The organism is Streptomyces sp. NPDC053750, from assembly GCF_044544295.1.
Classification (GTDB): domain Bacteria; phylum Actinomycetota; class Actinomycetes; order Streptomycetales; family Streptomycetaceae; genus Streptomyces.
Window position 1 is genome coordinate 367,541 of record NZ_JBITXB010000003.1, and the last position, 57,671, is coordinate 425,211.

General features: G+C 71.8%; 49 protein-coding genes (1 of these 49 cut by a window edge). 25 read left to right on the forward strand and 24 right to left on the reverse strand.

Annotated features, from left to right (window positions below):
• Positions 1–127: 127 nt before the first annotated feature.
• Positions 128–3,934, reverse strand: a complete 3,807-nt coding sequence (locus tag ACIGO6_RS11040) for a GH92 family glycosyl hydrolase (protein WP_399874330.1) — start codon at positions 3,932–3,934, stop codon at positions 128–130.
• A gap of 617 nt (positions 3,935–4,551) precedes the next feature.
• Here ACIGO6_RS11040 and ngcE point away from each other — a divergent pair.
• The 9 genes from ngcE (at position 4,552) to ACIGO6_RS11085 (ending at position 16,764) form a co-directional block, all read left to right on the forward strand.
• A complete protein-coding gene (ngcE, locus tag ACIGO6_RS11045) occupies positions 4,552–5,964 on the forward strand; it encodes an N-acetylglucosamine/diacetylchitobiose ABC transporter substrate-binding protein (protein ID WP_399874331.1) in 1,413 nt (470 codons plus the stop codon).
• A gap of 7 nt (positions 5,965–5,971) precedes the next feature.
• Complete coding sequence (locus ACIGO6_RS11050; protein ID WP_399874333.1) at positions 5,972–7,033, forward strand: carbohydrate ABC transporter permease; 1,062 nt, start codon at positions 5,972–5,974, stop codon at positions 7,031–7,033.
• Positions 7,030–7,938 (forward strand): carbohydrate ABC transporter permease, encoded by a 909-nt coding sequence (locus ACIGO6_RS11055; protein ID WP_399874335.1) that lies wholly within the window; start codon positions 7,030–7,032, stop codon positions 7,936–7,938. Before ACIGO6_RS11050 ends, ACIGO6_RS11055 begins: the two co-directional genes overlap by 4 nt.
• A gap of 232 nt (positions 7,939–8,170) precedes the next feature.
• A complete protein-coding gene (locus ACIGO6_RS11060; protein WP_399874337.1) occupies positions 8,171–9,382 on the forward strand; it encodes an ROK family protein in 1,212 nt (403 codons plus the stop codon).
• A 133-nt stretch (positions 9,383–9,515) separates the two neighbouring features.
• The gene (locus ACIGO6_RS11065) at positions 9,516–10,619 is read left to right on the forward strand and encodes a sugar ABC transporter substrate-binding protein (RefSeq protein WP_399874894.1); all 1,104 of its coding nucleotides are present in this window, start codon (positions 9,516–9,518) and stop codon (positions 10,617–10,619) included.
• Positions 10,620–10,802: 183 nt separating this feature from the next.
• Entirely contained in the window at positions 10,803–11,594 is a 792-nt protein-coding gene (locus tag ACIGO6_RS11070) for an ATP-binding cassette domain-containing protein (protein ID WP_399874339.1), read from the forward strand.
• The gene (locus ACIGO6_RS11075) at positions 11,591–12,895 is read left to right on the forward strand and encodes a sugar ABC transporter permease (RefSeq protein WP_399874340.1); all 1,305 of its coding nucleotides are present in this window, start codon (positions 11,591–11,593) and stop codon (positions 12,893–12,895) included. The genes ACIGO6_RS11070 and ACIGO6_RS11075 overlap by 4 nt, the downstream gene beginning before the upstream one ends.
• 275 nt (positions 12,896–13,170) lie before the next feature.
• A complete protein-coding gene (gene dxs, locus ACIGO6_RS11080; RefSeq protein WP_399874342.1) occupies positions 13,171–15,099 on the forward strand; it encodes a 1-deoxy-D-xylulose-5-phosphate synthase in 1,929 nt (642 codons plus the stop codon).
• A gap of 135 nt (positions 15,100–15,234) precedes the next feature.
• Positions 15,235–16,764, forward strand: coding sequence for an amino acid permease (locus ACIGO6_RS11085; RefSeq protein ID WP_399874343.1), 1,530 nt, complete (start codon positions 15,235–15,237; stop codon positions 16,762–16,764).
• A gap of 91 nt (positions 16,765–16,855) precedes the next feature.
• Here the strand turns inward: ACIGO6_RS11085 and ACIGO6_RS11090 are convergent, their stop codons facing one another.
• Positions 16,856–17,233: an NTP pyrophosphohydrolase gene (locus tag ACIGO6_RS11090; protein WP_399874345.1), complete on the reverse strand. Its 378-nt coding sequence runs from the start codon at positions 17,231–17,233 to the stop codon at positions 16,856–16,858.
• A gap of 66 nt (positions 17,234–17,299) precedes the next feature.
• On the opposite strand from ACIGO6_RS11090, the gene ACIGO6_RS11095 reads away from it, so the two are divergent.
• Positions 17,300–18,316, forward strand: coding sequence for a hypothetical protein (locus ACIGO6_RS11095; protein ID WP_399874346.1), 1,017 nt, complete (start codon positions 17,300–17,302; stop codon positions 18,314–18,316).
• Between the two features lie 72 nt (positions 18,317–18,388).
• On the opposite strand, the gene ACIGO6_RS11100 is transcribed toward ACIGO6_RS11095, so the two are convergent.
• From ACIGO6_RS11100 to ACIGO6_RS11120, 5 genes are all read right to left on the reverse strand, one after another.
• Entirely contained in the window at positions 18,389–20,518 is a 2,130-nt protein-coding gene (locus ACIGO6_RS11100) for a 3-hydroxyacyl-CoA dehydrogenase NAD-binding domain-containing protein (RefSeq protein WP_399874348.1), read from the reverse strand.
• Entirely contained in the window at positions 20,515–21,732 is a 1,218-nt protein-coding gene (locus tag ACIGO6_RS11105) for a thiolase family protein (RefSeq protein ID WP_399874350.1), read from the reverse strand. Before ACIGO6_RS11105 ends, ACIGO6_RS11100 begins: the two co-directional genes overlap by 4 nt.
• Positions 21,733–21,915: 183 nt before the next feature.
• Entirely contained in the window at positions 21,916–23,202 is a 1,287-nt protein-coding gene (locus tag ACIGO6_RS11110) for an HRDC domain-containing protein (RefSeq protein ID WP_399874352.1), read from the reverse strand.
• 129 nt (positions 23,203–23,331) lie between these two features.
• Entirely contained in the window at positions 23,332–23,991 is a 660-nt protein-coding gene (locus ACIGO6_RS11115; protein ID WP_399874354.1) for a LuxR C-terminal-related transcriptional regulator, read from the reverse strand.
• 292 nt (positions 23,992–24,283) lie between these two features.
• Positions 24,284–24,919 carry a DUF3000 domain-containing protein gene (locus tag ACIGO6_RS11120; protein WP_399874356.1) on the reverse strand — a complete coding sequence of 212 codons (636 nt, stop codon included), beginning with the start codon at positions 24,917–24,919 and terminating at the stop codon, positions 24,284–24,286.
• Between the two features lie 228 nt (positions 24,920–25,147).
• Between ACIGO6_RS11120 and hemE the strand changes: the two genes are divergently transcribed.
• From hemE to ACIGO6_RS11140, 4 genes are all read left to right on the forward strand, one after another.
• A complete protein-coding gene (gene hemE / locus ACIGO6_RS11125) occupies positions 25,148–26,215 on the forward strand; it encodes a uroporphyrinogen decarboxylase (RefSeq protein ID WP_399874358.1) in 1,068 nt (355 codons plus the stop codon).
• A gap of 115 nt (positions 26,216–26,330) precedes the next feature.
• Positions 26,331–27,797, forward strand: coding sequence for a cellulase family glycosylhydrolase (locus ACIGO6_RS11130; protein ID WP_399874360.1), 1,467 nt, complete (start codon positions 26,331–26,333; stop codon positions 27,795–27,797).
• Positions 27,798–27,876: 79 nt separating this feature from the next.
• Positions 27,877–29,406: a ricin-type beta-trefoil lectin domain protein gene (locus tag ACIGO6_RS11135; RefSeq protein ID WP_399874361.1), complete on the forward strand. Its 1,530-nt coding sequence runs from the start codon at positions 27,877–27,879 to the stop codon at positions 29,404–29,406.
• Between the two features lie 158 nt (positions 29,407–29,564).
• On the forward strand, positions 29,565–29,927 hold the full coding sequence (locus ACIGO6_RS11140; protein WP_399874363.1) for a hypothetical protein: 363 nt from the start codon (positions 29,565–29,567) through the stop codon (positions 29,925–29,927).
• A 76-nt stretch (positions 29,928–30,003) separates the two neighbouring features.
• Here the strand turns inward: ACIGO6_RS11140 and ACIGO6_RS11145 are convergent, their stop codons facing one another.
• Positions 30,004–31,401 (reverse strand): FAD-dependent oxidoreductase, encoded by a 1,398-nt coding sequence (locus ACIGO6_RS11145; protein ID WP_399874365.1) that lies wholly within the window; start codon positions 31,399–31,401, stop codon positions 30,004–30,006.
• Positions 31,402–31,438: 37 nt separating this feature from the next.
• Positions 31,439–32,461, reverse strand: a complete 1,023-nt coding sequence (locus ACIGO6_RS11150; protein ID WP_399874367.1) for a DUF4349 domain-containing protein — start codon at positions 32,459–32,461, stop codon at positions 31,439–31,441.
• Positions 32,462–32,616: 155 nt separating this feature from the next.
• Here ACIGO6_RS11150 and hemG point away from each other — a divergent pair, with 155 nt between their 5' ends.
• Together hemG and hemQ are read left to right on the forward strand one after the other, a co-directional pair.
• Complete coding sequence (hemG, locus tag ACIGO6_RS11155) at positions 32,617–34,095, forward strand: protoporphyrinogen oxidase (protein WP_399874369.1); 1,479 nt, start codon at positions 32,617–32,619, stop codon at positions 34,093–34,095.
• A 4-nt stretch (positions 34,096–34,099) separates the two neighbouring features.
• Positions 34,100–34,831, forward strand: a complete 732-nt coding sequence (gene hemQ / locus ACIGO6_RS11160) for a hydrogen peroxide-dependent heme synthase (protein ID WP_399874371.1) — start codon at positions 34,100–34,102, stop codon at positions 34,829–34,831.
• Positions 34,832–34,891: 60 nt separating this feature from the next.
• Here hemQ and ACIGO6_RS11165 read toward each other — a convergent pair whose 3' ends face one another.
• The 13 genes from ACIGO6_RS11165 to zapE all read right to left on the reverse strand — a co-directional run bounded on the left by ACIGO6_RS11165 (position 34,892) and on the right by zapE (position 47,686).
• Positions 34,892–35,686 carry a TIGR04222 domain-containing membrane protein gene (locus tag ACIGO6_RS11165; RefSeq protein ID WP_399874372.1) on the reverse strand — a complete coding sequence of 265 codons (795 nt, stop codon included), beginning with the start codon at positions 35,684–35,686 and terminating at the stop codon, positions 34,892–34,894.
• A gap of 44 nt (positions 35,687–35,730) precedes the next feature.
• Positions 35,731–37,110, reverse strand: coding sequence for a DUF692 domain-containing protein (locus ACIGO6_RS11170; protein WP_399874374.1), 1,380 nt, complete (start codon positions 37,108–37,110; stop codon positions 35,731–35,733).
• A 109-nt stretch (positions 37,111–37,219) separates the two neighbouring features.
• Positions 37,220–37,792 (reverse strand): GNAT family N-acetyltransferase, encoded by a 573-nt coding sequence (locus ACIGO6_RS11175; protein ID WP_399874376.1) that lies wholly within the window; start codon positions 37,790–37,792, stop codon positions 37,220–37,222.
• A 77-nt stretch (positions 37,793–37,869) separates the two neighbouring features.
• Positions 37,870–38,589: a peptidyl-tRNA hydrolase gene (locus ACIGO6_RS11180; protein ID WP_399874378.1), complete on the reverse strand. Its 720-nt coding sequence runs from the start codon at positions 38,587–38,589 to the stop codon at positions 37,870–37,872.
• Between the two features lie 49 nt (positions 38,590–38,638).
• On the reverse strand, positions 38,639–38,833 hold the full coding sequence (locus tag ACIGO6_RS11185; protein WP_399874380.1) for a hypothetical protein: 195 nt from the start codon (positions 38,831–38,833) through the stop codon (positions 38,639–38,641).
• Between the two features lie 18 nt (positions 38,834–38,851).
• Positions 38,852–39,715 (reverse strand): polysaccharide deacetylase family protein, encoded by an 864-nt coding sequence (locus ACIGO6_RS11190; RefSeq protein WP_399874381.1) that lies wholly within the window; start codon positions 39,713–39,715, stop codon positions 38,852–38,854.
• Positions 39,716–39,807: 92 nt separating this feature from the next.
• Complete coding sequence (locus tag ACIGO6_RS11195) at positions 39,808–41,340, reverse strand: FAD-dependent oxidoreductase (protein WP_399874383.1); 1,533 nt, start codon at positions 41,338–41,340, stop codon at positions 39,808–39,810.
• Between the two features lie 57 nt (positions 41,341–41,397).
• Positions 41,398–42,780, reverse strand: coding sequence for a PhoX family protein (locus tag ACIGO6_RS11200; protein WP_399874384.1), 1,383 nt, complete (start codon positions 42,778–42,780; stop codon positions 41,398–41,400).
• Positions 42,781–42,868: 88 nt separating this feature from the next.
• The gene (locus ACIGO6_RS11205; RefSeq protein ID WP_399874386.1) at positions 42,869–43,708 is read right to left on the reverse strand and encodes a slipin family protein; all 840 of its coding nucleotides are present in this window, start codon (positions 43,706–43,708) and stop codon (positions 42,869–42,871) included.
• A gap of 100 nt (positions 43,709–43,808) precedes the next feature.
• On the reverse strand, positions 43,809–45,314 hold the full coding sequence (locus ACIGO6_RS11210) for a SulP family inorganic anion transporter (RefSeq protein ID WP_399874388.1): 1,506 nt from the start codon (positions 45,312–45,314) through the stop codon (positions 43,809–43,811).
• A gap of 8 nt (positions 45,315–45,322) precedes the next feature.
• Complete coding sequence (locus ACIGO6_RS11215) at positions 45,323–45,904, reverse strand: carbonic anhydrase (protein WP_399874389.1); 582 nt, start codon at positions 45,902–45,904, stop codon at positions 45,323–45,325.
• A gap of 77 nt (positions 45,905–45,981) precedes the next feature.
• Positions 45,982–46,380 (reverse strand): hypothetical protein, encoded by a 399-nt coding sequence (locus tag ACIGO6_RS11220; protein WP_399874391.1) that lies wholly within the window; start codon positions 46,378–46,380, stop codon positions 45,982–45,984.
• Positions 46,381–46,555: 175 nt separating this feature from the next.
• Complete coding sequence (gene zapE, locus ACIGO6_RS11225) at positions 46,556–47,686, reverse strand: cell division protein ZapE (RefSeq protein WP_399874392.1); 1,131 nt, start codon at positions 47,684–47,686, stop codon at positions 46,556–46,558.
• A gap of 289 nt (positions 47,687–47,975) precedes the next feature.
• Between zapE and ACIGO6_RS11230 the strand changes: the two genes are divergently transcribed.
• The 4 genes from ACIGO6_RS11230 (at position 47,976) to msrB (ending at position 51,369) form a co-directional block, all read left to right on the forward strand.
• Entirely contained in the window at positions 47,976–48,761 is a 786-nt protein-coding gene (locus ACIGO6_RS11230; RefSeq protein ID WP_399874394.1) for a pyrimidine reductase family protein, read from the forward strand.
• A 198-nt stretch (positions 48,762–48,959) separates the two neighbouring features.
• Complete coding sequence (locus ACIGO6_RS11235; RefSeq protein WP_399874396.1) at positions 48,960–49,433, forward strand: indole-3-glycerol phosphate synthase; 474 nt, start codon at positions 48,960–48,962, stop codon at positions 49,431–49,433.
• A 116-nt stretch (positions 49,434–49,549) separates the two neighbouring features.
• Positions 49,550–50,947: a UDP-N-acetylmuramate--L-alanine ligase gene (murC, locus tag ACIGO6_RS11240; protein WP_399874397.1), complete on the forward strand. Its 1,398-nt coding sequence runs from the start codon at positions 49,550–49,552 to the stop codon at positions 50,945–50,947.
• 14 nt (positions 50,948–50,961) lie between these two features.
• Positions 50,962–51,369, forward strand: a complete 408-nt coding sequence (gene msrB / locus ACIGO6_RS11245) for a peptide-methionine (R)-S-oxide reductase MsrB (RefSeq protein WP_399874399.1) — start codon at positions 50,962–50,964, stop codon at positions 51,367–51,369.
• Between the two features lie 13 nt (positions 51,370–51,382).
• On the opposite strand, the gene ACIGO6_RS11250 is transcribed toward msrB, so the two are convergent.
• Both ACIGO6_RS11250 and ACIGO6_RS11255 read right to left on the reverse strand, forming a co-directional pair.
• The gene (locus tag ACIGO6_RS11250) at positions 51,383–52,816 is read right to left on the reverse strand and encodes a sensor histidine kinase (protein ID WP_399874401.1); all 1,434 of its coding nucleotides are present in this window, start codon (positions 52,814–52,816) and stop codon (positions 51,383–51,385) included.
• Positions 52,813–53,556 carry a response regulator transcription factor gene (locus ACIGO6_RS11255; RefSeq protein WP_399874403.1) on the reverse strand — a complete coding sequence of 248 codons (744 nt, stop codon included), beginning with the start codon at positions 53,554–53,556 and terminating at the stop codon, positions 52,813–52,815. Before ACIGO6_RS11255 ends, ACIGO6_RS11250 begins: the two co-directional genes overlap by 4 nt.
• Before the next feature lie 88 nt (positions 53,557–53,644).
• Here ACIGO6_RS11255 and ACIGO6_RS11260 point away from each other — a divergent pair, with 88 nt between their 5' ends.
• From ACIGO6_RS11260 to ACIGO6_RS11280, 5 genes are all read left to right on the forward strand, one after another.
• Positions 53,645–55,006, forward strand: a complete 1,362-nt coding sequence (locus tag ACIGO6_RS11260; protein WP_399874405.1) for a ferric reductase-like transmembrane domain-containing protein — start codon at positions 53,645–53,647, stop codon at positions 55,004–55,006.
• 29 nt (positions 55,007–55,035) lie between these two features.
• Positions 55,036–55,437, forward strand: a complete 402-nt coding sequence (locus ACIGO6_RS11265; RefSeq protein WP_399874407.1) for an FMN-binding protein — start codon at positions 55,036–55,038, stop codon at positions 55,435–55,437.
• Position 55,438: 1 nt separating this feature from the next.
• Positions 55,439–56,185 (forward strand): FAD:protein FMN transferase, encoded by a 747-nt coding sequence (locus ACIGO6_RS11270; protein WP_399874409.1) that lies wholly within the window; start codon positions 55,439–55,441, stop codon positions 56,183–56,185.
• Positions 56,186–56,320: 135 nt separating this feature from the next.
• Positions 56,321–57,442 (forward strand): ABC transporter ATP-binding protein, encoded by a 1,122-nt coding sequence (locus ACIGO6_RS11275; RefSeq protein WP_399874411.1) that lies wholly within the window; start codon positions 56,321–56,323, stop codon positions 57,440–57,442.
• Positions 57,439–57,671, forward strand: the beginning of a protein-coding gene (locus ACIGO6_RS11280; RefSeq protein ID WP_399874413.1) for an ABC transporter permease. Its footprint extends 478 nt past the window's final position; 233 of the gene's 711 nt are visible here — the first part of the coding sequence; the start codon lies at positions 57,439–57,441; its stop codon lies off the right edge, out of view. Before ACIGO6_RS11275 ends, ACIGO6_RS11280 begins: the two co-directional genes overlap by 4 nt.

Sequence of the window (57,671 nt, forward strand, 5' to 3'; positions counted from 1 at the left end):
CGGGGGGGGGGGCGCGGGCCGGGGCGGCGCTGGGGGGGGGGCGGGGGGGGGGGGGGGGGGGGGGGGCGCGGGGGGGGGGGGGGGGGCGGGCCCCCCCCCCCCCCCCCCCCCCCCGTGGGTCATCCGCCTACGCCAGCAGCTCCACCTCCGCCAGCGTGTGCGAGCCGTCCAGGACCAGTCGGTACTTCGCGTACGCGCCCGGCGACGCCACCGAGAACGCCCGGGTCTGCCGGTCCCAGGCGAAGGACTCGCCGGAGCGCTGGTCCAGGGTCCGCCACGTTGTGCCGTCGGCCGATCCCTGGAGCTTCCAGCCGGTCGGTGCCTTCGCCCGGTCCGCCGGCGACGTCAGGGTGTACTGGACCGCCTCGGCGCCCTTCTCGGACACCGGCAGGTCCACCGATGTCACGGCAGCCTCCGTCCCCGACGTGTTGTCGAACAGGGCGCCCTCGCCCTCGACGGCGTCCGCGCGCGGGGTCGGCACCTCGTCGTCCCGGGTGATCGACGGCGGCGCCGCGTTCTCGCCTGTGCCCCACGAGGACGGCTTCGAGCCCATGTCGAACTCCAGGACGCCGCCCTTCGCGATCAGCGAGTGCGGCAGCGAAGTGGAGTTCCAGCGCTTGCCGTTGACCTTCAGGCCCTGCACGTAGATGTTCTTCGTGCTGTTCTTCGGGGCCTTGACGACCAGCTCGCGGCCGTTCTCCAGGTGGACGGTCGCCTTGGTGAACAGCGGGGAGCCGATGGCGTACTCGCCGCTGCCCATGACCAGCGGGTAGAAGCCGAGCGAGGAGAAGAGGAACCAGGCCGACTGCTCGCCGTTGTCCTCGTCACCGTGGTAGCCCTGGCCGATCTCGCTGCCCGTGTACAGACGCCGGAGCACCTCGCGGATGTTCTTCTGCGTCTTGTACGGCTGCCCGGCCGCGTCGTACATGTACAGGGCGTGGTGGGCGACCTGGTTGGAGTGGCCGTACATGCCCATGCGGACGTCGCGCGCCTCGGTCATCTCGTGGATGACACCGCCGTAGGAGCCCTTGAACTCGGGGGAGGCCGTCTCCGGGGTGGAGAGGTACTCGTCGAGCTTGTCGCCGAGGCCGTCCCGACCGCCGTACAGGTTGGCCAGGCCCCGGCTGTCCTGCGGGGCGGTGAAGGCGTAGCCCCAGCCGTTGGTCTCGGTGTAGTCGTGGCCCCACACGCGCGGGTCGTACTTCTCCGATTCCACGCGCCAGTTGCCCACCGCGTCCTTGCCCTGGAAGAAGCCCGCCTTCGCGTCGAACAGGTTGACGTACTCCTGGGCGCGGTTGAGGAAGTACGCCGACTCCTCCTTGTAGCGCTTCTCGCCGGTCTCGCGGTGGAGCTTCTCGGCCATCTTCGCGATGCCGTAGTCGTTGAGGTAGCCCTCCAGCGCCCACGACAGGCCCTCGTGCGTCTCGGTGCTGGTGTAGCCGAGGAACGGCGAGGTCGCCATGCCCTTGCGGCCCACGCCGGACGACGGGGGCACGACGGTGGCGTTCTTGACGGCCGCGTCGTACGCCGCCTTCGCGTCGAAGTCGACGCCCTTGACGTATGCGTCCGCGAACGCCACGTCCGAGGAGGTGCCGGTCATCAGGTCCGCGTAGCCGGGGGAGGACCAGCGCGAGGTCCAGCCGCCGTCCTTGTAGTGCTGCACGAAGCCGTCGACCAGCTCACCGGCCTTGGAGGGGGTCAGGAAGGAGTACGCGGGCCAGGTGGTCCGGTAGGTGTCCCAGAAGCCGTTGTTGACGTAGACCTTGCCGTCCACGATCTTGGCGCCGGTCTCGGTCGGGGTGTTCTCCTTGACCGCCGAGGAGAACGGGGAGGCGTACTTGTACGTCCCGTCGACCTTCTCGTGGCCCGCGTTCGGGTACAGGTACAGCCGGTACAGGCTGGAGTACAGCGTGGTCAGCTGGTCCTGCGTGGCGCCCTCGACCTCGACCTTGCCGAGGATGCGGTCCCACTGCTTCTGGGCGTCGCGCTTGACCTTGTCGAAGGAGGTGCGCTGCGGGATCTCCTGGCGCAGGTTGTCCTTCGCCTGGTCGACGCCGATCAGCGAGGTCGCGATGCGCAGCGTCACGGTGCGGTCCTTGCCCGCGTCGAAGCGCAGGTGGCCCTTGACGCCGCCGGCGTCACCGCCGGTGACCTTGCTGTCGAACTCGCCGTACACGAAGAGGCGGGTGGCGCCCGCGGAGCCGCCGGACTTGACGTCCGAGTAGCCGGTGAAGGTGCCGTTCTCCTTGTCCAGGGTCAGGCCGGCCTGGTCGTTGACGTTGTCGAAGATGACGCTCGCGTCGTCACCGGGGTAGGTGAAGCGCATCATCGCCGCGTGGTCGGTCGGCGCCATCTCGGCCTTCAGGCCGTTCTCGAACCGCACCCCGTAGTAGTACGGCCGGGCGGTCTCGTTCTCGTGCCGGAAGGCGAGCTCGCGGGCGTCCCGGCCGGTGTCCGGGGTGCCGGAGGCGGCCGAGGGCATCACCTGGAAGGTCTGCCGGTCGCCCATCCACGGGCTCGGCTCGTGGCTCGCGCCGAACGCCTGGAGCGTGGGCAGGTTGTCCGCGTTGTTGCCGCGTGCGTACTCGTACAGCCAGCTCAGCGATCCGGCGTTGGTCACCGGCGTCCAGAAGTTGAAGCCGTGCGGCACGGCGGTCGCGGGGAAGTTGTTGCCGCGGGAGAAGCTGCCGCTGGAGTTGGTGCCGCGCGTGGTCAGCGCGTAGTCGGACAGGTGGGCCTTCGGGCGCTCGGCCTCGGCCCGCGCGATGGCCACGTCGTCCAGCCAGCCCCGGAACTTCGCCGGGCCCTTGGGGGAGTCGTACGCCACCAGGATCCGGTCGACGGTCTTGCCGGCCGCGACCGAGCCGATCCCCGACCTCACGCTGTTCCACTGGTTGACGTACAGCACCTTGGCGTCGCCCTGACCGCGCGGCGTCAGCGGGAAGCCGTGCTGGTCGGTGGCCCCGAGGTCGCTCAGGAAGGTGCCGTCGGTGAACGCGAGGTCGACGGAGACGTTCGTGGCGTCGTAGTCGAGGTCGCCGTCGGCCATCGACGGGAAGACCTTGTACGACAGCTCGGTGCGGCGGTCGACCTTCACGTCGACGTCGAAGACCTTGTTGTACGAGTACGCCCGGCCGTCCGCGGTGTGCCGCCCCGCGTACTTGAGTGCCCGCTTGCCGGTGAAGCCGGCGCCCGCCTTGGCCGTCGGCGAGCCGCTCGGGCCGCGGTCGACGACGGAGAGCATGTCCTCGGGGACGGGTGTGTCGGTGGCGGCGGTGGCCAGCTGCACGTCGGCGAGCTGGAGCGCGTCACCCGCCCCGTTGTTCCTGGTGACCTCCAGCCGGAAGTGCCGGAACTCGGCGACCTCGGCGAGGTCGTACGTCTTCGTCTGGAACCGCTCGCCGAAGGCTTCCCCGGCGCGGGTGTCGAGGGTCTGCCAGGTCCGGCCGTCCGCCGAGCCCTTGAGCGTCCAGTCCACCGGGTCGCGTTCGGCGTGGTCGTTGGCCGAAGTGAGCGCGTATTTCGCGATTTTCGCCGGTTCGTCCAGGTCGAACTCGACCCAGCCGGTCTTCTCGAAGGTCAGCCACTTGGTGCCCGGCTCACCGTCGACGAGGTTCTCCTTCACCTCGCCGCCGCCCGTGTTCTCGGCGCTCGCCCGTACGCCGCTGACGCGATCGGTGACATTGCCCGGTATGCCGGTGCTGTATCCGCCGTCCACGCCGGCCGCCCGCTTGCTGCCGTCGGGGGCCGTGTCCACGGTGCTGACCCAGTCCGGAACCGGGTCGTCCGCCTCGAAGGACGACGTGAACTCCCGGTCGGCCTTGGCCGGTGCGGTGGGCAGCGCGACCGCCGCCCCCTGTGAACCCACCGCCAAAGCGAAGGCGGTCGTCACCACGACCGCCGGACCCCATCTGTGCCGAACCCTGTACTGCATGCGCCAGCACCCTCCCTGCGCTCACTGGGGAATGGACAACGTTGTCAAATTCGATGCGCAAGGACTAGTAGTGCTTGAAGGGGTCAATGGTGTCAAGGGTGTTGGCTGTGGCGTGCGGGTCCGGTGCCCGGGACATTTCCTTCAGGGGGCACGCAGTCCGCTCATATTTCCGCGAGGTCTCAACTCGGAAAAGACGTATGAGGAACCTTGCATTCGATCTTGCTCCGTCGGTGTTAAGTGGACTATACCTGTCGGCACTCCGGGGCATCTTCACCGCACCCGACCTTGTACGGCCGCACTTCCTGCATGACCCAGCTTGACCCGAACGCGGTGCCGGGGAGGATCCGGTTCACCGCCTGAGTCCTGGAGAAGGCGAGGACTTGAGCATGGGATCCACCACCGGTGTGGGCCATCGCGATCTGATCAGGCGGACGACCGCCGCTCTGGCCTCGGCGACTGTTGTGCCGGCATCGCTCAGCTGATCATCGGCGCCGCACCGCGGCTCCGAGACGACGGCGACAACGCCCCACGTGTGGCCGGCGCAGGACCGGTCCGGCCACGGCGGGCGCACACGCAGCACACCCGTACAGCTCCAATCGATCAGTGAGGTTGCAGAGATGACCATTCGTGCCGGCTCTCTTGACAGGCGGACGCTCCTGCGCGGGGCCATCGCCACCGCGGCGATGGGCTCGTTCGCGGTCGCGTGCAGCTCTCCCTCCAGCAAGGACAGCGACGGCGACGGCGGCCCGAAGGGCGAGAAGAGCGCCAAGAACCCGTTCGGTGTCGCCGCGAACTCCGCGGTCGAAGCGGCCATCTTCGACGGCGGCTACGGCACCGACTACGTCGACTACACCAACCAGGTGCTCGGAAGCCAGGTCAAGGGCCTCAAGGTCCAGGTCAAGCCGGTCGTCGACATCGCCCCCCAGCTCCAGCCCCGCTTCGTCGGCGGCAACCCGCCGGACCTCATCGACAACTCCGGTGAGGACCAGATCGGCTTCCTCGGCATCCTCGACCAGCTGGAGGAGCTCGACGACCTCTTCGAGGCCAACACCTACGAGGGCAAGAAGATCGCCGATGTCGTCTACCCCGGCGTCAAGGACCCCGGAACGTACAACGGCAAGTTCGTCGCGCTCCGGTACGTGATGACGGTGTACGGCGTCTGGTACTCGAAGACGCTCTTCGAGGAGAACGGCTGGACCCCGCCGAAGACCTGGGACGAGGCGCTCGACCTCGGCCAGCAGGCGAAGAAGAAGGGCAAGTACCTCTTCGTCCACGGCAAGGAAGCCGCGACCTACTACCAGACGATGCTGTTCGCCTCAGCGATCAAGGAGGGCGGTGACGAGGTCCGGCTCGCTCTCGGCAATCTCGAGAAGGGCGCCTGGTCGCATCCGGCCGTCCAGGGCGTCCTCAAGGTCATGGAGACCATGATCAAGGAGAAGATGTTCGTCCCCGGCGGCTCCGGCACCCAGTTCCAGAAGGCGCAGGCGATCTGGAGCAACGACCAGAAGGCGCTGCTCTACCCGTCGGGTGGCTGGATCGAGAACGAGATGAAGAAGGCCACCAAGGCGGACTTCCAGATGACCGGGTTCCCGGAGATGACGCTCACGGACAAGCCGAAGCTGCCCTACGAGTCGCTCCACGCCGCAGCGGGCGAGCCGTTCATCGTGCCCAAGCAGGGCAAGAACCCGGCCGGCGGCAAGGAAGTGCTGCGGGCGATGCTGTCCGAGAAGGCGGCCGCCAACTTCTCCAAGACAAAGCTGGCCCCGACGGTGGTCAAGGGCACCGTGCCCGCCGACGGCTTCGGATCGGCCGCCCTCGTCTCCCAGACGAAGATGCTCGAGGCCGCGGGCGACAACATCTACGACATGAGGAGGTTCGTCGAGGCCTACGGCATGAATACCGACCAGTTGGTGCCGTGGAACTCGTTCCTCTCCGGTGACCTCGACCGCAAGGGCCTCACCGCGGCCCTGCAGAAGATCTCCGACACGGTCCGGGAAGACGGCTCCATCGACAAGATCGAGATCAGCTAGTACGGCGATGAAAGACACGACCACCACCTCCGACGCCGCAAGCCGCCGGCCCGAGCCGGCCGCTCGCGGCGGGCGGCCACGGCGCCGCAAGCTCACGTTCGACCGGGTGACGTTCTTCCTCGCGTTCCTCGGCGTCCCGCTGGCCATCTTCGTGATCTTCGTCCTGATCCCGTTCGGCCAGGCGATCTTCTGGGCGATGACCGACTGGCGCGGCTTCAGCCCGGACTACAACTTCGTCGGCTTCGACAACTTCACGAAGATGTTCCAGGACGACGTCTTCCTGAAGGCGTTGCGCAACGTCGCACTCCTCGCGGCCTTCGTGCCGCTGGTGACGCTGACGCTCGCCCTCGGGGTCGCCGTGGCCATCACCCTGGGCGGGCCCAGCAAGGGCCCCGTCCGAGGGATCCGGGGAGCGTCGTTCTACCGGATCATCTCCTTCTTCCCCTACGTCGTGCCGGCGATCATCGTCGGTCTGATCTGGGCGCAGATGTACGACCCGAACGCCGGCCTGCTCAACGGCGTCCTCACCGGCCTCGGCCTCGACCAGTTCGACACGTTCGCGTGGCTGGGCGAGAAGGCGGCCGCGATGCCGGCCGTGATGTTCGTCATCGTCTGGGGGCTCGTCGGGTTCTACGCGGTGCTCTTCATCGCCGCGATCAAGGGCGTTCCCGCCGAGCTGTACGAGGCGGCGAGGATCGACGGGGCCGGCCGGTTCCGCACCACGATCTCGATCACCCTGCCGGCGATCCGGGACAGCGTGCAGACGGCGTACATCTACCTGGGCATCGCCGCCCTCGACGCGTTCGTCTACGTCCAGGCGATGGTGCCGAACGGCGGCCCGGACAACTCGACCCTGACGATCAGCCAGCGTCTGTTCAACGTCGCTTTCGCCAAGCAGCAGTTCGGCTACGCCACCGCGATGGGCGTCGTCCTCGCCGTCGTCACCCTGGTGTTCGCGGCGCTGGTGTTCCTCGTCAACCGCCTCACGGGCGGCGGCGAGGGCGAGAGCAAGAGGAAAGCACCTGGGTCCAGGGCTCGGCGTGCCGCAGCCAAGGGAGGTGCCCGGTGAGCGTCATTGCCGCCGACCGGAAGCCGGCCAGTGACCGGAAACCGGCGAGCGACCGCAAGCTGACGCGCGTCGCCGCGAGCAGCGACCGCAGATTCGCGGCGATCTCGCACGCCCTGCTGATCCTGTGGTCCGTGATCGTGATCGTGCCCATGCTGTGGGTGCTGATGTCGTCGTTCAAATCGACCGGCGAGATCCTTTCGTCGCCGTTCTCGCTGCCGGATCACTGGCGGTTCGAGAACTACGCGAACGCGTGGACCGACGCGAACATCGGGAAGTACTTCCTGAATTCCGTGATCGTCGTGGTCTCGGCACTGATCCTGGTGATGCTGCTCGGCGCGATGTGCGCCTACATTCTCGCCCGGTTCGAGTTCCCCGGCCGACGGCTGATCTACTACGTGATGCTCGCCGGCCTGACTTTCCCGGTCTTCCTGGCGATCGTTCCGCTCTTCTTCCAGTTGCAGAACTTCGGGCTGCTGAACACGCGTCCCGGACTGATCCTCACCTATGTCGCTTTCGCGCTGCCGTTCACGATGTTCTTCCTCTATTCGTTCTTCCGGTCGCTGCCGCACGACGTGTACGAGGCCGCGCTGATCGACGGTGCCGGGGACTGGCGGGCGTTCTTCCAGGTGATGCTGCCGATGGCCCGTCCGGGCATGGCGGCGGTGGCGATCTTCAACTTCCTGGGCCTGTGGAACCAGTTCCTGCTGCCGGTGGCGCTCAACACCGACCAGGACAAGTGGGTCCTCACCCAGGGCATGGCCGCCTACGCGTCCTCGCAGGTCTACGACATCGACTACGGCGCGCTGTTCGCGGCGATCGTGGTCACGGTGGTGCCCGTACTGATCGTGTACTGCGTCTTCCAGCGGCGGATCGCCGGTTCGGTGTCGCAGGGCACTTTCCGCTGACGCCCACCGCCGCTCCACCCGTCGTACGCAGGGGTCCGGCCCCGGAGAGACAGCTCTCCGGGGCCGGACCCCTGTGGCGTACCGCGGGTAGTCGGCCGTGGACACGGCCTGCAACCGATTTCTTTCAAGGGCTTGACGCCACTGGGCGATTCAGCGGAGTTTGGGGTTCATAACTTGTACAAGGTCCGCATCACACAGGGTGACACGGACCCAGGGATGAGGGTGAGAGTCAATGGAGACTCCCGGGTCGCAGTCGTCGCTGCACCGAGCCAACCTGGAACGGGTCGTACGAGCGGTACGGCTCGCCGGGTCGCTCACGCAGGCGGAGATCGCGAGGACGACGGGCCTGTCCGCGGCGACCGTCTCGAACATCGTCCGGGAACTGAAGGACGGCGGGACCGTCGAGGTCACGCCCACCTCGGCGGGCGGCCGCCGTGCCCGCAGCGTCTCCCTGAGCGGGGATGCGGGCATCGTCATCGGCGTCGACTTCGGGCACACGCATTTGCGCGTCGCGGTCGGGAACCTGGCACATCAGGTGCTCGCCGAGGAGTCCGAGCCGCTGGACGTCGACGCCTCCGCGGCGCAGGGCTTCGACCGGGCGGAACAGCTGGTCAACCGGCTGATCGCGGCGACCGGCGTCGACCGCTCCAAGATCGCGGGGGTGGGCCTCGGCGTGCCCGGCCCGATCGACGTGGAGTCCGGCACGCTGGGCTCGACCGCCATCCTGCCCGGCTGGGGCGGCACCCGGCCCGCCGAGGAGCTGCGGGGGCGGCTCGGCGTGCCGGTGCACGTGGACAACGACGCCAACCTCGGCGCCCTCGGCGAGCTGGTCTGGGGCAGCGGCCGGGGGGTGCGGGACCTGGCGTACATCAAGGTCGCCAGCGGTGTCGGCGCGGGCCTGGTCATCAACGGCAAGATCTACCGCGGCCCCGGCGGCACCGCGGGCGAGATCGGGCACATCACGCTCGACGAGGCCGGCCCCGTCTGCCGCTGCGGGAACCGGGGCTGCCTGGAGACCTTCGCGGCCGCACGCTACGTCCTCCCGCTCCTCCAGCCGAGCCACGGCACCGATCTGACCATGGAGGGCGTCGTGCGGCTGGCGCGGGACGGCGACCCGGGCTGCCGTCGGGTGATCGCCGACGTCGGCCGCCACATCGGCAGCGGCGTGGCCAATCTCTGCAACCTGCTCAACCCGAGCCGCGTGGTCCTCGGCGGCGACCTCGCCGAGGCCGGTGAGCTGGTGCTGGGCCCGATCAGAGAGTCCGTGGGCCGGTACGCCATCCCCAGTGCGGCGCGTCAACTCTCCGTTCTCCCCGGGGCACTTGGCGGCCGGGCCGAGGTGCTCGGAGCGCTCGCCCTCGCCCTCAGCGAGATGGGCGATTCGACGCTTTTGGACGGAAGTGTGAACGGCGCTCTGTCGTCGGCCACCCCTGCCTTCACTTAGAGAACGGATGGCACCGTTGCCATCTCGTTAAGGATTTACTTCTTGACGTCGCACGTGTGGCCGAGTTGACTTCCAGCCACCTCGGCCGCAACGACGCGGCCTCGTCAGGGAGGTTTCTGAAGTGAACACGCGTATGCGTCGTGCCGCCGTTGCCGTTGCCGCCACCGCGATGGCCGTCTCTCTCGCCGCTTGCGGCAGCGCCAAGGAGTCCGGCGACAAGAGCGACTCGTCCGACTCCGCCGCCAAGAAGGGCGACGACATCAAGGTCGGCCTCCTCCTTCCGGAGAACCAGACCGCGCGCTACGAGAAGTTCGACAAGCCCTTGATCGAGAAGAAGGTCAAGGAGCTCACGAACAACAAGGGCGAGGTCGTCTACGCCAACGCCAAGCAGGACGCCACGCTGCAGGCGCAGCAGGTCGACACCATGATCACCAACAAGGTCGACGTGCTGATCGTGGACGCGGTGGACTCCAAGGCCATCGCCGGCTCGGTGAAGAAGGCCAAGGACCAGGGCATCAAGGTCGTCGCCTACGACCGCCTGGCCGAGGGCCCGATCGACGCCTACACCTCGTTCGACAACGTGACCGTCGGCAAGACCCAGGGCGAGGCCCTGCTGCAGGCGCTGGGCGACAAGGCCAAGAGCGGCCAGATCGTCATGATGAACGGCTCCTCCACCGACCCGAACGCCGCCCAGTTCAAGGAGGGCGCCCACTCCGTCCTCGACGGCAAGGTGAACGTCGGCCGCGAGTACGACACCAAGGAGTGGAAGCCGGAGAACGCCAACGCCAACATGGAAGGCGCCATCTCCGCCATCGGCAAGGACAAGATCATCGGCGTCTACTCCGCCAACGACGGCATGGCGGGCGGCATCATCACCGCCCTGAAGGCCGCCGGCATCGCCAACATCCCGGTCACCGGCCAGGACGCCGAGCTCGCGGGTGTGCAGCGCATCATCACCGGCGAGCAGTACATGAGCGTCTACAAGTCCTACCCGCAGGAGGCCGCGGTCGCCGGCGAGATGGCCGTCGCCCTCGCCAAGGGCGAGTCGCTCGACTCCATCGCCAAGGACAAGGCCGACAGCGCCACCACCAAGGGCATCCCCTCGGTGCTCGTCCCGGTCGTCTCGCTGACCAAGGACAACATCAAGGACACCGTGATCAAGGAGGGCTTCTACACCCTCGACGAGATCTGCGCCGGCAACTACAAGGCCGCCTGCGACAAGATCGGTCTCAAGTAGGCAGTCCCGCATCCCGTACCGCCTGAGCGCGTACGGGACCGGCTGCACGCAGCTTCCTCCGGTGCCCCGCACTCGACAGCCCCGCAAGCTACGCGGGGCGCCGGACGGAACACCCAGCGGGTACCCCCCGCCACCCCCCCCAAACTTCTGCACAACCTCCCGCCGGGTCAGGCGGCGAAGGAGATGGTTCACGTGTCCGCTACGCCCGTGCTGGCGTTGCGCGGGGTCTCCAAGCGATTCGGTGCCGTCCAGGCGCTCACCGACGTAGAGCTTGAGGTCCACGCCGGTGAGGTGGTCGCCCTGGTGGGCGACAACGGCGCCGGAAAGTCCACGCTGGTCAAGACGATCGCCGGCGTGCACCCCATCGATGAGGGCGCCATCGAGTGGGACGGCAAGACCGTCACGATCAACAAGCCGCACGACGCCCAGAACCTCGGCATCGCGACCGTCTACCAGGACCTCGCGCTGTGCGACAACATCGACGTCGTCGGCAACCTCTACCTGGGCCGGGAGATCCGCAAGCGCGGTGTCCTGGACGAGGTGGAGATGGAGCGCCGCTCCCGCGAGCTCCTCGACACGCTGTCGATCCGCATCCCGAGCGTCCGCATCCCGATCGCCTCGCTCTCCGGCGGTCAGCGCCAGGTCGTGGCGATCGCCCGGTCCATGCTCGGCGAGCCGAAGCTGGTCATCCTCGACGAGCCCACCGCCGCCCTCGGCGTGGAGCAGACCGCGCAGGTCCTCGACCTCGTGGAGCGGCTGCGCGAGCGCGGCCACGCCGTCATCCTCATCAGCCACAACATGGCCGATGTCAAGGCGGTCGCCGACAAGGTCGCCGTCCTGCGCCTCGGGCGCAACAACGGCGTCTTCGAGGTCAAGTCGACCTCGCAGGAAGAGATCATCTCCGCCATCACGGGCGCCACGGAGAACGCCGTGACCCGTCGTGCGGCGCGCACCAATGGGGAGATCCAGAAGTGAGTATCGACAAGACCTCCGCATCCGCAGACGCGGCCACCGAGGACCACGCGGTGGAGAACCCCGATGCGGCCTCCGCCGCGGTCACCGCGGTGGACCCCCGCCTGCTGGTGCGCGAGCAGGGCCTCGCGGGCTACGTCAGCGAGTTCAAGCGGAAGATGAAGGCGGGCGACCTCGGGTCCCTCCCGGTCGTCGTCGGCCTGCTGGTCATCTGGGCCATCTTCACCAGCCTGAACTCCAACTTCCTGACCGCCGGCAACTTCTCCGACATGTCGGTCGCCATGGTCGGCACCGGCATGATCGCCGTCGGTATCGTCTTCGTCCTGCTGCTCGGCGAGATCGACCTGTCGGTCGGCTCGGTCAGCGGTGTCGCGGGCGCCACCTTCGCGGTGCTGAGCGTCACGCACGGGATGAACGAGATACTCGCCCTGGTGCTGGCCGTCCTCACCGGCACCGTGGCCGGCGCCATCCACGGCTTCGTCTTCGCCCGCATCGGTGTCCCGGCCTTCGCCGTGACGCTGGCCGGACTGCTGTTCTGGCAGGGCTTCATGCTGCAGATCCTCGGCAGCAACGGCACCATCAACCTCGACTCCGAGGGCGTGGTCGTCAAGCTGACCAGCTACTACTTCAGCGACGTGGCCGCCGCCTACGGCCTGGCGATCGTGGTGACCGCGGGGTACTTCCTCACCGCGTTCTTCGACAACCGTCGCCGCGAGGCCGCCGGGGTGCCGTCCCGGCCGCTGAACGAGATCATCGTGCGCACGGCGCTGCTCGCGATCCTGGCCTTCGCCGTGGCGATCGTCTTCAACCAGTACAAGGGCCTGCCGCTGGCCGTGGTGATCTTCCTCGCGGTCCTGCTGCTCACGGACTTCGTGCTGCGCCGCACCGCCTACGGCCGCAAGGTCTTCGCCCTCGGCGGCAGCGTCGAGGCGTCGCGCCGGGCCGGTATCAACGTGGAGCTGGTCCGGATCTCGGTCTTCGCGATCGCCGGTACCTTCGCCGCGATCGGCGGTCTCTTCGTCGCCTCGAAGATCGCCTCCGCCAACCAGGGCGCGGGCACCGGTGAGTTCCTGATGAACGTCATCGCCGCGGCCGTGATCGGCGGCACGTCCCTCTTCGGTGGCCGCGGCCGCACGTGGGACGCGCTGCTCGGTGTGATGGTCATCGTCTCGATCCAGTACGGCCTCGCCCTGGAGGGCATCGCCTCGCCGGTCCAGTACATGATCACCGGTGGCGTGCTGCTGGCGACGGTCGTCATCGACGCGATCACCCGCAAGACGCAGAAGACGGCCGGCCGCGCGTAGGGCGGACCCCGACCCGCGTACGACCGAAGGCGGTCCGCCCGCCGGCCCGGCTGAGCCCCGGGCCGGCGGGCGGACCGCTGTGCTGCCGCGTCGGGGCGGACCGCCGTGCTGCCGCGTCAGGAGGCGTAGCCGTCGCGTCAAGAGGGGACGTAGAAACGGCCGTCGATGGGTACAGCCGATCGCGTGACGTACGACGCACCGCCCCGACACGTTCCGCCGGAGCGGAACATTAGACTCGACGAGCCCGGCAACAGCTCTACTGCAAGGAGGCACGGGTGCCGCTGCTGACCCGCATCACGGGACCGCGCGATCTGGACCGGCTCAGCCTGGAAGAGCTGGACCGGCTGGCAGAGGAGATCCGCACCTTCCTCGTCGACGCCGTCTCCAAGACCGGCGGCCACCTCGGCCCCAACCTCGGCGTGGTGGAACTCACCCTCGCCCTGCACCGCGTCTTCGACTCGCCGAAGGACAAGGTGCTCTGGGACACCGGCCACCAGTCCTACGTGCACAAGCTGCTCACCGGCCGTCAGGACTTCTCGAAGCTGAAGATGAAGGGCGGCCTGTCCGGCTACCCCTCGCAGGCCGAGTCCGAGCACGACGTCATCGAGAACAGCCACGCCTCCACCGTCCTCGGCTGGGCCGACGGCATCGCCAAGGCCAACCAGGTCCTCGACCGCGACGACCACGTCGTCGCCGTCATCGGCGACGGCGCGCTCACCGGCGGCATGGCCTGGGAGGCGCTGAACAACATCGCCGCCGCCAAGGACCGCCCCCTCGTCATCGTCGTCAACGACAACGAGCGCTCCTACGCCCCCACCATCGGCGGCCTCGCCAACCACCTGGCCACCCTGCGCACCACCGACGGCTACGAGCGCTTCCTCGCCCGCACCAAGGAGGTCCTGGAGCGCACCCCGGTCGTCGGCCGCCCCCTCTACGACACCCTGCACGGCGCGAAGAAGGGCCTGAAGGACTTCATCGCCCCGCAGGGCATGTTCGAGGACCTGGGCCTGAAGTACGTCGGCCCGATCGACGGCCACGACATCGAGGCCCTGGAGTCCGCCCTCACCCGCGCCAAGCGCTTCGGCGGCCCGGTCATCGTGCACTGCCTCACCGAGAAGGGCCGCGGCTACCAGCCCGCCCTGGCGGACGAGGCCGACCGCTTCCACGCCGTCGGCAGGATCCACCCCGACACGGGCCTGCCCATCTCAACCTCCGGCGCCGACTGGACCAGCGTCTTCGGCGACGAGATGGTGAAGATCGGCGAGGAGCGCGAGGACGTCGTTGCCATCACCGCCGCCATGCTCCAGCCGGTCGGCCTCGACAAGTTCGCCAAGGCCTTCCCCGACCGGGTCTACGACGTCGGCATCGCCGAGCAGCACGGCGCCGTCTCCGCGGCCGGCCTCGCCCACGGCGGCGTCCACCCGGTCTTCGCCGTCTACGCCACCTTCCTCAACCGCGCCTTCGACCAGGTCCTGATGGACGTGGCCCTGCACAAGTGCGGCGTCACCTTCGTGCTGGACCGCGCCGGTGTCACCGGCACCGACGGCGCCTCCCACAACGGCATGTGGGACATGTCGATCCTCCAGGTCGTCCCCGGCCTGCGCCTGGCCGCCCCGCGCGACGCCGACCAGGTCCGCGCCCAGCTGCGCGAGGCCGTCGCGGTGGACGACGCGCCGACCGTGGTCCGCTTCTCCAAGGGCGCCGTCGGCCCCGCCGTACCCGCCGTCGGCCGTGTCGGCGGCATGGACGTGCTGCGCGCCCCCGGCACCGACACCCCGGACGTCCTGCTGGTCTCCGTCGGCGCGCTCGCCCCGATGTGCCTGGAGATCGCCGACCTGCTGAACCGGCAGGGCATCTCCACCACCGTGGTCGACCCGCGCTGGGTCAAGCCCGTCGACGAGGCCATGGCCCCGCTCGCCGAGCGCCACCGCGTGGTCGTCACCGTCGAGGACAACTCGCGGGTCGGCGGTGTCGGCTCCGCCGTCGCCCAGGCCCTGCGCGACGCGGGCGTCGACGTACCGCTGCGCGACTTCGGCATCCCGCCGCGCTTCCTCGACCACGCCTCCCGCGCCGAGGTCCTGGCCGAGATCGGGCTCACCGCGCCCGACATCGCCCGCCAGGTCACCGGCCTGGTCGCCAAGCTCGACGGCAAGTACGAGCGCACGGGCGCCGAGGTGGACCCGATGGAGGCCGCGCGCGACTGACGTACGGCCGGATGGGTCGGTATCTCCATACGTTGCGGTGGTGAAACCGACCCATCCGCGTGAATCCGCTCACGCCGGGGCATACGCACTAGGCCCCCTCTCGATCATGTCGAGGACGCAAGCGTGGGAGGACCCGTGAGCAGCACCCTCTTCAGGACCAAAAAGATCGAGCAGTCGATCCGCGACACCGAGGAGCCCGAGCACGCGCTCAAGAAATCCTTGTCCGCGCTCGACCTCACCGTCTTCGGTGTCGGTGTCATCATCGGCACCGGCATCTTCGTACTGACCGGCACGGTCGCCAAGAACAACGCCGGGCCCGCCGTGGCCCTGGCCTTCGTCGTCGCCGGTGTCGTCTGCGCGCTCGCCGCGCTCTGCTACGCCGAGTTCGCCTCCACGGTCCCGGTGGCCGGCTCGGCGTACACCTTCTCCTACGCCTCGCTCGGCGAGCTGCCCGCCTGGATCATCGGCTGGGACCTGGTCCTGGAGTTCGCGCTCGGGACGGCGGTGGTGGCCGTCGGCTGGTCGGGCTACGTCCGTTCGCTGATGGACAACGCGGGCTGGCAGATGCCCGCGGAGCTCGGCGGCAGGGACGGCGCCGAGGGATTCGGCTTCGACATCCTCGCCGCCGCCCTGGTCCTGGTGATCACCGGCATCCTCGTCCTCGGCATGAAGCTGTCGGCCCGCATCACCTCGCTCGTCGTCGCCATCAAGGTGACCGTCGTCCTCATCGTGATCATCGCGGGCGCCTTCCTCATCAACGGTGCGAACTACGACCCGTTCATCCCGGAGTCCAAGCCGCAGGAGGCGGGCGGGGGCCTGCATGCGCCGTTGATCCAGTTGATGTTCGGGTGGGCGCCGGCCGACTTCGGCGTGATGGGCATCTTCACCGCCGCGTCCGTCGTCTTCTTCGCCTTCATCGGGTTCGACGTCGTCGCCACGGCCGCCGAGGAGACCAAGAACCCGCAGCGCGACATGCCCCGCGGCATCCTCGGCTCGCTGTTGATCTGCACCGTCCTGTACGTCCTGGTGTCGATCGTCGTCACCGGCATGCAGCACTACAGCACGCTGTCCGAGCAAGCCCCGCTGGCCGAGGCGTTCAAGGCCACCGGGCATCCCTTCTTCTCCGGTGTGATCAGCTTCGGCGCCGCCGTCGGCCTGACCACGGTGTGCATGATCCTGCTGCTCGGCCAGACCCGGGTGTTCTTCGCGATGAGCCGTGACGGACTGCTGCCCCGCTTCTTCTCCGTCGTCCACCCGAAGTTCAAGACGCCGTACCGGCCGACCATCCTGCTCGGCGTCATCATCGCGATCGTGGCGGGTTTCACGAGCCTCAGGGAACTCTCCGAGCTCGTGAACATCGGCACCCTGTTCGCCTTCGTCGTCGTCGCGATCAGCGTGATCATCCTGCGCCGTACCCGCCCCGACCTGCCCCGCGCCTTCCGCACCCCGCTGGTCCCGCTGCTGCCGATCGTGTCGGTGGCCGCCTCGCTGTGGCTGATGCTGAACCTGCCCGCCGAGACCTGGGTCCGGTTCGCCATCTGGATGGCGATCGGTTTCGTCGTGTACTTCCTCTACGGCCGCACCCACAGCCGCCTCGCCCGGGGGGAGGAGGAACCGGGGGCCGGCCCGACGAAGCCGTCGTCCGGTGCAGGAACCCCTCAGTAGGCCCCGCCGTCGAGTACCGTCGTGCCGGCCCCGTACGTCCCGTTCCCGGGGGAGTGCGGGGCCGGAGCGCGTGCACCGGCGCGGTGGTGCCTCAGGCCGGGCGGACGGTCCGCGGCCCCGTCACCTCCGCGCCCAGCTCCGTCACCCGGCGCCGCAGCTCCCGGTCGGCCGTCACCACGAGGACGGCACGGTCACCGGCCGCCCCGGCGACCAGCGCGACCATGTGGTCGTCCCCGCTGCCGGGCGCCGACTCCACCCGTACGCCGGGCACGGAATCCACCCCGCGGGCCGCCCCCTCGACGACGAGGACGACCTCCACGGGCCCCTCCCGCCCCGGCACCCCGTCCACCGCCAGCCGGTCCCGCAACCGCTCCGCGGCCCCCCGCCGGTCCCGCCACCATCCGTCGGGCACGGAGCCGACGACGTTCGCGGCGTCGACGATCACCAGGAGAGGGGCGCTGTCGTTCATGGCAGCCAGGGTCGCACGGCCACCCCGCGCGTAGTGGGCCGCAGGACAGCGGCATAGAGTGATCCTGTGATCGGCGAGTGGCTCATACGCGGTCGTGACGGCCGTCTCAGCATCTACCACGTGTCGTCCGAGGCCGTCCTGTGCCGTGCCGAGCTCGTACCGGGCGGCTCCTGGGGCGCCCCGCGCACCGTGGGCGGAGACCAAAAGGTGCATCCGGTCCTTGCCCTCGGGCAGGGGGCCGACGGATATGTGCACATGGTCTCCTGGCGGCCCACGAAGCCCGGACGGTCGGGCCTCGTGCACTCCGTCCATTTCCGCCCCCTGCTGGCAGCGCTGGACTGGGTCGACGTCGGCCATCCGGCCGGCGAGGGCGAGAGCACCAGCACACCGGCCGTCGCCGTCGACGCCCATGGCCGGGCACACGTCTTCGTACGGGGCGACGGCGGCGGGCTCAGCATGCGCGCCCAGAGCCAGAAGGGCGGCTGGGGCCCGTGGCACGATCTCAAGGGATCGGCACTCCAGGGCGGGCCCGTCGCGACGACCGGCGCCAAGGGGGGCATGCACGCGTATGCGGCGGGGCCCGGCGTGCTCATGCACTGGCGCCAGCCGGGGTCCGGCGTGGTGTTCGGCGCGATGGAGTCGGTGAACGCCGAGGCCCGTCCGGGCACCCTGCGCGCCCTGGCCACCTCCGACGAGAACACCAGCCTGTACTTCACCGACGCCTCCGGCGACCTGTGCGTCTGGCGCCCCGGCAGTGAGCCCGTCGCGCTGCTCCCCGCGGCGGGGCCCGGCCCGGTCTCGGCCGTGCGCTGCCGTATCGACGGGCACGACTGCACGTTGCTCGCCCAGCGTTCGTCCGCGGGCCGCATCGCCTTCGCCGCCTACCCCAGCGAGCAGGAGGCAGCGGGCGCCTGGTGGACCGAGTCCGGGCCGCCGCTGCCCGCGGACGCCGAGGTGTCCCTCGCCCTGGACGCCGAGGACCGGGTGGTGGCGGCGACGCTCTCCCCGTCGACGGGCCGGCTGCTGCTGAGTCGCCTCAAGGACGAGCCGGGGCTGGCGCTCACGGCGTGGCAGGAGCACTGACAGCACGCACAGCACGAAAGAGGGCCTCCGCCGGTGGCGGAGGCCCTCTTCACACGTGCCGGATCCCGACGACTACGCCGGAACCGAAGCCACCCCGGCCTCCAGGAACCGCTTCCCGTTCACCCGCTCGGCGACGCCCTCACGGTCCAGGTACGGCGTGATGCCGCCCAGGTGGAAGGGCCAGCCGGCGCCGGTGATCAGGCACAGGTCGATGTCCTGGGCCTCGGCGACGACACCCTCGTCGAGCATCAGGCCGATCTCCTGGGCCACCGCGTCCAGGACACGGTCGCGGACCTGCTCCTCGGTGAGGACGGTGTCGCCCTGCTTGAGCAGCGCGGCGACCTCCGGGTCCAGCTCGGGCTTGCCGCTGTCGTAGACGTAGAAGCCGCGCTTGCCCGCCTCGACGACCGCCTTCAGGTTCGGGGAGACCGTGAAGCGCTCCGGGAAGGCCCGGTTGAGGGTCTCCGAGACGTGCAGGCCGATCGCCGGGCCGACCAGCTCGAGGAGGACCAGCGGGGACATCGGCAGGCCGAGCGGCTCGACCGCCTTCTCCGCCACGTCCACCGGCGTGCCCTCGTCGATGACGTTCTGGATCTCGCCCATGAAGCGGGTAAGGATGCGGTTCACGACGAACGCCGGGGCGTCCTTCACGAGGACCGCGGTCTTCTTCAGCTTCTTGGCGACGCCGAACGCCGTGGCCAGCGAGGCGTCGTCGGTCTGCTCGCCGCGCACGATCTCCAGGAGCGGGAGGATCGCGACCGGGTTGAAGAAGTGGAAGCCGACGACCCGCTCGGGGTGCTTCAGCTTCGACGCCATCTCCGACACGGAGAGCGACGAGGTGTTGGTGGCGAGGATCGCGTGCGCGGGCGCCACCGCCTCGACCTCCGCGAACACCTTCTGCTTGACGCCCATCTCCTCGAAGACGGCCTCGATGACGAAGTCGGCGTCCGCGAAGCCCTCGGCCTTGTCCAGGACGCCGGTCACCAGGGCCTTGAGGCGGTTGGCCTTGTCCTGGTTGATGCGGCCCTTGCCGAGCAGCTTGTCGATCTCGGCGTGGACGTAGCCCACACCCTTGTCGACGCGCTCCTGGTCGATGTCGGTCAGGACGACCGGCACCTCCAGGCGGCGCAGGAAGAGCAGCGCCAGCTGGGAGGCCATCAGGCCGGCGCCGACGACGCCCACCTTGGTGACCGGGCGGGCCAGCGACTTGTCCGGGGCGCCCGCGGGACGCTTGCCGCGCTTCTGCACCAGGTTGAAGGCGTAGATGCCGGAGCGCAGCTCGCCGCCCATGATCAGGTCGGCGAGCGCCTGGTCCTCGGCGTCGTAGCCCTGCTGGAGGTCGCCGTTCTTGGCGGTGGCGATGATGTCCAGGGCGCGGTAGGCGGCCGGGGCGGCGCCGTGCACCTTGCCGTCGGCGATGAAGCGGCCGCGCGCGACGGCCTGGTCCCAGGCCTCGCCGCGGTCGATCACCGGGCGCTCGACCTCGATGTCGCCCTTGAGGACGGAGGCGGTCCAGATCAGCGACTGCTCGAGGAAGTCGGCGCCCTCGAAGATCGCGTCGGCGATGCCGAGCTCGTGGACCTGCTTGCCCTTGAGCTGCTTGTTCTGGTTCAGGCTGTTCTCGATGATCACCGAGACGGCCTTGTCGGCGCCGATCAGGTTCGGCAGCAGCGTGCAGCCGCCCCAGCCGGGGACCAGGCCGAGGAAGACCTCGGGGAGCGAGAACGCCGGGAGGGCGGCCGACACCGTGCGGTACGAGCAGTGCAGGCCGATCTCGACGCCACCGCCCATCGCGGCGCCGTTGTAGTACGCGAAGGTCGGCACGGCCAGCTTCGCCAGCCGCTTGAAGACGTCGTGGCCGCCCTTGCCGATGGCCAGCGCGTCCTCGTGCCGCTTCAGCAGCTCGACGCCCTTGAGGTCGGCGCCGACGGCGAAGATGAACGGCTTGCCGGTGACGCCGACGCCGACGATGTCGCCGTCCGCGGCCTCCTTCTCGACCCGGTCGATCGCGGCGTCGATGTTCGCCAGCGACTGCGGGCCCAGCGTGGTCGGCTTGGTGTGGTCGTGACCGTTGTCCAGGGTGATCAGGGCGAAGCGCCCGGCGCCCAGGGGCAGGTCGAAGTGGCGCACGTGGGCGCTGGTGACGACCTCGCCGGGGAACAGCTCGGCCGCACCCTTCAGCAGCTCTGCGGTGGTGCTCACTTGTCCCCCTCGAAGTGCGGGTTCTCCCAGATGACCGTCGCGCCCATGCCGAAGCCGACGCACATGGTGGTCAGGCCGTAGCGGACGTGCGGCTGCTCCTCGAACTGGCGGGCCAGCTGCGTCATCAGACGCACGCCCGAGGAGGCCAGCGGGTGGCCGAACGCGATGGCGCCGCCGTACTGGTTGACGCGCGCGTCGTCGTCGGCGATGCCGTAGTGCTCCAGGAAGGCCAGGACCTGGACGGCGAAGGCCTCGTTGATCTCGAAGAGGCCGATGTCGGAGATGGACAGCCCGGCCTGGGCCAGGGCCTTCTCCGTCGCCGGGATCGGGCCGTAGCCCATGACCTCCGGCTCGACGCCCGCGAAGGAGTACGAGACGAGGCGCATCTTGACCGGCAGGTTGTTCTCGCGGGCGAAGTCCTCGCTCGCGATCAGGGAGGCGGTCGCACCGTCGTTCAGACCGGCCGCGTTGCCCGCGGTGACCCGGCCGTGCACGCGGAACGGCGTCTTCAGGCCGGAGAGGTTCTCCAGGGTGGTGCCCGGGCGCATCGGCTCGTCGGCCGTCACCAGACCCCAGCCGGTCTCGCCGGCCTCCGCGTTGGTGCGGCGCACCGAGATCGGCACCAGGTCGGCCTGGATCTGGCCGTTGGCGTACGCCTTGGCGGCCTTCTCCTGGGAGCGCACGGCGTACTCGTCGGCGCGCTGCTTGGTGATCGTCGGGTAGCGGTCGTGCAGGTTCTCGGCGGTCATGCCCATGAACAGGGCCGACTCGTCGACCAGCTTCTCGCTGACGAACCGCGGGTTCGGGTCCACGCCCTCGCCCATCGGGTGGCGGCCCATGTGCTCGACACCGCCCGCGACGGCGACGTCGTACGCGCCGAAGGCGACCGAGCCGGCCACCGTGGTGACGGCGGTCAGGGCGCCCGCGCACATGCGGTCGATGGAGTAACCGGGGACGGACTGCGGCAGGCCCGCGAGGATGCCGGCGGTGCGGCCGATGGTCAGGCCCTGGTCGCCGATCTGGGTGGTCGCGGCGATCGCGACCTCGTCGATCTTCTTCGGGTCGAGACCGGGGTTGCGGCGCAGCAGCTCCCGGATCGCCTTCACGACCAGGTCGTCGGCGCGGGTCTCGTGGTAGATGCCCTTCGGGCCCGCCTTGCCGAACGGGGTGCGGACGCCGTCGACGAAGACGACGTCCCTGACGGTACGAGGCACGATGGCTCTCCTCCAGGGTGCGGGGTGGCACTGCTGCGGCACGCATGCACTGAGCGCGCGCTCAGGCTCATGCTACTTGTGGGTAACGTAGCTGCCCAGTCCCCCCGGCCCAAGCGGCGAACGTCACACCGCCGCCGTACGACGACGCGGCCGTACGCCGCGCCCGTACGCCCCGCCCTGCGCCTACGCCACGGCCTGGGACAGCGCCGTCACCAGCACCGGCGTCACCTGCTCCACCTGCCAGGGCCGGGCCCCGTGTCCGGCGAGGGCCGCGCTCACGGAGTCCGCGTCGACCGTCGCCGGCGGCTCCCAGCAGACCCTGCGCACCGTGTCCGGCGTGATCAGGTTCTCCTGCGGCATGTTCAGCCGCTCGGCCAGCGCCGTCACCCCCGCCCGCGCCGCGGACAGCCGCGCCGCCGCGGCCGGGTCCTTGTCGGCCCACGCCCGCGGCGGCGGGGGACCGGTCACCGGCTGGCCGGGCTGCGGCAGCTGCGACTCGGACAGGCCCCGGGCCCGGTCGACCGCCGTCTGCCACTGCTCCAGCTGCCGGCGGTTGATCCGCCCGAACCCGTTCAGCGCGGCCAGCGCGTGCGCGTTGGCCGGCAGCGCGAGCGCCGCCTCGACGATGGCCGCGTCCCCGAGCACCTTGCCCGGCGAGACGTCCCGGCGCTGCGCGATGCGGTCCCGCGTCTGCCACAGCTCCCGCACCACGGCGAGCTGACGGCGCCGGCGCACCTTGTGCATGCCGGACGTACGGCGCCACGGGTCCCTGCGGGGCTCGGCCGGCGGGGCCGACGCGATCGCGTCGAACTCCTGCCGGGCCCAGTCCAGCTTGCCCTGCCGGTCCAGCTCCTTCTCCAGCGCGTCGCGCAGGTCGACGAGGAGCTCGACGTCGAGCGCGGCGTAGCGCAGCCAGGGTTCGGGCAGCGGGCGTGTCGACCAGTCGACGGCCGAGTGGCCCTTCTCCAGGACGAAGCCCAGGACGTTCTCCACCATGGCGCCGAGGCCGACGCGCGGGAAGCCGGCGAGCCGGCCGGCCAGCTCGGTGTCGAAGATGCGGGTGGGCACCATCCCTATGTCGCGCAGACACGGCAGGTCCTGGGTGGCCGCGTGCAGCACCCACTCCGCGTCGGCGATCGCCGCGCCCAGCCCGGACAGGTCCGGACAGGCCACCGGGTCGATCAGCGCGGACCCGGCGCCCTCGCGGCGCAGCTGCACCAAATACGCGCGCTGCCCGTAGCGGTAGCCGGAGGCGCGCTCGGCGTCGACGGCGACCGGGCCGTGCCCGGCGGCGAAGGCGGCGGTCACCTCGGCGAGGGCGGTCGCGTCGGCGATCACCGGCGGAATGCCCTCGCGCGGCTCGAGCAAGGGGATCGGCGCCTGAGTCACAGAAGATCCGGCGTCGTCCGGAGGGGCGCCTCCGGTGGTTCGCAGTGAAGGGTCTGCTGCGGTTTCGTGGGCGTCGGTCACCTGTCAAGGGTATCGGTGGATCGACGGCGCCCGCCGACGGAACGTTCCGTCGGCGGGCGCGGGAGGGTCGTAAACCAGTCAGGTCGGTGAAAGATCGGCTCAACGGGGGAGGAGCGGGGCAGGGGCGGGTCAGTGGATGATGCCGGTGCGCAGCGCCACGGCGACCATTCCGGCGCGGTCGCCGGTGCCCAGCTTGCGGGCGATGCGGGCCAGGTGGCTCTTGACGGTCAGGGCGGACAGGCCCATCGAGACGCCGATCGCCTTGTTCGACTGGCCCTCCGCGACCAGTCGCAGGACCTCCACCTCGCGGCCGGAGAGCTCGCGGTAGCCGCCCGGGTGGCTCGGGGCACCCGGGGGGCGGCGGTGCAGGCGGGCGGCGGCGCCGATGGGGGCGGCACCCGGCCGGGTGGGGAGCCCGACGTTGGTGCGGGTGCCGGTGACGACGTAGCCCTTGACGCCGCCGGCGAGGGCGTTGCGCACGGCGCCGATGTCGTCGGCGGCGGACAGGGCGAGCCCGTTGGGCCAGCCCGCGGCACGGGTCTCCGACAACAGCGTCAGACCGGAGCCGTCTGGGAGATGGACGTCGGCGACGCAGATGTCGCGGGGTTTGCCGATGCGGGGACGAGCCTCCGCGACGGACGAGGCCTCGATGACGTCGCGCACACCGAGCGCCCACAGATGGCGGGTGACGGTGGAACGGACGCGCGGGTCGGCCACGACCACCATGGCGGTCGGCTTGTTCGGGCGGTAGGCGACCAGGCTTGCAGGCTGCTCGAGGAGAACGGACACCAGGCCTCCTGGGGGGCGGGACGGGGCCGGCTCGTGGGGGGTGAAGCCGGGACGAACCGTGCTTTCAAGGTCACAGTCGTCTTCGGCACCGAACCCGTCCGCCTTTAGAGAATGATCACGATCTGGTGAGTAACAATCCGAGCAATTCGGACACGCGGTCGATCATTCGAAGATCGAACGGTTTCACACTTTGTCGATACGTGGCCGAATGTGGCTGTGTCGACAAAGTGACGGAACGTTTCCCTGGCCGGACGGATCCGGGTGCCGGACCGGGCGACGGGGCAGGGCGGGACTAGCGCGACTGCGGGTCGCGGCGCTGCGGCAGCGTGACGATCGACGCGTCACCCGGCGCGGCCGGCGGCAGGCCCGCGACCTGGGCCAGGAGATCGCACCACGAGGCGAGGTGCGCCGCGGTGTCCGGGACGCCACCCAGACCCTCGCGCGGCGTCCAGGACGCCCGGATCTCGATCTGCGAGGCGGACGGGCGCGCCGACAGTCCCCCGAAGTAGTGCGAGCTCGCGCGCGTCACGGTGCCACTGGGCTCGCCGTACGCCAGCCCGCGCGCCTGGAGCGCGCCGGTGAGCCAGGACCAGCACACGTCCGGCAGCAGCGGGTCCGCGGCCATCTCCGGCTCCAGCTCCGCCCGCACCAGCGTCACCAGCCGGAAGGTACCCCGCCAGGCGTCGTGCCCGGCCGGGTCGTGCAGCAGCACCAGCCGCCCGTCCGCCAGGTCGTCGTCACCGTCGACGACCGCGGCCTCCAGCGCGTAAGCGAACGGGGCGAGCCGCTGCGGTGCGCGCGTCGCCTCCACCTCGATCTGCGGCCGCAGTCGCGCCCCCCGGAGCGCCTCGACGGCGGCCGCGAAGGCCGGCGGTGCCGTACTCCCCGCGTGCCGGGCCTCCTCCTCGGCACCCTTCTGTTCGTCCATTCCGCCAGCGCCGTCCGACAGTCGTCCCTGAGCCGCAGCCATGCGGGGAAGATTAAGCGGAACGGCGCCCCGGCGCAGGGAGGGACACCCGCGTGCGGGTGCGATGTCCGGATCACGCGGTCCTGCACGGGCGCCCCCACGCAGCTCGCGCGCGGCCGCACCCGGGGGTGGGCCCGGGGCCGGGCCCGTGGTCGGACCTCCGAGGAGGGGCATGCGAGACTTGCCGACGTGAGTGCCAACCAGAGCCCCGCGGGCAAGCAGCCGACCGCCACGTACGACTCCGCGTTCCTCAGGGCGTGCAGGCGTGAGCCGGTGCCGCACACCCCCGTGTGGTTCATGCGGCAGGCCGGGCGCTCACTGCCGGAGTACCTCAAGGTGCGCGAGGGCATCCCGATGCTCGAGTCCTGCATGCGGCCGGAACTGGTCACCGAGATCACCCTCCAGCCGGTGCGCCGGCACGGCGTGGACGCGGCGATCTACTTCAGCGACATCGTGGTCCCGCTCAAGGCCATCGGCATCGACCTGGACATCAAGCCCGGCGTCGGCCCGGTCATCGCCAACCCGATCCGCACCCGCGCGGACCTGGCCCGGCTGCGCGACCTCACCCCCGAGGACGTCTCCTACGTCACCGAGGCCTTCGGCCTGCTCACCCGCGAGCTCGGCGCCACCCCGCTGATCGGCTTCGCGGGCGCCCCGTTCACCCTCGCGAGCTACCTCGTGGAGGGCGGCCCGTCCCGCAACCACGAGCACACCAAGGCGCTCATGTACGGCGACCCGCAGCTGTGGGCCGACCTCCTCGACCGGCTCGCCGACATCACGGCCGCCTTCCTCAAGGTGCAGATCGAGGCGGGCGCGAGCGCGGTCCAGCTCTTCGACTCCTGGGTCGGCGCCCTGTCCCCCGCGGACTACCGCCGCTCGGTGATGCCCGCCTCCGCCAAGGTCTTCGAGGCCGTCGCCGGATACGGCGTGCCGCGCATCCACTTCGGCGTCGGCACCGGTGAACTCCTCGGCCTCATGGGCGAGGCCGGCGCGGACGTCGTCGGCGTCGACTGGCGCGTCCCGCTGGACGAGGCCGCCCGCCGCGTCGGCCCCGGCAAGGCGCTCCAGGGCAACCTGGACCCGGCCGTCCTCTTCTCCTCCCGGGAGGCGGTCGAGGCCAAGACCCGCGAGATCCTGGACGCGGCGGCGGGCCTGGAGGGCCACGTCTTCAACCTCGGCCACGGCGTCCTGCCGTCCACCGACCCGGACGCCCTGACCCGGCTCGTGGAGTACGTGCACACCGAGACCGCTCGCTGATCCCGGGCCCGGGGCGGCCGGGCTCCGCGCACAGTCTTGAACGCACAGTCTTGAACAAAGCTCATCTTTCCTGATGTGATCTGCGGCACTGTCGACCGACCGTGCCGGAGGTCCCATGTACCGCCGTCTGTTCGCCGCGCTCGTGTGCACCGTCCTGCTGTCCACCGGAACCGCTCACGCGAGGATCGCCGCCGGGGACCGGGACCCGTCTCCCGGCCTCGGCATACCCCGGCTCACGGACGACCGGGGCCGCGTCCTCACCCTGCGCGGCTGGAACGTCGAGGACAAGGCCCACCGCGGCGAGGCCGCCCTGTCCGCGATCACCGAACGTCACTTCCGTGACCTGCGTGCCCAGGGCTTCAACTTCGCGCGGCTGCTGGTCTTCTGGGACGACCTCGAACCCGAGCGGGGCCGGTACAGCAAGGCGTACCTCCGCAAGATCGAACGGGTCCTCGACTGGGCGCACAAGCACCGCGTCCAGGTCCTGATCGACGCCCACCAGGACGTCTTCGGGCCCGCGTTCGGGCACCGCGGCATCCCCGAGTGGGCGACGAGAACCGACGGGCTGCCCTTCACCCCGCACCCCGACGACTGGTTCTCCGAGTACTTCGAACCGGCCGTCCAGCGGGCGTTCACCCACCTCTACGAGGACCCGGACCTCAGGCGTGCCCAGGCGGACATGTGGCGGGTGCTCGCCGAACGCGTCGGGGACCATCCGGCCGTCCTCGGCTACGACCTGATCAACGAGCCCATGGGGGAGATCGCCGAGGGCGAGGACCTGCCGACGGCCGCCCGCCGCATCGAGCGCGACCAGCTCACCCCGATGTACAACCGCCTCGCCGACGCCGTCCGTTCCGTCGACGACGACTCCTGGATCTTCTTCGAACCGACCCCGATCGTGGGGGAGGGCGTCCCCACCGGGCTGGGCCGGATCCACGACCGCAAGGCCGTCTACGCTCCGCACTTCTACAACACGGCGATGGAGGCGGGCGCCGACTACGACCCGTCGGCCGGCTGGATCGAGGCGTACGAGTCCGCCGTGACCGCCTACCCGCGGCGGTACCGCGTCCCCGTCGTGGTGGGGGAGTGGGGACCGCTCAACAACTCCCTCCCGAACATGGGGCGTTTCTACCGTGACGCGCTGACGTCCCTGAACCGCTACAGCTCCGGCTGGGCGGGCTACGTCTGGTGCTACGGCGGCGGGTACTGCGCCGTGGACGCCGAGGGACGCTTCCGCACCAACAAGGAGCAGACCGCGGCCCCGTACGCGCCGGCGGTCGCCGGGCGGGTCACCGCCGAGGCGTACGAGCCGGGCACCGGCGCCTTCCGGCTGACGTACCGGGCCGGAAGGGGTGTCACCGAGATCTCCGTGCCGCCCGGGGCGGGCGGCTGGCGCATCGCGCTGAGCGGAGCCGCCCGGACGGCCACGCCCGTGCTGCCCGGGGACCGGGCGGCGACCGCGCGGGTGTGGGCGCGGCCGGGCGCGCACGTCACCGTGGTCGTCACACCCGTCACACCCACACCTGGCGCATCGGTCACAGCCGTCACACCCCGCTCGGAACGATGGATCCGCAAAAGGTGAGCAGTTGTCTTGTTTCATGTGTTCCCACGATGCCTACCGGCCAGTACAACCTCTGGTAACCCCACCACCAGGAGGTGCAGTGAAGGGCACACGGCACAGACACCACTGGCTGACGGCGGCCGCCGCCGCGGTGGCGGTGGCGTGCGGAACCATGACCGCCGCCGCCCCCGCGCAGGCCGCCGGGCCCGGCGCCGCCGCGTCCGTCTCCTCCGTACCGCTCTCCCCGGAACTGGAGGCCGTCCGCGCGGCCGAGGCCACCGAGCTCTACGGAAGCCCTGCGGAACGACCCCTCGACGACCGCAAGTCCAGCCTGATCTCCCTCGGCGACAGCGAGATCTCCGGCGAGGGCGTCGGCACCTACGAACCCGGCACCAACGGCCCCGACAACTGGTGCCACCGCTCGCCGGACGCCGCCATCCACCGCACCGGCATCCCCGCCGACCTCACCTTCAACGTCTCCTGCTCCGGCGCGTACACCGGCAACATCCGCATCGGCGGCTCCCAGCAGTACGCCGACGAACTCGTGCAGAGCGAAAGTCTCGCCATCAAGGCGCGCAACACCCGCATCAAGATGGTGGTGCTGGTCGCCGGCGCCAACGACGACCTCCAGTTCGGCCCCGTCATGACCGACTGCGTCACGCGCTACCTGCTCAGCCAGGGCCCCTGCGAACCCAAGTACGCCCCCGGCTGGCAGGGCCGCGTCGACGCACTCGTACCCAAGGTCGAGCAGACCGTGCGCGACCTCAAGAGCGTGATGCGGGACGCGGGTTACGCCGACGGCGACTACGAACTCGTCGTCATGGGCTACCCCAGCCCCATCGGCCCCGACTTCCGCGACAACCCTGACTTCTCCGGCAAGCTCGCCTGCGGCGGCCTCGGCTACGACTCCGACACCGTCTGGGGCCGCAACACCGCCGTCCCCGCCTTCGAGCGCGGCATGCGCAGGGCGGCGGCCGCCACCGGCGCCGTCTACCTCGACAACTCCCGGCTCTTCCACGGCCACGAGGTCTGCATGGAGGACACCTGGGCCCGGGGCGCCTACATCGACCTCTCCAAGCCCGGCCTGCCCGACGAGAACTCGCTGCGTCAGTCCTTCCACCCCAACGCGCGCGGCCATGCCGCCTTCGCCTCCTGCCTCACCCAGCTGTACGACTCGGGCGCCCGCGAGGCGAGTTGCGCGGACGTCGACTCCTCCGGGAAGCCGGTCCTCTTCCCGTACGCCTGGGACACGGCCTACCGGCCGCTGAAGAACCGGGCGACCGGCACCTGTCTGGACGCCGACGCGGCCGGCAGCGCCAACGGCACCCGCGTGCGCGGCTGGGAGTGCCACGGCGGCCGCAACCAGGGCTGGTGGTACGACCCGGCACGGGGAAGCATCCACACGGAGCTGACCCAGGACCGGTGTCTGGACGTCCCCGACGCCCGGTACCCGGCCGGCACGGGCCTGGTCCTGTGGAACTGCCACGGCGGAACGCACCAGAAGTTCGTCCGGGACGGGGCCACGATCAGGCCGACGGCCGCGCGAGGGCTCTGCCTCACCCTGGCCGGAGCGAGCGAGCCGCTGCGGATCCAGAACTGCGACGGCTCGGCCGGCCAGCAGTTCACGTGACCGGTGGGCGACAGGGGGTGGGTCCCCTGTCGCCGCTCCGGCGCGTGCCGGCCGCTCATGGACGGGGATTGAACGCTCCGGTCCGTGGGCGCGTATGTCCTCTCAACCGCCCGCGACCCGGGGAAGGCGGGGCGCGGGGACGACGTGAGGATCAGGCGATGAACGAACGGGTCACACCGGCGCCGGCGATGCACGCCCTGCCCGACGGCGAGGCCGAGGTCGCGCTCGTGCTGCGCCTGCCCTGGGAGGACGTCGCCCGGCTCGGGCAGGAGGCCGGGCGGCTGGCCGCGCGGATGCAGCGGCCCGTGACACTGGACGAGGCGGTGAGCCACCGGCTGCGCTCCACCCGGGGCGCCGCGCACGCCAAGCCGGCCGGTGAGCAGCCGCCCGCGGTGACCGCGCAGCCGGCGGGGACCGCCCCGGCGCCCATGGCCGCCGCGGCCTCGGTGTCGTCCCTGCCCTCGCGGCCCCCGGCCGAACAGGCGCGGCAGGCCATCGACCGGATCAACGGGACCGCGTAGTCCCCGAGGCCGTGCAGCTCCGAGGCCGAGCGGCTCCGGGGCCGTGCGGCTCCGGGGCCGTGCAGTTCCGGGGCCGTCAGGTCCGCCCCTGCTCCACGGCCCGCGCCGCCTTGCGGGCGGCCACCAGCACGGGGTCCCACACCGGGGAGAAGGGCGGTGCGTAGCCCAGGTCCAGGGCGGTCATCTGCTCCACCGTCATCCCGGCCGTGAGGGCCACCGCGGCGATGTCGACGCGCTTGCCCGCGCCCTCACGGCCGACGATCTGGACGCCGAGCAGCCGTCCGGTGCGCCGCTCCGCGAGCATCTTCACCGTCATGGGGGAGGCGTTCGGGTAGTACCCGGCGCGGCTGGTGGACTCGATGGTGGCCGTCACGAATTGCAGTCCCGCCCGCAGCGCGTCCTTCTCCCGCAGCCCGGTCCGTGCGATCTCCAGGTCGCAGACCTTGCTGACCGCCGTGCCGACCACGCCCGGGAAGGTGGCGTAACCGCCGCCCGCGTTGGTGCCGATGACCTGCCCCTGCTTGTTGGCGTGGGTGCCGAGCGGGATGTGCCGCTCCTGCCCGGAGACCAGGTCGAGCACCTCCACGCAGTCGCCGCCCGCCCAGACGTTCTCGTGCCCGCGCACCCGCATGGCCAGGTCGGTCAGCAGCCCGCCGTGCACGCCGAGCGGCAGACCGGCGGCCTCGGCCAGCGCGGTCCCGGGGCGTACGCCGATGCCGAGCACCACCACGTCCGCCGGGTACTCGGCGTCCTCGGTGGCCACCGCGCGGACCCGCCCGTCGTCCCCGGTGAGCACCTTGGTGACCTCGGCGCCGTTCACCATGGTGATGCCGAGGCCCTCCATGGCCTCGTGCACCATGCGGCCCATGTCGGGGTCGAGCGTGGACATCGGCTCCCGGCCGCGGTTGACCACGGTCACCTCGTAGCCCCGTTTGATGAGCGCCTCGGCCATCTCCACGCCGATGTACCCGGCGCCGACGACCACCGCGCGCCGGCCACGCGTGCGTGCCAGCGTGTCGAGCAGCGCCTGCCCGTCGTCCAGCGTCTGCACCCCGTGCACGCCGGGCGCGTCGACGCCCGGCAGCTCCGGACGGATCGGGCGGGCGCCGGTGGCGATCACGAGTTTGTCGTACGACGTCCAGGACTCGGCCCCGGAATCGACGTCACGCGCGCGTACCCGCCCGCCGGCGACGTCGATCTCCGTGACCTCCGTGCGCATCCGCAGGTCGATGTCGCGCGCGCGGTGCTCCTGCGGCGTACGGGCGATCAACCGGTCCCGTTCGGACACGTCGCCGCCGACCCAGTACGGGATGCCGCAGGCCGAGAACGAGCTGAAGTGGCCGCGTTCGAACGCCACGATCTCCAGCTCGTCCGGGCCCCTCAGCCGGCGTGCCTGGGACGCCGCGGACATCCCCGCGGCGTCACCGCCGATCACGACCAGCCGCTCACGCGTACCCACAGTGCTCATGCTCATGCGAACACGCTACGGGGACGCGGCATTTCAGTCCTGCTCAGTCCCGCTCGCCGGGCTCCTCGGGGCGTGCCGCCTCGGGTGCGGGCCGGGCCGTCGGCAGCGGCGACGACGCGGCGGACGCGGCGGACGGGGGCATCGTGGGCACCGGCACCGGGCGGCGCGGCAGCCGCGGCCGCACGACCCGCAGCCACAGCAGCAGGAGCACCGCCGCCACCACGGCGAACGGCAGCACCGCGCCGAGCACCACCGCCACCCAGCGCAGCATCGTCACGAAGGCGTCCCAGCCGCCGGCCAGCGCGTCCGTGAACCCCGGGTCGTCGTCCTTCTTCTCCGCCCGCTTCGCCGGCTCCGGCGTCTCGGACAGCGAGAGCGTGATGGTGGCCAGGCTCGTGCGGTCCTTCAGGGCCGCCTGCTGGGCGAGCAGCGCCTCCAGCTCGGCCTGACGGGTGCTCAGCTCGCCCTCCAGCGCCACCACGTCGCTCAGCTTCGTCGCCCGGTCCATCAGCTCCCGGACGCGGGCCACGCTGGCGCGCTGCGACTTGACGCGGCTCTCCACGTCCACGACCTGGTCGGTGACGTCCTCGGCCTTCGCGTTGCGTCGCAGCAGCGTCCCGGCGCCCTCCAACTCCCCGAGCACGTCGTCGTAGCGCTCGACGGGCACGCGCAGGACGACCTCGGTGCGCTCGTGACCCCTCGAGTCGCGGGTGGTGTTCTCGTCGCCGACGTAGCCGCCGGCGTTCTCGGTCGCGGTGCGGGCCGCGTCGAGGGCCTTCGAGGTGTCCTTGACCTGCACGGACAGGGAGACGGTGCGGATGATGTGGGCCGGGGCGAGCTTCGGCGGAGCGGACGCCCCGGCGCCGCCCGCCTCGCCGCCCGCGGCACCGGACCCTTCGTCGGCCCGGCCCTTCGCCCCCGAGTCCGCCTGGGACGCGGCCCCCTTGGCACTGCCCGCCGAGTCGGACCCGCCGCCCGCCCCGCTGCAGCCGGTGAGGGCGAGGGCCGCGGCCAGCAGCACGGCGGCCAGGGCCGGAACGGGTCGTACGGAACGTGGTGTGCGCATATGGACCCCCGAGGTGGGTGACGACTGTCGTTCCTACGACGCGTGGAGCGGCGCGGAAGTCGACGCGAAACGGTTCCGAAGAGGTCACGGTCCGAACTCGTGCGGCTACCGGGCCTGGGAGCCCCGCTGTCGGTGGCGTCTGAGACGCTGGGGGCATGTGCGCAAGCGAGACCCCCGCGGGCGAGTGTCCCGCGGACACGGGACATGTCGTCGTCATCGGAGCCGGCATCGCCGGCCTGGCCGCGGCCCACCGCCTGCTGGCGCGCGGCGCCCGGGTGACCGTGCTGGAGGCGTCCGACCGCGTCGGCGGCAAGCTGCTGCCCGGCGAGATCGCCGGCGTACGCGTCGACCTCGGCGCCGAGTCGATGCTGGCCCGCCGCCCCGAGGCCGTCGGCCTGGCCCGCGAGGTGGGCCTCGCCGACCGCCTCCAGCCACCGTCCACCGCGACGGCCTCCCTGTGGACCCGCGGCGCCCTGCGCCCCATGCCCAAGGGCCACGTCATGGGCGTCCCCGGCACCGCCGCCGCCCTGGTCGGCGTCCTGTCCGACGAGGGGCTCGCCCGCATCGAGCGCGACGCCGAGCTGCCCCGCACCGAGGTCGGCGACGACGTGGCGGTGGGGGAGTACGTCGCCGCGCGCCTCGGCCGCGAGGTCGTCGACCGCCTTGTCGAACCCCTGCTGGGCGGCGTCTACGCGGGCGACGCGTACCGCATCTCCCTGCGCTCGGCCGTGCCCCAGCTCTTCGAGGCCGCCCGCACCCACACCTCCCTCACCGAGGCGGTCCGCGCCCTCCAGGGCCGGACGGCCACCTCCCCGCCGAGCGGCCCCGTCTTCATGGGCATCGAGGGCGGCATCGGCACCCTCCCGCTCGCGGTCGCGGAGTCGGTGCGCGCCCGCGGCGGCGAGATCGTCACCCGCGCGCCCGTCACGGAGCTGCGCCGCACCGCACCGGACGGCTGGCGGATCGTCACCGGCGACCGGGTGCTGCACGCGGACGCGGTCGTCGTCGCCGTCCCCGCCCGCCCCGCCGCCGAGCTGCTGCGCGCCGAGGCTCCCGCCGCCGCGGCCGAGCTGTCCGCGGTGGAGTACGCCTCGATGGCCCTGATCACCCTCGCCTACCGCCGCTCGGACGCGGCCGTGCTCCCCGAGGGCAGCGGCTTCCTGGTGCCGCCGGTCGACGGGCGCACCATCAAGGCGTCCACCTTCGCCTCCCGCAAGTGGGGCTGGATCGACGGCGACGACCCGGACCTCGTCGTCCTGCGCACCTCGGTGGGGCGGTACGGCGAGACGGAGATCCTCGGCCGCGACGACGCAGGCCTCGTCGCCGTCTCCCGGCACGACCTGGAGGCGGCCACCGGCCTGGCCGCCGAGCCCGTCGCCACCCGCGTCACCCGCTGGCAGGACGGCCTGCCCCAGTACCCCGTCGGCCACCACGCGCGCGTGGCCCGCGTCCGCGAACACGTCGCGAAGCTCCCGGGCCTCGCGGTGTGCGGCGCGGCCTACGACGGCGTCGGCATCCCGGCGAGCATCGCGAGCGCGTACGCGGCCGTGGACCAGCTCCACGGCGACCCGGGCGGTGTGGAGGAGCTCACCGCACACCCGGTGCAGAGCCTGCACGGCGGAGCGGGAGAATAGGGGCATGAGTGACGACGCCTCCACCCCCGCTGCCGACCGGATCCCCAACAAGGGCAAGCTGGCCAAGGACCTCAACGAGGTCATCCGCTACACCCTCTGGTCCGTCTTCAAGCTCAAGGACGTGCTCCCCGACGACCGCGCGGGCTACGCCGACGAGGTCCAGGAGCTGTTCGACCAGCTCGCCGCCAAGGACGTGACCGTCCGCGGCACCTACGACGTCTCCGGTCTGCGCGCCGACGCCGACCTCATGATCTGGTGGCACGCCGAGACCGCCGACCAGCTCCAGGAGGCGTACAACCTCTTCCGCCGCACCAGGCTGGGCCGCGCCCTGGAGCCGGTCTGGTCGAACATGGCGCTGCACCGCCCCGCCGAGTTCAACCGCTCGCACATCCCGGCCTTCCTCGCCGACGAGACGCCGCGGAACTACATCAGCGTCTACCCGTTCGTGCGCTCCTACGACTGGTACCTGCTGCCCGACGAGGACCGCCGCCGCATGCTCGCCGACCACGGCAAGATGGCCCGCGGCTACCCGGACGTGCGCGCCAACACGGTCGCCTCCTTCTCGCTCGGCGACTACGAGTGGGTCCTCGCCTTCGAGGCCGACGAGCTGTACCGCATCGTCGACCTCATGCGCCACCTGCGCGGCTCCGAGGCCCGTATGCACGTGCGCGAGGAGATCCCCTTCTACACCGGGCGCCGGAAGGACATCGGCGAGCTGGTGGCCGGGCTCGCCTGATCGTCGGGCGGGTTGTCGGGTCGGCCGGGGGCCCGGGGGCGTCCCCCGGAGGACGCAGCATCAGGGCCGGCGCTCGCCGTGCTCCTCGGCGTACTCCTCCCGGTGCGCGAAGGCCGCCCGCAGGTCCGGTTCGCCGACCGCGTGGATGCCCCGCAGGGCGACCGAGGTGAGGTAGGTGCGGTCGTCCGCCGTGCCGTCGGCGTGCCGGACGAGGGAACCGATCAGCCGCTGCCCGGCCGGGGAGGCCCACCGTGAGTACGGGTGGGCCTCCATCCGCGCGATGGCCAGGCACCCCAGCGTCAGGGTGAGCGGCAGCGCGAACCACAGGGCGATCAGCAGGCGCGGCTGGTCCATGGGAAGGGGCAGCGCCAGGGCGGCGGCGCCCAGCGCGCACACGGTCACCGCCGCGACCCGCACCCGCCGGACCCCGGCCGCGACGCTGCGCGCGTCGTCCGGCACGGCGAGGCCCGCGCCGACCAGCCGGTCGGCCAGGGCCCGCACCGCGTCGGCGGTGGCCGCGGCGGCCCGTACCGGCGCTATCCGGGACTGCCCGCCGGGTCCTATCGCCCCTATGACCGACCGCTCCATCTCGTCCCGCCCACGCGGATCGACGACGGTCGCCCAGCCGGTGTGCGCGAGCAGCAGCCGGCGCTGGCGTGCCATGGAGACCAGCGTCAGGTCGGCGACCCGCCGCGGACCGCCGGACAGGAACGCCGCTTCGTACAACGTCAGCGCGTGCTCACGGCCGACGGCGCCGGTGTCGACGGCCGCCGCGCGCACGGCGGCCAGACACAGCCGCAGACACGCCAGGCCGGCGACGGCCCAGGCCGGCAGGAGGAGAAGGACCCAGAACATGCCGTACTTCTATGCCAAAGGGTTTCTCCGGCGCCATGCCCTTTTCACATGTCGGGACGCAGTGTTGTAGGTGTGTGACGTTCCGTTCGGTGCCGGTCGCGATCGGTTCGGCGGCGCGGCAGTACCCGCCGGGCCGCCCGGGCCAGCCGGACCCCGGGCCGCCGTGACCGCGGCACCGGACCCGACCGTTCCAGCCACCACTCCCGCAACTCCCGCCGCGCGCCGGGGTCCTGCGGCACCCCGTCCCGCAGCAACTGCCCGGCGAAGTCCAGCGCGTCGCGCCGGTAGCCGCCGGTCATCGGATGTCCCTGGGTGTAGGCGAGGAAGGCGGGCCGGTATCCCGCGCCGAGGATCACCGGCAACTCGGGCGCGACCTTCGCGACCACGTCCGCCCGCTTCCCGGCCAGCGCCCGCGCCTGCACCCCCAGCCGCACCCGGTCGAACCCCTCGGGCACGGGCGTCCCGGCGACCAGCGCGGACAGCAGCGCCGCCTGGGCGACGGCGAGCCGCTGACGTACGGCGTCACCGGCGCCGGACCCCTCGCGGGCGGCCCGCCGCGAGGGCGTCGTCTGCCGCCCGGCGGGCACCCCACCCGCCGCCCGCCCCTTCTCCACGGCGACGCGGATCGCTGCCACCTCGCCCTCCAACTCCTCGGCGGCGGGGAAGTTCTCGTCGCGCTCCAGCAGCACGCCCGGCGGTGCGACGCGTGAGGCGAGGTCGGTCAGGATGTCGAGCACCGGCTGGGGAACGGGGTGGGCGTGGCTGTCGTGCCAGACCCCGTCGCGGGCGAAGCCGCCCGCGACATGGACGTACGCGATGGCCTCCAGGGGCAGTTCGCCGAGCGCCTCGGCCGGGTCCTCACCGCGGTTGACATGGTTGGTGTGCAGATTCGCCACGTCGATCAGCAGCCGCACGCCCGTCCGGTCGGCCAGCTCGTAGAGGAACTGTCCCTCCGTCATCTCCTCGCCGGGCCAGGAGATCAGCGCGGCGATGTTCTCCACGGCCAGCGGCACGGGCAGCGCGTCCTGTGCGATGCGCACGTTCTCGCACAGCACGTCGAGGGCGTCGCGGGTGCGCGGCACCGGCAGGAGGTGTCCGGCCTCCAGGAGCGGCGAGGCGGTCAGCGCGCCGCCCGCCCGGACGAACGCGATGTGCTCGGTCACCAACGGCGACCCCAGCACCTCCGCCCGCTCGGCCAGCGCCGCCAGCCGCCCCGGGTCGGGCCGCTCGGCACCGCCGAGGCCGAGCGAGACGCCGTGCGGCACGACGGTCACGCCGCGCTCGCTCAGCCGCAGCAGCGAGTCGGGCAGGTGGCCGGGGCAGAGGTTCTCGGAGACGGCCTCGACCCAGTCGATGCCGGGCATCCGCTCCACGACGTCCGCGATCTCCGGACGCCATCCGATACCGGTTCCCAGTCGCTCCATGACCGTCCCTCCCCGTCGGTTCGACGGGGTTATGGCCCGGGCGGTCCGGCCCGAACCCCGCAGGGGGCATGTTCAGAGCAGGATCTGAGGTTCGCGAGGACGCCTGACGTCAGCGCAGGTCCAGCCGCATCAGCACGCGGGGGTGACCGGCCAGCACCGAGGTCGTGTCGGCGGCGTGGACGAACCCGGCGCGCTCGAAGTTCCTCCGGATCCCGGCGTACGCCATGGTCGGGTCGACCCGGGCGTCCCCGTTGTCCAGCGGATACGCCTCGACCGCCGGAGCACCGTGCGAGCGGGCGAAGTCGACCGCACCGGCGATGAGCGCGTGCGAGATGCCCTGCTTGCGGTGACCCGGCCGTACCCGCACGCACCACAGCGACCAGACCGGCAGGTCGTCCACGTGCGGGATCTTGCGGTTGCGGGCGAACGAGGTGTCCGAGCGCGGAGCCACCGCGGCCCAGCCGACCGGTTCTGCACCGTCATAGGCGAGCACACACGGAGGCGGCTCCGTACGGCACAGCTCGGCGACGTAGGCGCCACGGGCCGGTCCGCGCAGCTCGTTGTTGAGCCTGGACGGGATGCGGTAGCTCAGGCACCAGCAGACGTTGGCGTTCGGTGACTTGGGACCGAGCACGGCCCGGACGTCCTCGAAGACCGAGGCCGGGCGAACGTCGATGATCATGACACCACGATGTCACGGGACACGGCGGGACGCGTGGCGGAACTGTTCGGCAGCCGGGGCCTTCGAGGCCCCCGGCCTCACCGCAGTGCCGGATGGTCCGCCACCACCGTGCACGAGCCCGGTGCGATCTCCGTGAACCCGGCGTCGCGGACCACCGGCAGGCCGCTCGTCGTGAGGCCGGCCCAGTCGGCGGCGGTCGGGGTGCGCACCGCCAGCGGGTAGCCCGCGTCACGCCAGGCGGCCCGCTCCGCGTCGTCCAGCTCCCACCAGGCGAGCTGGGCGCCGTGCCCCGCCTGGGCCATCGCCTTGCCCGCCGACATGCCGAGGCCGGGGTTCATCCAGAGGACGGGCGCCGAGGGGTCGGCGTCGACCGGGGGTTCCGGGTCGTCGAGGTCGGTGCCGGAGACCTGGAGGCGGGCCAGGTCCTTGGGCCAGCCGTCCAGCGGGACCGGCGGGAAGACCCGCACCTCGGCCGTCTTGCCGGTGACCGTGATGCCGGGCAGTGCCTCGGCCCGCCGCCACTCGGCACCGCGGGCCCGCCGCACGACCTTGCGGATGCGCGCGTCCTGCCAGTCCCGCACGGCCTGCGCCCACGCGCCGTCACCGGTGGACCGTTCGTCGCCGAGCATCACCAGCACCGCCCGGGCCGCCGTCTCCAGCGCGTCCGTACGGGGCGGCGGCGCCGCGCGCTCGATGCGGACGACCAGGGGCAGCACGAACTGCGGGGCGAGGTCGCGGTCGGCGGGCTCGGCGCGGAAGGGACTGTCGGGGACGGGCGTCGTCGGATCGTTGCTCACGCCCACCAGTCTGCCAAGCCGCGCGGGGCTCCCGGCGCGCGGCGTGCGCTCAGCCCGAGCAGGCGGTGCGCTGGGCCTCCTGCCACTCGCAGACGGGGCAGAAGGTGATCCCCTTGTACGACTCGGGGTACTCCGTGGGTTCCCGGCACAGCACGCACTCGGCGTACGGCGGGCCGTCGGCCTTGGGCGGCCGGGTCGCGTCGATCAGACAGTAGTCGTCCGGACCGGGGTCGTCGGTGCTCATCTCTCCAGCGTAGGCCCGTCAGCGGCGGCTGTTCGCGGCGGCGATCAGCTCCGACACCTTCACCGGGCGGTAGCCCCGCCGCCGCAGCTCGGGCACGATCGTCCGCACCGCCTCCTCGGTCACCGGAGCCGCGCTGCGGGTGCAGTGCAGGACGACCACCGACCCCGGCCGCACCCCGTCCAGCACCTGCCGGGCCACCGCGTCGGCGTCCGTCGCGAACGCGTCGCCGCCGACCACGTCCCACTGCACGGCGGTGACGCCGGCGGGGGTCAGCTCCTTGAGGGCAGCCTTGTCGTAACAGCCGCCGGGGAAACGGAAGTACGGCATCGGGTCGGGCACGCCCGCCTTCTCGAACGCCGCGTACGCCCCCTCCACGTCCGCGCGCATCCGCTCCCGGGACACGGTCGGCAGGCCGTAGCAGTCGTCGGTGTAGGCGTAGTGGCTGTAGGAGTGGTTGGCGATCTCGAACTGCGGGTCCTTGCCGAGGGACCGGGCGGCGTCCGGGTACTCCTCGGCCCACCGCCCCGTCATGAACACCGTGGCCGGCACCTTCAGCTTCCGCAGGGTCGCGATCAGCCGGGGGTTGTCGAACCGTTCGCCGGCCGCCGCCCGTGGCCCCTGGTCGGCGGTCATGTCGGCGTCGAAGGTGAGGGCGACCGTCTTGCCGTCGGTTCGCGGACCGTGCTCGAAGACGGGGGTGAGGCCTGCGGGGCCGGGGGCGAGCACGGGAGGCCGGGCCGGCCGGGTCGGGGACGGGGAGGGTTCGGCGGAGGCGGCCGAGGGCGCCGGACGGGGGGCCTGCGGGGCCCCGGTGGTTCCACAGGCCGCGAGGGCGGCGCCCAGGACGCTGAGGGCGGTTGCGCGTCGTACGAGAGTGGTCACCGTACGAACGTATGAGTGTGATGTTCTGTTTGTATGACTATGGGGCGTGACGTGCCTGAGCGGTCACCCGCCCGGCGCAGACCCCCGTCCCGTCAGATGTCCCGCTGCTCCAGCGGCTTGGTCGCCGGGCCCTCGAGCACCTTGCCGTCCGTGTCGAAGCGCGAGCCGTGGCAGGGGCACTCCCAGGCGCGCTCCGCCGCGTTGAAGCCCACCAGGCAGCCGAGGTGGGTGCAGCGCGGCGAGACGGCGTGCAGCGCGCCGGCCTCGTCCCGGTAGACCGCGAGCCGGTCGCCGCCCACCCGCACGACCGCGCCCTCGCCCGGCGGGAGGGCGTCCACCGGGGGCGAAGGCCTGAGCCGGTCGCCGACGAAGTGACGGGCGACCTCGGCCTGCGTCTTGAGGAACGTGGGCGCCTCGCGCACCGCGGTGCGCAGCCGGCGCGGGTCGTACAGCTCGCTCCACGCGCACTCCTCGCCGGTGATCTGCGCGGTGAGCAGCCGCCCCGCCATCATGCCGCCGCTCAGCCCCCAGCCGCCGAAGCCGGTCGCGACGTACGTGTGGTGCGCGCCCGGGTGCAGCGGGCCCACCATAGGCACGGTGTCGGTGGGGTCGATGTCCTGCGTGGCCCAGGCGTGGGTGAGGCCGACGCCGGGGAAGTGCTCGCCGGCCCAGGCGGACAGACGGTCGAACCGCTCCCGGGTGTCGCCCGTGCCGGGCGTGAAGTGCTCCCCGGTGACGATGAGCAGCCGGCGCCCCGCGTCGCCCCCGTCGTCCAGGGGTGCCGTACGGACCGAGCGGGTGTTCTCCTCCGGGGTGATGTACATGCCGTCGACATCGCGCCCGGCGTCGACGGGGCCCGCCACCACCAGCTCCCGGCGCGGGGAGAGCCGGGCGAAGAGCAGGGCCCGGTCGAAGATCGGGTAGTGCGTGGCGACCACGACGTCCCGGGCGGTCACCGTCGCTCCCGTGCCGGCCGACACGCGGCACGGCTCGCCCTCCTCCAGGCCGTGGACGGTGGTGTCCTCGAAGATCCGCCCACCGTGCGCCTCCAGGTCCTCGGCGAGGGCCAGCAGGTACTTGCGCGGGTGGAACTGGGCCTGACCCGTCACCCGGACCGCGCCCGCGACCGGGAACGGCAGCCCCGTCTCGGTCACGAACGACGCCGGGAGTCCCGCCTCCTTCGCGGCGGCCGCCTCGGCCCGCAGCTCGTCCACGCGGCCCGCGTCACAGACGTACGTGTACGCGCTGCGCGTCTCCCAGTCGCAGTCGATGCCCAGCTCCGCCACGATGCCGGCGGCGTGCTCGATCGCCTCGGACTGCGAACGGGCGTACAGACGGGCGCCCTCGGGCCCGCGGGTGCGGCGCAGCTTGTCGTAGACCAGGGTGTGCAGGGCGGTCAGCTTGGCGCTGGTGTACCCGGTGACACCGGCCGCCACCCGCCCGGCCTCCAGCACCGCCACACTGCGCCCGGCCCGCGCCAGTTCCCAGGCCGCGCTCAGCCCGGCGATGCCGGCGCCGATCACGGCGACGTCGACGTCGAGGTCCTCCGCGAGGGCGGGGCGTGGCGCACCGCCCGGTGCTGTCTGAAGCCAGTACGAGCCGTTGACCTGCGCTTTCTCCGTCATGCGGCCCCGAGTACCCCATCGCCACGGCTTCAGTGACCGGGCGGCGCGCCCCGGACGCTACCTGCGCCAGGGGCCGGTGACCGCGAAGGTCGTGCCGGGCGTGTAGCAGTTGACGTACATCGTGTCGCCGTCGGGGGAGAAGGTGACCCCGGCGAACTCACCCCACTCGGGCTCCTCCTCCGTGCCGATGTTCTGGGCGCCGCGGGCCACGGCGTAGACCTCGCCGCGCCGGGTCACGCCGTAGACGTGCTGGGCGCCGTTGCCGTCCTCGCAGACCATGAGGCCGCCGCTGGGGGCCAGGCAGATGTTGTCGGGGGACTCGCCGGGGAGCTGTACGTCGGTGTCCGGGCCGAAGACGATCACCAGGGTGAGCCGGCGCCGCTCGGGGTCGTAGCGCCAGATCTGCCCGTAGTGGTCGCCGGCCGAGCCCTCGGCGCTGCGGGCGAAGGACGACACGAAGTACACGCTCCGCCCGCCCCAGTAGCAGCCCTCCAGCTTCTGTGCGTGGGTGATGCCGCCCCGGCCGAAGTCCTGGTGCCGGATGGGTGTGTCGACGGCCAGCGGGTCGGGCACGTCCACCCACTCGACGCCGTCGAAGGTGGCGCCCGTCTCCTGGATCGAGGACAGGTCGGGCACGCCGGGCACGCGCATCGCCTGGAGCCGGCCGCCGGCCCGCAGCGAGCCCCTGCCGCCCAGCGGCTTCTCGGGCAGGAACCGGTAGAAGAGGCCGAACGGCCGCTCGAAGGCGTCCTCGGTCTCGTACACGACGCCCCGCCGCGGGTCCACGGCGATCGCCTCGTGCTGGAAGCGGCCCATCGCGGTCAGCGGCACCGCGCCGGTGCGGTGCGGGTCGACCGGGTCGACCTCGAAGATGAAGCCGTGGTCCTTGGTGTAGCCGTTGGTCCCGGCCCTGTCCTCGGTCTCCTCGCAGGTCAGCCAGGTGTGCCAGGGGGTGGGCCCGCCCGCGCAGTTCACCGCCGTGCCGGCGATCGCGACCCGTTCGTCGCGGACGTGGTTGCGGGAGTCCAGCGTCAGGGCCGTACAGCCGCCCTTGCCCTCCGGGTCGTACGTCAGGCCCTCGACGGTGGGGACGGGGACCCTGCCGGTGGCGCGGTTCTCGTGGTTGCGCACCAGGTGGACCCGGCCGTGTCTGCCCGGGAAGGCCGACATGCCGTCGTGGTTGGAGGGGACCGGACCCTCGCCGGAGCGCAGTTGGTCGCCCTCACGGGACAGGACCCGGTAGCGGAAGCCCTTGGGCAGGTCGAGCAGACCGTCGGGGTCGGGGACCAGGGGGCCGTAGCCGGAGTGGCCCAGGGGCTGCGCGGCGGCGGTGCCGGCGAAGAGTTCGGAGAGGGCGCCGGTGAAGGCGATGCCGGCGCCGAGGGCGCCGGTGCGGGCGAGTACCTGACGTCGGGTCGTGTCGCGACTGGACAGGGACATGCGGTGACCTTCCTGCTGGCGGACAGGATTGTGACCCGCTGTGTCTATCACCTGGCACGAGTCCCGGGAACCACGCGCGTAGCACGTGTCACTGATCGACCGCCCGCTCCTGATGATCGACGGGCCGCTCCAGGCGCTCGACGGGCCGCCCCTGGTAGTCGCCGGATCGCTCCTGGGCCTTCTCCAGGAACCGCAGCAGCTCGACCGGGAACGGCAGCACCAGGGTCGAGTTCTTCTCGGCGGCCACCGCGACGACCGTCTGCAGCAGGCGCAGTTGCAGGGCCGCGGGTGTCTCGGACATCTCTCGCGCCGCCTCCGCGAGCACCTTCGAGGCCTGCAGCTCGGCGTCGGCGTTGATGACCCGGGCCCGGCGTTCCCGGTCGGCCTCGGCCTGCCGGGCCATCGAGCGCTTCATCGTGTCCGGCAGGGAGACGTCCTTGATCTCCACCCGGTCGATCTGCACGCCCCAGCCGACCGCCGGGCTGTCGATCATCAGCTCCAGGCCCTGGTTGAGCTTCTCCCGGTCGGACAGCAGGTCGTCCAGGTCGCTCTTGCCGATGATCGAACGCAGCGAGGTCTGGGCCATCTGCGAGACGGCGAACCGGTAGTCCTCGACCCGCACGAGCGCGTTGGCCGCGTCGACCACCTTGAAGTACACGACCGCGTCCACGCGCACGGTGACGTTGTCGCGGGTGATGCCCTCCTGGGCGGGCACCGGCATGGTGACGATCTGCATGTTCACCTTGTGCAGCCGGTCCACGAACGGGACGATCATGGTGAACCCGGGCTCGCGCACCTGCCCCGCGAGCCGCCCGAGCCGGAAGACGACCCCCCGCTCGTACTGCTTGACGATCCGCGCCGCCGAGACGACGTACAGCGCCCCGGCGCTTCCGACGGCGGCCGCCGCGGTCAGCAGCTCCTCGAGCATGACGACCTCCTCGACCAGAGGCCCGTTACATCCCTTTCTGTCACGATAGGCCAGACGCCCGGTCCGGGCCATGCCCCGGACCGGGCGCCTCACTGTCGCGCTACGCCGCCGCGGTCGCCGGTTCCGTGACCTTCACCGGGTCCGTGCCGCTCGCACTGTGCCGTTCGGCCCAGTTCTCCAGCGCCGTACGGCAGGCGTGGTCCAGGTGGTGGAGCCCGGACAGGTCCAGCTCGACCGGGCGGTCCTGCGGCAGCGCCTCCAGGCTCTCCAGGATCTTCGGCAGCCGCAGGAAGGTCGCGTTGCCCGACAGGTGCGCCTGAATGGGACCGGCGCCCTTGTCGACGACCTCCAGCTTGAGGTGCGAGGCCTCCCAGGCGGTCTTGGCCACCGACAGGGCCAGACCGATCAGCACGCCCTCGAACATGTTCACCGCGACGATCGACACGGCCGTGACGACCAGGATCAGCGCCTCGCCCCGGTGTCCCCGCCACAGCGACACGATGCCGCGGAACGGGATCAGCTTCCAGCCGGCGTGGACCAGGATGCCGGCCAGCGCGGGCAGCGGGATGAGGGCCAGCGCGGACGGCAGCAGTGCGGCGAACAGCAGCAGCCACACGCCGTGCATGACCCGGGACGCCTTGGTCCGCGCGCCGGCACCGACGTTGGCGGAGCTGCGCACGATGACCGCGGTCATCGGCAGCGCGCCGAGCAGCCCGCACACGGTGTTGCCCGCGCCCTGCGCCATCAGCTCCTTGTTGTACTCGGTGCGCGGGCCGTTGTGCAGCCGGTCCACCGCGGCCGCGCTGAACAGGCTCTCCGCCGACGCGATCAGGGTGAAGGCGACGATCGTGCCGAGGACGCCCACGGTCGCCAGCTCGCCGAAGGCGTCGGCGCCGGGCGGCTGGACGGAGTCCAGCAGCCCGTTCACCTCGACGGTCGCCACCGACAGGCCGAACGCCGCCGTGACCGCCGTGGCCAGGACGACGGCGGCCAGCGCGCCCGGTACGGTCTGCGCCTGCTTCGGCAGCCGCTTCCACAGCACCATCACCGCGATGGTGCCCGCGCCGAGGGCGAGCGAGGTCAGCGCCTGGGTGCTGCCCACCGCGTCGGCGACGGCCCCGGGCAGCCCGATGAGCTTGTCGAGGCCGGAGGCGGGCGCCTCCAACCCTGCCGCCGAGTACAGCTGGCCGGCGATGAGCACGAGGCCGATGCCGGCCAGCATGCCCTCGACCACCGACAGGGAGATCGCCCGGAACCAGCGCCCCAGCCGCAGGGCGCCCATCGCGAGCTGGAGCAGACCGGCGGCCAGCACGATCACGCCGAGCACGGGCAGCCCGTACGCGTCGACCGCGCCGAAGACCAGCACCGTCAGACCGGCGGCCGGCCCGGACACCTGAAGGCTGCTGCCCGGCAGGAGACCGGTGACGATGCCGCCCACGATGCCGGTGACCAGCCCGAGTTCGGCCGGGACACCGGAGGCGACGGCGACGCCCACGCACAGGGGGAGGGCGACCAGGAACACGACGAGCGACGCGGTGAAGTCCTGCCGCAGATGGGGGAACTTCCGTGGGGCGTCGGACCGGTTCTTCTCGGATATCGCGTTCACGCCGGCGCTCACAGCGTCTCGAACGTGTCGGTGTCCACGCGGTGTTCGCGCACGGCCCCCGTGTGGACCTCGTAGTACCAGCCGTGCATCCGCAGCCGGCCCTCCGTCAGCCGCCTTTCGACACAGGGGTACGAGCGCAGCCGCAGCAACTGCGAGAGAACGTGGTGCTGTACGGCCTCGGCGACCGTGGGGTCGGCGGGATCGCACGGCTTCGGCTCGTCGGCGGCGTGCGCCAGCCACTCGCGCACGGCAGGTACGGCGGTCAGGTCGTCGCCGCGCACCAGCGCGCCGACGGCGCCGCAGTGCGAGTGGCCGCAGACCACGATGTCGGTGACGCCGAGCACTTCCACGGCGTACTCGATGGTGGCCGCCTCGCCGGTGGGGCGCTCGGCTCCGTAGGGCGGGACGATGTTGCCCGCGGTGCGCAGCTCGAAGAGCTGGCCGGGCCGGGCTCCCGTGATCAGGGCAGGTACGACCCTCGAGTCGGAGCACGTGATGAACAGGACTTCGGGCGACTGGCCTTCGGCGAGCCCGGCGAACTCCTCAGGGCGCTGTCCGAACGTGCGGGCGTTGTCGATGAGGGGTTGCATGATGTTGTTATTCCTCCTGGCGCACCGTGGGGGGCGCGTCGGATGTGCAGGACAGGGTGGGGGGCTGTGCTGCGAACTCAGCAGCGGAAGACCTGGAGTGCCGCCGGGGAGTGGGCCGTCGACGATCTCGACGGGTCCCGGTGCGGGCTGCCGGGCGTGGCCCGTTCGGGCGGGGCCTCGGCGTGCCGCCGCGCGAGTGCGCGCTCCGGGGTCTCGGGCGCGCAGGAGGCGGTGCGGTGCCGGTCGCGGACGCGCAGGGAGCCGTTCGGGTTCCCGGGCTCGCCGGCGTCGTGACAGGTGACGGTTTCGCCGCGTGGGGCCGTGGCGGAGGGGTCGACTCCGGTGTAGGCCTTGGCCATGGCATCACGGCTCGTATGCGCGGATGCGAAGGATGTGGAGGGCGTGAAGAACTGAAGGGCGAGCAGCACGGTGACGAGGGACGACACCACGGTCCGGGCCGCCGCGGCTCCCAACATGCGCCCCCTCCAGGTGATTCACGCCTCTGGCGTACTTCAGGTCCGCACCAAAGCTTGGTCAATGCTTGGTCAAGAAGCACGTTAACCCCGCAAGGTCGTTTGCAGGGTTAACTGGGAGTTACGAGTCGTAGAGAGCCTGAAAATCGAGGGTGGCTTGGCCTGATCGGGTCGCTGGTCAGTCCCCGTCGACCAGGCGTGCCGCGTCCCGGGCCAGCGCGGTGAGCCGGGAGATCGCCCGGAAGTACTTCTTGCGGTACCCGCCCTTCAGCATCTCCTCGCTGAAGAGCCGGTCGAAGGGCAGCCCCGAGGCCAGGACGGGCACCTCGCGGTCGTAGAGCCGGTCCGCGAGGACCACGAGCCGCAGTGCCGTCGACTGGTCCGGCACCGGGCGCACCCCGGTGAGGCACACGGCCGTGACGCCGTCGGTCAGGGCGCCGTAGCGGCTCGGGTGGACGCGGGCGAGGTGGTCGAGGAGCGCGGGGAAGTCGTCCAGGGAGGCGCCCTCGGTGGCCTGAGCGGCCCGCGTCACCGCCGCGTCGGAGTACGGCGCCGGTGCCTCGGGCAGACCCCGGTGGCGGTAGTCCTCGCCGTCGATGCGCAGGGCGCGGAAGTGTGCCGACAGGCCCTGGATCTCGCGCAGGAAGTCGGCCGCCGCGAAGCGGCCCTCGCCGAGCTTGCCGGGCAGTGTGTTGGAGGTGGCGGCGAGCGCCACGCCCGCCTCGACGAGCCGGGCGAGCAGGCTGGAGACGAGGACGGTGTCGCCGGGGTCGTCGAGCTCGAACTCGTCGATGCACAGGAGGCGGTGCCCGGACAGGGTCTGCACGGTCTGCTGGAAGCCGAGGGCGCCGACGAGGTTGGTCAGCTCCACGAAGGTGCCGAACGCCTTGCGGGAGGGCTCGGCGGGGGTGGCGTGCCACAGGGAGGCCAGCAGGTGGGTCTTGCCGACGCCGTAGCCGCCGTCGAGGTAGACGCCGCGGGGGCCGGCCGGGGGCTTCGGGGTCTTGCTCCGGCCCAGGCCGAAGAAGCCGCGCTTGGCGGTGCCGGTGCCCGGGGCCTCGCCGCCGAGTCCGGTCGCGAAGTTCTCCAGGACCCGTACGGCCTCGATCTGGGAGGGCTGGTCCGGGTCCGGGATGTACGTGCTGAAGCGGACCGAGTCGAAGCGGGGCGGCGGCACCATCTCGGCGACCAGGCGGTCCGCGGGGACGTGCGGCTCGCGGGCGCACAGGGACAGCAGGGCGGGGGCCGTCCCGGCTATCGGGGTGGGACCGGAGGCGGCGGAACCGGAGGCGGGGGAGGAGGGCGACACGGTGGTCCATGGTAGGGCCTGTTCGGGTGGGGGCGGTCGGCGTACGGACGTGCGCCGGGCCGGTGCGGGGCGGTCGCCCGGTGCCGGGGTGGGCCGGGGGTGGGGTGCGCGGCCCGGCGCTGCGGGGTGCCTCCCCCACTCTCGGCTTCGCTCGAGCGGGGGGACCCCCACCGCCCACCCGTGCCGCCCCTGGCGGCACGATTGCCCGCGGCTGCGGGACGCGATGCCCGCGGTTACGGGGCGGCGGCCCGTGCGGTTCAGGATGAGGCGGCGTGGAACACTGCACGGCATGCGACGCCTGTTCCCTGTGACCGATCAGACATCCGGACCGGGCTCCGACGGGGCCGATCGGGAGTGGAGCCTCGCCGAGCTGGCCGCCGCCTACGCCTACCCGGAGCCCGACGCCCGGCCGGGAGTGTGGCTGCGGGCGAACATGGTCTCCACCCTCGACGGGGCCGCCCAGCACGACGGCCGCTCCCAGCCCATCTCCAGCGCGGCCGACATGCGCGTCTTCGGCACCCTGCGCGCCCTTGCGGACGTGGTGGTCGCCGGCGCCGAGACCGTACGGCAGGAGGGGTACCGCCCGGCACGCGCGCGTGCGGAGTTCGCGGAGCTGCGGCGGGCGGCCGGACAGCGCCCCGCGCCGGCGATCGCTGTGGTCAGCGCGAGCCTGGAGCTCGACTTCTCCCTGCCGCTGTTCACCTCGCCGCCGGAACCCACCCTGATCCTCACCGGTGCCGCCGCGGCCCCGGACCGGATCGCGGCGGCGGAGCGGGCCGGCGCCCGCGTGGTGATCGCCGGTGACGGCGTCGGAGTGGACCCCGCCCGTGCCGTCCGGGAGCTGGCCGAGCTCGGCCACACCCGCCTGCTGACGGAGGGCGGCCCACGGCTGCTGGGCCAGTTCGTCACGGCCGGCGTGCTCGACGAGCTGTGTCTGACCGTGTCGCCGATGCTCACGGCCGGTGACGCCCAGCGGATCGCGGGCGGCCCCTCGGTCGAGGTTCCCCGGCGGTTCGCCCTGGTGTCCCTGTTGGAGGAGGAAGGTTTCCTCTTCAGCCGGTACCGGCGCGACTAGGCCGGTCCTGGGCACAGGGGTTCGGTCGTTACCGCGCTTCCGGGAATCGGCGGAATCTACCGTTCCGTTTAGTCCTCGCAGGGCACACTGAATCCGGCGATACCCGTGCGAGTACGGGGCAGGATGGTTTCCGCAGGGCCTGGTTCCGGCCCACGGAAGGTGGGCCCCCACGGGCCCTCGAAGGAGAAGGGGCGCCTGGTGTTCACTAGCGTTTTGATGATCGAGAAGGCCCTGACGTCCGCCGACGTGGAGTTCGTCACCACCTTGCACGGGGACGAGCCGGTCACCTTCCACGTGCTGCTCCAGCCGCGGGGCGACCAGGCCGACCGGCTGCTGCGGGCCATCGACGACGTCGCGCTCGGCGAGCTCGACGAAGCCGTCCGCGAGGGCGAGAAACCCGAGGGCGAAGAGGCGCTGAGCGTCGGACAGCGGGCCCTGGAGGTGTCCCTCACCGCCCTGCGCGCGTCCGGCGCCCGGGCCGAGGGCCGCTTGATCGAGGACCATCCGCTGGACGAGCTGAAGTCCCTGGTCCTGGAGGCCGGCGCCGACGAGGTGATCGTCCTGACCGATCCGCACTACGTGGAGGAGTTCTTCCACCGGGACTGGGCCTCGCGGGCCCGCCACAAGGTCGGCGTACCGGTCCTGAAACTGTTCTCCCACAGCAAGGCATAGGCTGGGGCCCGCGCTCCGGGACCCGTGCCCGGGGGCGCGGCCGGCGAGCACCAGCACGCACCACCGGCAAGCACCACCTGTCGTACCACCCGTCGCACCTCTGGGGAGAACAGCGCATGGCACCCGGCCTTCCTACCGCCATGGACCGACCGCACTTCATCGGCATCGGCGGCGCCGGGATGTCGGGCATCGCCAAGATCCTCGCCCAGCGCGGGGCCGCGGTGGCCGGCAGTGACGCCAAGGACTCCGCGACCGCCGAGGCCCTGCGCGCGCTCGGCGCGACCGTGCACATCGGGCACGCCGCCGAGCACCTCGCCGACGACGCCAGCTGTGTGGTCGTGTCGTCGGCGATCCGCCAGGACAACCCGGAGCTGGCCCGCGCCGCCGAGCTCGGCATCCCGGTCGTGCACCGCTCCGACGCCCTCGCCGCCCTGATGGACGGCCTGCGCCCGATCGCCGTCGCCGGTACGCACGGCAAGACCACCACCACCTCCATGCTGGCGGTCTCCCTGTCCGAGCTGGGCCTGAACCCGTCGTACGCGATCGGCGGCGACCTGGACGCCCCCGGCTCCAACGCGCTGCACGGCGACGGCGAGATCTTCGTCGCCGAGGCCGACGAAAGCGACCGCAGCTTCCACAAGTACGCCCCCGAGGTCGCCATCGTCCTCAACGTGGAGCTCGACCACCACGCCAACTACGCCTCGATGGACGAGATCTACGAGTCCTTCGAGACCTTCGCCGGCCGGATCGTCCCCGGCGGCACCCTGGTGATCGCCGCCGACCACGAGGGCTCCCGGGAGCTGACCCGGCGGCTGGCCGGGTCGGTGCGGACGGTGACGTACGGGGAGTCCGAGGACGCCGACGTACGCATCCTGTCGGTCGTCCCGCAGGGCCTGAAGAGCGAGGTCACCGTCGTCATGGACGGCGCCGAGCTGACGTTCACCGTCTCCGTGCCCGGCCGCCACTACGCCCACAACGCGGTCGCCGCCCTCGCCGCCGGCGCGGCCCTCGGCATTCCCGCCGCCGAGCTGGCCCCCGCGCTGGCCGCCTACACCGGCGTCAAGCGGCGCCTCCAGCTCAAGGGCGAGGAGGCCGGCGTCCAGGTCGTCGACTCCTACGCGCACCACCCCACCGAGATGACCGCCGACCTGGAGGCCATGCGCGCCGCGGTCGGCGACGCCCGCATCCTCGTCCTCTTCCAGCCGCACCTCTTCTCCCGCACCCAGGAGCTGGGCAAGGAGATGGGCCAGGCCCTGACCCTGGCGGACGCCTCGGTCGTCCTCGACATCTACCCCGCCCGCGAGGACCCGATCCCGGGCATCACCAGCGACCTGATCATCGAGGCCGCCCGCGCCGCCGGCGCGGACGTCACCCCGGTCCACGACAAGGACGCGGCGCCCGCCGTGGTCGCGGGAATGGCGAAGGCCGGTGATCTCGTTCTCACCATGGGCGCGGGCGACGTCACCGACCTCGGACCGCGCATCCTGGACGAGCTGTCGAGCACGGGTAAGTAAGGGGCTGAGGACTCATGTCGTACGACGTCGAGAAGCCGGACGAGCAGTGGCGCGCGGAGCTGGCCCCGGCCGAGTACGCCGTGTTGCGTCAGGCCGCCACGGAGCCCGCCTTCACCGGTGAGTACACCGACACCAAGACCGAGGGCGTCTACTCCTGCCGCGCCTGCGGCGCCGACCTGTTCACCTCGGAGACGAAGTTCGAGTCGCACTGCGGCTGGCCGTCCTTCTTCGACCCGAGGGACACCGACGCGGTCGAGCTGATCGAGGACCGCTCGCACGGCATGGTGCGCACGGAGGTGCGGTGCGCCCGGTGCGGCTCGCACCTCGGGCACGTGTTCAAGGGCGAGGGCTACCCGACCCCGACCGACCAGCGGTACTGCATCAACAGCATCGCGCTGCGGCTGGCGCCCACGGAGGGCTGAGCCGGAGCCCGGCTCACCGGGCGGCGGCCGGGAGCGCCACGGTGAACACCGTCGCGCCCGCTCCGCCGCCCAGCTCGATCGTGCCGCCGTGCGCGCGCACCAGTGAGTCCGCGACCGCGAGGCCCAGTCCGCTCCCGCCGCGGTCGCGGCTGCGGGCCTTGTCGACGCGGTAGAAGCGGTCGAAGATCCGCTCCCGGTCGGCGGCCGGGATGCCCGGCCCCGTGTCGGCCACGGCCACCCGGGCCGCGTCCGCCGTGACGGAGACGGTGACCGAGACCTTCGTGCCCGGCGGGGTGTGCGCGGCCGCGTTGGTGAGCAGGTTGTCGAGCACCTGCCGGATCCGCTGCGGGTCCATGCGCACCTTCACCACCGCCGCCCCCGCCGCCACCGTCAGCGGATGGTCGGGGTGCCCGGCCCGGAAGGCGTCCGCCGCCTGTCGCACCAGCTCCGTCAGATCGGCGTCCTCCAGCCGCAGCGGCGTCTCCACCTCGGCCGCGTCCAGCCGGGCGAGCAGCAGCAGGTCGTCCAGGAGCACGCCCATCCGGGCCGCCTCGGCGCGCAGCCGGGCCAGATGCCGCTCCCGCTCCCCGGGCGCGTTGGCCGCCGCGTACTGGAACAGGTCCGCATAGCCCCGTACCGACATCAGCGGGGTGCGCAGCTCGTGCGAGGCGTCCGCGACGAACCGGCGCAGCCGCTGCTCGGCCTCGGCGCGCACCGCCAGCGAGTCGTCGATGTGCTCCAGCATCGTGTTGAACGCGGTGCGCAGCTCCGCCACCTCCGGGCCGCCGTCCCGCCCGTCCGCACGCAGCGGCAGCCGGGCGGCCGACTCCGTCAGATCGTGCGAGGCGATGCCGTGTGCCGTGCGCGCCATGTCGCTCAGCGGCTTCAGACCGCGCCGCAGCATCCGCCGCCCGAACACCACCAGCGCCAGCAGCGCGAGGCCGAACGCGACGACCTGCACCGTGATCAGCTGTTCCACGGTGTCCTCGACGTCCCCCATGGGCGCGGCGCTGACCAGCACCACCCCGGGCTCCACCTCGCAGGCCCGCAGCAGGTAGGGGCCGTACCCGTCGATGCGCACGGTACGGGTGAGGTCCTCGTCCGAGCGGGCCATCGTCTGCGCCAGGGCGGTCAGCGCACGGCTGTCCGCCGGCACGTCGGCCGGTGTGCGCAGCTCCGCCGACCCGCCGGAGACGTCGTAGACGGCCGTGTACCAGCCGTAGTACGGCTTGCGCTGCACCGTGCCGTGCGCCGCCGCGTCCTTGGACTGCACGACCTGCACCAGCTTCATCTGGTCGGCCAGCTGCCGCTCCAGATAGTCCCGCATGTACGTGGTCAGCGCCGTGCCGACCACGGCGAACACCACCAGCGACAGCGCCCCCAGGCCCAGCGCCAGCCGGGTCCCCAGCCGCAGCCCGCGGTAGGCGTGCCACAGCCGCCGTATCACCGGCCCGCCTGCCGGATCACGTACCCGAAGCCCCGCACCGTCCGGATCAGCGGCTCGGCGTCGTCGGCGCCGGAGGCGGCCTCGTCCAGCTTGCGCCGCAACCGGCTGACGACCAGCTCCACCACGTTGGAGCGCCCGCCGAAGCCGTACTCCCACACGTGGTCGAGGATCTGCGTCTTGGTCAGCACGGTCGGCGACTTGCGCATCAGATAGCGCAGGACCTCGTACTCGGTGGGGGTCAGCGACAGCCGCCGCTCGCCGCGGCGCACCTCGCGGGTGTCCTCGTCCATCGTCAGGTCCGCCACCCGCAGCACCGACCGCTGGAATCCCGGCCCGGCGCTGCGCCGCAGCACGGTGCGCAGCCGGGCCATCAGCTCCTCCACCGCGAACGGCTTGACCAGGTAGTCGTCCCCGCCCCGGGTCAGTCCCGCCACCCGGTCGGCCACCCCGTCGCGCGCGGTGAGGAACACCACCGGCACCATCGTGCCCGAGCGGCGCAGCCGGTCCAGGACGCCGAAGCCGTCGACGTCCGGCAGCATCAGGTCGAGCACCACGATGTCCGGCCGGAAGTCACCGGCCAGCCGCAGCGCCTGCTCGCCGGAGTACGCGGTGACCGCCTCCCAGCCCTCGTAGCGGGCGACCGTGGCGACGAGATCGGCGATGGGCGGGTCGTCGTCCACCACGAGGAGTCGTACTTTTTCCACCCGCCCATACTGCGCCACCGGCCGCCCGCGCCCCATACCGCGCGGACCTCCGTACCGAGATCGATAAGCAGTTGAAAGTCGTCCGACAGGAAAACGACAGGTCCGGCGGGCGAAGCTCGGTGCCGTGACCACTGTCCCCAGCGCCCCCCACCGCCAGCCGCCCCCCGCGCCGGCCCGCACGCCGGTCCTCCGCCCCAAGGCCGTGGCCCGCACCGGCCTGTACGCGATCCTGGCCGCCAACGCCGTCGTCGTGGCCGTCTTCTTCGTCCAGGCGGGCTTCGCCTCCAACGCCCTCGTCGTCCTCGGCCGCCTCACCGGCCTGTACGGCGCCCTGCTCATGGCCTTCCAGCTGATCCTGGTCGCCCGGCTGCCCTGGTTCGACCGGCGCCTCGGCATGGACCGGCTGACCTCCTGGCACCGCTGGACCGGGTTCGGCGTGCTGTGGACGCTGCTCGCCCACGTCGTCTTCATCACCTTCGGCTACGCCGGGCCCTCCGACACGGACCCCCTGAACCAGCTCGTCGACCTCGCCGAGACCACCGAGGGCGTGCTCCGCGCGGTCGTCGCCCTGGCGATCCTCGTGGTCGTCGGCGCCGTCTCCGCGCGCGCCGCCCGGCGCAGGATGGCGTACGAGACCTGGCACTTCGTCCATCTCTACACCTACGTCGCGGTGGTGCTGGCCTTCACCCACCAGGTCGCCACCGGGACGAGCTTCACCTCGTCGTCCGTCGCCAGGGCGTACTGGTACGGGGTGTGGGGCGTGGCGCTCGGCGCGGTCCTGGTGGGCCGGCTCGTGCTGCCGCTGTGGCGGAACCTGCGCCACCGGCTGCGCGTCACCGCGGTCGTCCCCGAGAACGACCACGTCGTCTCCGTCCACATCACCGGCCGGGACCTGGACCGGCTGCCCGCGCGGGCCGGCCAGTTCTTCCTGTGGCGGTTCCTCACCAAGGACCGCTGGTGGCAGGCGAACCCCTTCTCCCTGTCCATGGCCCCCGACGGCCGGCAGCTGAGGCTCACCGTCAAGACCGCCGGCGACGGCACCGCCGCCCTGCGCCACCTCAGGCCCGGCACCCGCGTCTTCGCCGAGGGCCCCTACGGCGCCTTCACCACCCTGCACCGCACCCGCCCGGACACCCTGCTGATCGCGGGCGGCGTCGGCGTCACCCCGATCCGGGCCCTGCTGGAGGAACTGCCCGGTCACGCGGTGCTCGTCTACCGGGTGGCCACCGACCGCGACGCCGTCCTCCACGACGAGCTGCGCGACCTCGCCCACGCCAAGGGAGCCGAACTCCACCTGGTCACCGGGCCGGCCGTCCCCGACCGACTCGGTCCGAGCGACCTCGCCGCGCTCGTCCCCGACGTCGCCGAACGGGACGTCTACGTCTGCGGACCGCCCGGCATGACGAGGGCGGTGCTCCACACCCTGCGCGAACTGGGCGTGCCCCGCCCGCAGATACACGCCGAACGCTTCAGCCTGGCCGGTTGAGCCCGGCTGACGAGAGGAACCCCCACACCGTGAAGCGCGCACTGCCCGTCCTCGTCCTGAGCGTCGCCGGTCTGATCCCGGTCTGGCGCTACGCCCCGTCCGACGGGGCGGGGACCACGTCGGCCGCCCCGTCCGAAGCATCGGTCGCCCCCTCCGCGCCGGCCGCCGGCGCCACCGTCGTCACGGGCACCACCGTCGACACCGACAAGGGTCCCGTCCAGGTGGAGGTGACCTTCCAGGAGCAGCGGATCACCGCCGTCCGCATGCTGCAACAGCCCGACCATCCGCAGACCACGGCCGCCGTGCCCCATCTGATCGAGGAGACGCTCGAGGCTCAAAGCGCCGGCATCGACACCGTTTCCGGCGCCACCGTCACCAGCGACGGCTACAAGCAGTCCCTCCAGGCCGCCCTCGACGCCCGGGGTGTCTGACATGCGTCGCGTCGAGCACGTCATGGGCTTCCCGGTCTCCCTGCGGGTGGACGACCCCGACGTGTCCGAAGGGGCCGCGGACGCCGTCTTCGCGTGGCTGCGGGACGTCGACGCGCGCTTCAGCCCGTTCCGGTCGGACAGCGAGGTGTCCCGGCTGGACCGGGGCGAAGTCGCCCACGTCAGCGCCGGGTTGAGCGAGGTGCTCGACCTGTGCGAGGAGTACCGGGTCGCGACCGGCGGCGCCTTCGACGTGCGTCTGCCGGCCCGGGGGCTCGACCCCTGCGCGGTGGTCAAGGGCTGGTCGGTGCAGCGGGCGGCCGGGCTGCTCCGGGCGGCCGGGGCACGGAGGTTCTGCCTCAACGCCGGCGGTGACGTGGTCGTCGCCGGCGGACCCTGGACGGTGGGCGTGCGGCATCCCGAGCACGCCGACCGGCTGTGCACCGTCCTGGCGCTCACCGACGGGGCGGTCGCGACCTCCGCCCGCTACGAGCGGGGCGACCACATCATCGACGGGCGCACCGGGCGTCCGGCGACCGGGCTGCTCAGTCTCACCGTCGTGGCGCCCACCCTCACCGAGGCGGACGCGGTCGCCACGGCGGCGTTCGCGATGGGCGCCGAGGGCGTGGAGTGGGCCGCCGCGCGGGACGGTTGCGAGGTGTTCGCCGTGGACGCGGAGCGCCGGGTGCTGCGGACGGCGGGGCTGCCGGTCGCCGAGGCCGGGAAGGTGCAAGGCAGCGCGTCGGTGTGAACTCCGGGACGGTGGGAAGAAGTCGCCCGGACCAACGGGCCCCGCAGATCCGCCGTCTACACTCGACCGGCGACGGCCCCACCGACCGCGGCCGGAGCGGGCAGCTTCTGCCAGACCCGAAGGGCATTCGGCGCTTTGATCAGGATGGAATCAGTCACCAAGCGGTATCCGGACGGCACCGTGGCGGTCGACCGGCTGTCGCTGGAGATCCCCGACCGCGCCATCACGGTCCTCGTCGGCCCCTCGGGCTGCGGCAAGACGACGACCCTGCGGATGATCAACAGAATGGTCGAGCCCACCGAGGGCACCATCCTCCTCGACGGCGCGGACCTCCAGCAGCAGCCGGTCACCACGCTGCGCCGGTCGATGGGGTACGTCATCCAGAACGCCGGGCTCTTCCAGCACCGGACGATCCTGGACAACATCGCCACCGTGCCCCGCATGATCGGCTGGGGCAAGCGGGAGTCCCGTGAGCGGGCGGCGGAGTTGATGGACCGGGTGGGGCTCGACGCCTCCCTGGCCCGGCGTTACCCGTACCAGCTCTCCGGCGGCCAGCAGCAGCGCGTCGGCGTGGCGCGGGCGCTCGCCGCCGACCCGCCCGTGCTGCTCATGGACGAGCCGTTCTCCGCCGTCGACCCGGTGGTCCGCAAGGGGCTCCAGGACGAACTCCTGCGCATCCAGGAGGAGCTGGGCAAGACCATCGTCTTCGTCACCCACGACATCGACGAGGCCATCAAACTGGGCACCATGGTCGCGGTGCTGCGCACCGGCGGACGGCTCGCCCAGTTCGCGCCGCCCGCCGAGCTGCTGTCCGACCCCGCGGACGACTTCGTCGAGGACTTCCTCGGCGCCGACCGGGGCATCCGGCGGCTGTCCTTCTTCCCCTCCGCCGGTCTGGAGCTGACCCGCGACCCGGTCGTCCGCATCGACGCCACGGCCGAGCAGCTCGCCGCGCCCGACGCCGCCCACCTGCTGGTGACCGACGCGGAGGGCAGGCCGCTGGGCTGGGCCGAGCCCGGGGACCTGACCGCCGGGGACATCGTGCCGGGGCGGCTGCTGTCCTACGGGCGGCCGTTCGTGCCCGGCACCGACTCGCTGCGGGCCGCCCTCGACTGCGCGGTGCTCTCGCCCACCGGCTGGGCCGTCGCGGTCGACGCCGAGGGCCGGGTGACGGGCGTCGCCTCCCAGCAGACCATCGGCGACGCCATCCGCACGGCCCACGGAGCGGTGCCCGACCTCACGAAGGTCGCCCCGTGAACGGCTTCTTCGACATCCCGAGCGACCTCGACAACACCTACCTCGGCCTGATCGGGCTGCACCTGCGCGAGGCGCTGCTTCCGGTCCTGGCCGGACTGCTGCTCGCGCTGCCGATCGCCCAGCTCTGTGTGCGCTTCCGCTGGCTGTATCCACCCGTCCTCGGCGTGACCACCGTCTTCTACGCCATCCCGTCGCTGGCCGTCTTCGTCGTCCTCATCGACTACACCGG

What these genes read in the sequence shown, in the direction of transcription:
- ACIGO6_RS11040 (WP_399874330.1), bottom strand. Translation starts at nt 3,934, where the DNA reads ATGCAGTACAGGGTTCGGCACAGATGGGGTCCGGCGGTCGTGGTGACG.
- ngcE (WP_399874331.1), top strand. Translation starts at nt 4,552, where the DNA reads ATGACCATTCGTGCCGGCTCTCTTGACAGGCGGACGCTCCTGCGCGGG.
- ACIGO6_RS11050 (WP_399874333.1), top strand. Translation starts at nt 5,972, where the DNA reads ATGAAAGACACGACCACCACCTCCGACGCCGCAAGCCGCCGGCCCGAG.
- ACIGO6_RS11060 (WP_399874337.1), top strand. Translation starts at nt 8,171, where the DNA reads ATGGAGACTCCCGGGTCGCAGTCGTCGCTGCACCGAGCCAACCTGGAA.
- ACIGO6_RS11065 (WP_399874894.1), top strand. Translation starts at nt 9,516, where the DNA reads ATGCGTCGTGCCGCCGTTGCCGTTGCCGCCACCGCGATGGCCGTCTCT.
- ACIGO6_RS11070 (WP_399874339.1), top strand. Translation starts at nt 10,803, where the DNA reads ATGGTTCACGTGTCCGCTACGCCCGTGCTGGCGTTGCGCGGGGTCTCC.
- ACIGO6_RS11090 (WP_399874345.1), bottom strand. Translation starts at nt 17,233, where the DNA reads ATGAACGACAGCGCCCCTCTCCTGGTGATCGTCGACGCCGCGAACGTC.
- ACIGO6_RS11120 (WP_399874356.1), bottom strand. Translation starts at nt 24,919, where the DNA reads ATGGACGAACAGAAGGGTGCCGAGGAGGAGGCCCGGCACGCGGGGAGT.
- ACIGO6_RS11130 (WP_399874360.1), top strand. Translation starts at nt 26,331, where the DNA reads ATGTACCGCCGTCTGTTCGCCGCGCTCGTGTGCACCGTCCTGCTGTCC.
- ACIGO6_RS11140 (WP_399874363.1), top strand. Translation starts at nt 29,565, where the DNA reads ATGAACGAACGGGTCACACCGGCGCCGGCGATGCACGCCCTGCCCGAC.
- ACIGO6_RS11145 (WP_399874365.1), bottom strand. Translation starts at nt 31,401, where the DNA reads ATGAGCATGAGCACTGTGGGTACGCGTGAGCGGCTGGTCGTGATCGGC.
- ACIGO6_RS11150 (WP_399874367.1), bottom strand. Translation starts at nt 32,461, where the DNA reads ATGCGCACACCACGTTCCGTACGACCCGTTCCGGCCCTGGCCGCCGTG.
- hemG (WP_399874369.1), top strand. Translation starts at nt 32,617, where the DNA reads ATGTGCGCAAGCGAGACCCCCGCGGGCGAGTGTCCCGCGGACACGGGA.
- hemQ (WP_399874371.1), top strand. Translation starts at nt 34,100, where the DNA reads ATGAGTGACGACGCCTCCACCCCCGCTGCCGACCGGATCCCCAACAAG.
- ACIGO6_RS11165 (WP_399874372.1), bottom strand. Translation starts at nt 35,686, where the DNA reads ATGTTCTGGGTCCTTCTCCTCCTGCCGGCCTGGGCCGTCGCCGGCCTG.
- ACIGO6_RS11170 (WP_399874374.1), bottom strand. Translation starts at nt 37,110, where the DNA reads ATGGAGCGACTGGGAACCGGTATCGGATGGCGTCCGGAGATCGCGGAC.
- ACIGO6_RS11175 (WP_399874376.1), bottom strand. Translation starts at nt 37,792, where the DNA reads ATGATCATCGACGTTCGCCCGGCCTCGGTCTTCGAGGACGTCCGGGCC.
- ACIGO6_RS11185 (WP_399874380.1), bottom strand. Translation starts at nt 38,833, where the DNA reads ATGAGCACCGACGACCCCGGTCCGGACGACTACTGTCTGATCGACGCG.
- ACIGO6_RS11195 (WP_399874383.1), bottom strand. Translation starts at nt 41,340, where the DNA reads ATGACGGAGAAAGCGCAGGTCAACGGCTCGTACTGGCTTCAGACAGCA.
- ACIGO6_RS11200 (WP_399874384.1), bottom strand. Translation starts at nt 42,780, where the DNA reads ATGTCCCTGTCCAGTCGCGACACGACCCGACGTCAGGTACTCGCCCGC.
- ACIGO6_RS11205 (WP_399874386.1), bottom strand. Translation starts at nt 43,708, where the DNA reads ATGCTCGAGGAGCTGCTGACCGCGGCGGCCGCCGTCGGAAGCGCCGGG.
- ACIGO6_RS11215 (WP_399874389.1), bottom strand. Translation starts at nt 45,904, where the DNA reads ATGCAACCCCTCATCGACAACGCCCGCACGTTCGGACAGCGCCCTGAG.
- ACIGO6_RS11220 (WP_399874391.1), bottom strand. Translation starts at nt 46,380, where the DNA reads ATGTTGGGAGCCGCGGCGGCCCGGACCGTGGTGTCGTCCCTCGTCACC.
- ACIGO6_RS11230 (WP_399874394.1), top strand. Translation starts at nt 47,976, where the DNA reads ATGCGACGCCTGTTCCCTGTGACCGATCAGACATCCGGACCGGGCTCC.
- murC (WP_399874397.1), top strand. Translation starts at nt 49,550, where the DNA reads ATGGCACCCGGCCTTCCTACCGCCATGGACCGACCGCACTTCATCGGC.
- msrB (WP_399874399.1), top strand. Translation starts at nt 50,962, where the DNA reads ATGTCGTACGACGTCGAGAAGCCGGACGAGCAGTGGCGCGCGGAGCTG.
- ACIGO6_RS11255 (WP_399874403.1), bottom strand. Translation starts at nt 53,556, where the DNA reads ATGGGGCGCGGGCGGCCGGTGGCGCAGTATGGGCGGGTGGAAAAAGTA.
- ACIGO6_RS11270 (WP_399874409.1), top strand. Translation starts at nt 55,439, where the DNA reads ATGCGTCGCGTCGAGCACGTCATGGGCTTCCCGGTCTCCCTGCGGGTG.